Source organism: Burkholderia sp. M6-3 (genome assembly GCF_050858985.1).
Lineage (GTDB): Bacteria > Pseudomonadota > Gammaproteobacteria > Burkholderiales > Burkholderiaceae > Paraburkholderia > Paraburkholderia caledonica.
This window is the reverse complement of the sequence record NZ_CP110090.1, coordinates 171,360-229,030: the sequence shown is the minus strand read 5'-3', so window position 1 is coordinate 229,030 and position 57,671 is coordinate 171,360. Positions and strand designations below refer to the sequence as shown.

At 60.5% G+C, this 57,671-nt stretch carries 40 protein-coding genes (2 of these 40 cut by a window edge); 19 read left to right on the top strand and 21 right to left on the bottom strand.

What is annotated here, in order from left to right; genetic code table 11:
- A protein-coding gene (locus OH764_RS00955; protein ID WP_498847712.1) for an Lrp/AsnC family transcriptional regulator crosses the window boundary here: on the top strand, nucleotides 1–151 show its end. Its footprint begins 320 nt before the window's first position; the window shows 151 of its 471 coding nt (coding positions 321–471); the start codon falls outside the window, past its left edge; it ends in the stop codon at nucleotides 149–151.
- A 10-nt stretch (nucleotides 152–161) separates the two neighbouring features.
- Here the strand turns inward: OH764_RS00955 and OH764_RS00950 are convergent, their stop codons facing one another.
- The gene (locus tag OH764_RS00950) at nucleotides 162–1,052 is read right to left on the bottom strand and encodes an alpha/beta fold hydrolase (protein ID WP_498847711.1); all 891 of its coding nucleotides are present in this window, start codon (nucleotides 1,050–1,052) and stop codon (nucleotides 162–164) included.
- Between the two features lie 291 nt (nucleotides 1,053–1,343).
- On the opposite strand from OH764_RS00950, the gene OH764_RS00945 reads away from it, so the two are divergent.
- Complete coding sequence (locus tag OH764_RS00945) at nucleotides 1,344–2,303, top strand: NAD(P)H-dependent flavin oxidoreductase (RefSeq protein ID WP_498847710.1); 960 nt, start codon at nucleotides 1,344–1,346, stop codon at nucleotides 2,301–2,303.
- 83 nt (nucleotides 2,304–2,386) lie between these two features.
- Here the strand turns inward: OH764_RS00945 and icmF are convergent, their stop codons facing one another.
- The 4 genes from icmF to OH764_RS00925 all read right to left on the bottom strand — a co-directional run bounded on the left by icmF (nucleotide 2,387) and on the right by OH764_RS00925 (nucleotide 9,183).
- Complete coding sequence (icmF, locus tag OH764_RS00940) at nucleotides 2,387–5,785, bottom strand: fused isobutyryl-CoA mutase/GTPase IcmF (RefSeq protein ID WP_498847709.1); 3,399 nt, start codon at nucleotides 5,783–5,785, stop codon at nucleotides 2,387–2,389.
- Nucleotides 5,786–5,908: 123 nt separating this feature from the next.
- Nucleotides 5,909–6,844, bottom strand: a complete 936-nt coding sequence (locus tag OH764_RS00935; protein ID WP_498847708.1) for a LysR family transcriptional regulator — start codon at nucleotides 6,842–6,844, stop codon at nucleotides 5,909–5,911.
- A gap of 208 nt (nucleotides 6,845–7,052) precedes the next feature.
- Nucleotides 7,053–8,138, bottom strand: coding sequence for a porin (locus tag OH764_RS00930; RefSeq protein WP_498847707.1), 1,086 nt, complete (start codon nucleotides 8,136–8,138; stop codon nucleotides 7,053–7,055).
- Nucleotides 8,139–8,727: 589 nt separating this feature from the next.
- Nucleotides 8,728–9,183, bottom strand: coding sequence for a hypothetical protein (locus OH764_RS00925; RefSeq protein WP_498847706.1), 456 nt, complete (start codon nucleotides 9,181–9,183; stop codon nucleotides 8,728–8,730).
- Nucleotides 9,184–9,754: 571 nt separating this feature from the next.
- On the opposite strand from OH764_RS00925, the gene OH764_RS00920 reads away from it, so the two are divergent.
- The 9 genes from OH764_RS00920 (at nucleotide 9,755) to OH764_RS00880 (ending at nucleotide 22,103) form a co-directional block, all read left to right on the top strand.
- Complete coding sequence (locus tag OH764_RS00920) at nucleotides 9,755–10,780, top strand: bile acid:sodium symporter family protein (protein WP_498847705.1); 1,026 nt, start codon at nucleotides 9,755–9,757, stop codon at nucleotides 10,778–10,780.
- Nucleotides 10,781–11,092: 312 nt separating this feature from the next.
- Entirely contained in the window at nucleotides 11,093–12,949 is a 1,857-nt protein-coding gene (locus tag OH764_RS00915) for an EAL domain-containing protein (protein WP_498847704.1), read from the top strand.
- A gap of 258 nt (nucleotides 12,950–13,207) precedes the next feature.
- Entirely contained in the window at nucleotides 13,208–14,194 is a 987-nt protein-coding gene (locus OH764_RS00910) for a LacI family DNA-binding transcriptional regulator (RefSeq protein WP_498847703.1), read from the top strand.
- Nucleotides 14,191–15,474 (top strand): AGE family epimerase/isomerase, encoded by a 1,284-nt coding sequence (locus OH764_RS00905; RefSeq protein ID WP_498847702.1) that lies wholly within the window; start codon nucleotides 14,191–14,193, stop codon nucleotides 15,472–15,474. The genes OH764_RS00910 and OH764_RS00905 overlap by 4 nt, the downstream gene beginning before the upstream one ends.
- Nucleotides 15,471–16,382 carry a carbohydrate kinase family protein gene (locus OH764_RS00900; protein WP_498847701.1) on the top strand — a complete coding sequence of 304 codons (912 nt, stop codon included), beginning with the start codon at nucleotides 15,471–15,473 and terminating at the stop codon, nucleotides 16,380–16,382. The genes OH764_RS00905 and OH764_RS00900 overlap by 4 nt, the downstream gene beginning before the upstream one ends.
- A 131-nt stretch (nucleotides 16,383–16,513) precedes the next feature.
- Nucleotides 16,514–16,744 carry a hypothetical protein gene (locus tag OH764_RS00895; RefSeq protein WP_027776714.1) on the top strand — a complete coding sequence of 77 codons (231 nt, stop codon included), beginning with the start codon at nucleotides 16,514–16,516 and terminating at the stop codon, nucleotides 16,742–16,744.
- A 59-nt stretch (nucleotides 16,745–16,803) separates the two neighbouring features.
- Nucleotides 16,804–17,049 (top strand): hypothetical protein, encoded by a 246-nt coding sequence (locus OH764_RS00890; protein ID WP_498847700.1) that lies wholly within the window; start codon nucleotides 16,804–16,806, stop codon nucleotides 17,047–17,049.
- Between the two features lie 239 nt (nucleotides 17,050–17,288).
- Nucleotides 17,289–18,251 carry an ion channel gene (locus tag OH764_RS00885; protein WP_498847699.1) on the top strand — a complete coding sequence of 321 codons (963 nt, stop codon included), beginning with the start codon at nucleotides 17,289–17,291 and terminating at the stop codon, nucleotides 18,249–18,251.
- 264 nt (nucleotides 18,252–18,515) lie between these two features.
- A complete protein-coding gene (locus tag OH764_RS00880) occupies nucleotides 18,516–22,103 on the top strand; it encodes an indolepyruvate ferredoxin oxidoreductase family protein (protein ID WP_498847698.1) in 3,588 nt (1,195 codons plus the stop codon).
- A 95-nt stretch (nucleotides 22,104–22,198) separates the two neighbouring features.
- Here the strand turns inward: OH764_RS00880 and OH764_RS00875 are convergent, their stop codons facing one another.
- Together OH764_RS00875 and OH764_RS00870 are read right to left on the bottom strand one after the other, a co-directional pair.
- On the bottom strand, nucleotides 22,199–22,903 hold the full coding sequence (locus OH764_RS00875) for a copper homeostasis protein CutC (RefSeq protein WP_498847697.1): 705 nt from the start codon (nucleotides 22,901–22,903) through the stop codon (nucleotides 22,199–22,201).
- Nucleotides 22,904–22,947: 44 nt separating this feature from the next.
- Nucleotides 22,948–24,216 (bottom strand): sensor domain-containing phosphodiesterase, encoded by a 1,269-nt coding sequence (locus OH764_RS00870; RefSeq protein WP_498847696.1) that lies wholly within the window; start codon nucleotides 24,214–24,216, stop codon nucleotides 22,948–22,950.
- 446 nt (nucleotides 24,217–24,662) lie between these two features.
- Here OH764_RS00870 and OH764_RS00865 point away from each other — a divergent pair, with 446 nt between their 5' ends.
- On the top strand, nucleotides 24,663–26,312 hold the full coding sequence (locus OH764_RS00865; protein ID WP_498847695.1) for a cation:proton antiporter family protein: 1,650 nt from the start codon (nucleotides 24,663–24,665) through the stop codon (nucleotides 26,310–26,312).
- 66 nt (nucleotides 26,313–26,378) lie between these two features.
- On the opposite strand, the gene OH764_RS00860 is transcribed toward OH764_RS00865, so the two are convergent.
- The 4 genes from OH764_RS00860 to OH764_RS00845 form a co-directional block, all read right to left on the bottom strand.
- Nucleotides 26,379–27,686, bottom strand: coding sequence for a permease family protein (locus tag OH764_RS00860; protein WP_498847694.1), 1,308 nt, complete (start codon nucleotides 27,684–27,686; stop codon nucleotides 26,379–26,381).
- 166 nt (nucleotides 27,687–27,852) lie between these two features.
- Nucleotides 27,853–29,418, bottom strand: coding sequence for a methyl-accepting chemotaxis protein (locus OH764_RS00855; RefSeq protein WP_498847693.1), 1,566 nt, complete (start codon nucleotides 29,416–29,418; stop codon nucleotides 27,853–27,855).
- A gap of 400 nt (nucleotides 29,419–29,818) precedes the next feature.
- On the bottom strand, nucleotides 29,819–30,454 hold the full coding sequence (locus tag OH764_RS00850) for a DUF2239 family protein (RefSeq protein WP_498847692.1): 636 nt from the start codon (nucleotides 30,452–30,454) through the stop codon (nucleotides 29,819–29,821).
- Nucleotides 30,455–30,538: 84 nt separating this feature from the next.
- Nucleotides 30,539–32,077 (bottom strand): sensor domain-containing diguanylate cyclase, encoded by a 1,539-nt coding sequence (locus OH764_RS00845; RefSeq protein WP_498847691.1) that lies wholly within the window; start codon nucleotides 32,075–32,077, stop codon nucleotides 30,539–30,541.
- Nucleotides 32,078–32,505: 428 nt separating this feature from the next.
- Here OH764_RS00845 and OH764_RS00840 point away from each other — a divergent pair, with 428 nt between their 5' ends.
- Complete coding sequence (locus tag OH764_RS00840; protein WP_498847690.1) at nucleotides 32,506–34,140, top strand: methyl-accepting chemotaxis protein; 1,635 nt, start codon at nucleotides 32,506–32,508, stop codon at nucleotides 34,138–34,140.
- A 581-nt stretch (nucleotides 34,141–34,721) separates the two neighbouring features.
- Here OH764_RS00840 and OH764_RS00835 read toward each other — a convergent pair.
- The 5 genes from OH764_RS00835 to OH764_RS00815 all read right to left on the bottom strand — a co-directional run bounded on the left by OH764_RS00835 (nucleotide 34,722) and on the right by OH764_RS00815 (nucleotide 37,325).
- Complete coding sequence (locus tag OH764_RS00835; RefSeq protein WP_498847689.1) at nucleotides 34,722–34,985, bottom strand: hypothetical protein; 264 nt, start codon at nucleotides 34,983–34,985, stop codon at nucleotides 34,722–34,724.
- Nucleotides 34,986–35,000: 15 nt separating this feature from the next.
- Nucleotides 35,001–35,183 (bottom strand): hypothetical protein, encoded by a 183-nt coding sequence (locus OH764_RS00830; protein WP_498847688.1) that lies wholly within the window; start codon nucleotides 35,181–35,183, stop codon nucleotides 35,001–35,003.
- Between the two features lie 69 nt (nucleotides 35,184–35,252).
- Complete coding sequence (locus OH764_RS00825) at nucleotides 35,253–35,558, bottom strand: hypothetical protein (protein ID WP_498847687.1); 306 nt, start codon at nucleotides 35,556–35,558, stop codon at nucleotides 35,253–35,255.
- A gap of 28 nt (nucleotides 35,559–35,586) precedes the next feature.
- Nucleotides 35,587–35,883 (bottom strand): hypothetical protein, encoded by a 297-nt coding sequence (locus tag OH764_RS00820; RefSeq protein WP_498847686.1) that lies wholly within the window; start codon nucleotides 35,881–35,883, stop codon nucleotides 35,587–35,589.
- Between the two features lie 458 nt (nucleotides 35,884–36,341).
- Nucleotides 36,342–37,325 carry a ubiquitin family protein gene (locus tag OH764_RS00815; protein ID WP_498847685.1) on the bottom strand — a complete coding sequence of 328 codons (984 nt, stop codon included), beginning with the start codon at nucleotides 37,323–37,325 and terminating at the stop codon, nucleotides 36,342–36,344.
- Nucleotides 37,326–38,441: 1,116 nt separating this feature from the next.
- On the opposite strand from OH764_RS00815, the gene OH764_RS00810 reads away from it, so the two are divergent.
- Genes OH764_RS00810 through OH764_RS00795 form a run of 4 tightly spaced genes read left to right on the top strand, consistent with a single transcriptional unit; the run spans nucleotide 38,442 to nucleotide 45,634 of the window.
- Nucleotides 38,442–41,516: a type I restriction endonuclease subunit R gene (locus OH764_RS00810; protein ID WP_498847684.1), complete on the top strand. Its 3,075-nt coding sequence runs from the start codon at nucleotides 38,442–38,444 to the stop codon at nucleotides 41,514–41,516.
- Entirely contained in the window at nucleotides 41,509–42,795 is a 1,287-nt protein-coding gene (locus tag OH764_RS00805) for a restriction endonuclease subunit S (protein ID WP_498847683.1), read from the top strand. Before OH764_RS00810 ends, OH764_RS00805 begins: the two co-directional genes overlap by 8 nt.
- Nucleotides 42,792–44,018 carry an AAA family ATPase gene (locus OH764_RS00800; protein WP_498847682.1) on the top strand — a complete coding sequence of 409 codons (1,227 nt, stop codon included), beginning with the start codon at nucleotides 42,792–42,794 and terminating at the stop codon, nucleotides 44,016–44,018. The genes OH764_RS00805 and OH764_RS00800 overlap by 4 nt, the downstream gene beginning before the upstream one ends.
- Nucleotides 44,015–45,634 carry a type I restriction-modification system subunit M gene (locus OH764_RS00795; protein WP_498847681.1) on the top strand — a complete coding sequence of 540 codons (1,620 nt, stop codon included), beginning with the start codon at nucleotides 44,015–44,017 and terminating at the stop codon, nucleotides 45,632–45,634. The genes OH764_RS00800 and OH764_RS00795 overlap by 4 nt, the downstream gene beginning before the upstream one ends.
- 253 nt (nucleotides 45,635–45,887) lie before the next feature.
- Here OH764_RS00795 and OH764_RS00790 read toward each other — a convergent pair whose 3' ends face one another.
- From OH764_RS00790 to OH764_RS00775, 4 genes are all read right to left on the bottom strand, one after another.
- A complete protein-coding gene (locus OH764_RS00790; protein ID WP_498847680.1) occupies nucleotides 45,888–46,334 on the bottom strand; it encodes a 3'-5' exonuclease family protein in 447 nt (148 codons plus the stop codon).
- 469 nt (nucleotides 46,335–46,803) lie between these two features.
- Entirely contained in the window at nucleotides 46,804–47,757 is a 954-nt protein-coding gene (locus OH764_RS00785; protein ID WP_498847679.1) for an IS5 family transposase, read from the bottom strand.
- On the bottom strand, nucleotides 47,754–48,023 hold the full coding sequence (locus OH764_RS00780; RefSeq protein ID WP_498847678.1) for a hypothetical protein: 270 nt from the start codon (nucleotides 48,021–48,023) through the stop codon (nucleotides 47,754–47,756). The genes OH764_RS00785 and OH764_RS00780 overlap by 4 nt, the downstream gene beginning before the upstream one ends.
- 242 nt (nucleotides 48,024–48,265) lie before the next feature.
- Nucleotides 48,266–49,552, bottom strand: coding sequence for a hypothetical protein (locus tag OH764_RS00775; RefSeq protein ID WP_498847677.1), 1,287 nt, complete (start codon nucleotides 49,550–49,552; stop codon nucleotides 48,266–48,268).
- Nucleotides 49,553–50,742: 1,190 nt separating this feature from the next.
- On the opposite strand from OH764_RS00775, the gene OH764_RS00770 reads away from it, so the two are divergent.
- Both OH764_RS00770 and OH764_RS00765 read left to right on the top strand, forming a co-directional pair.
- Nucleotides 50,743–51,498, top strand: coding sequence for a hypothetical protein (locus tag OH764_RS00770; protein ID WP_498847676.1), 756 nt, complete (start codon nucleotides 50,743–50,745; stop codon nucleotides 51,496–51,498).
- A 976-nt stretch (nucleotides 51,499–52,474) separates the two neighbouring features.
- Nucleotides 52,475–56,623, top strand: a complete 4,149-nt coding sequence (locus OH764_RS00765; RefSeq protein WP_498847675.1) for a CheR family methyltransferase — start codon at nucleotides 52,475–52,477, stop codon at nucleotides 56,621–56,623.
- Nucleotides 56,624–57,174: 551 nt separating this feature from the next.
- Here the strand turns inward: OH764_RS00765 and OH764_RS00760 are convergent.
- A protein-coding gene (locus OH764_RS00760) for an HD domain-containing protein (protein ID WP_498847674.1) crosses the window boundary here: on the bottom strand, nucleotides 57,175–57,671 show its 3' portion. Its footprint extends 277 nt past the window's final position; 497 of the gene's 774 nt are visible here — the last part of the coding sequence; its start codon lies off the right edge, out of view — the gene reads right to left on this strand; the stop codon is at nucleotides 57,175–57,177.

Below are 57,671 nucleotides of genomic sequence, written 5' to 3'. Positions count from 1 at the left end.
GACCGGCGACGATTGCTTCATCTGTCGCCTCTATCTGCATTCGATCGAGCACCTCGACGAGATTCTGTCGAAGGTCGCCGAGCGGGCGGAGACGAGCAGCGCGATCGTCAAATCGACGCCCATCGCGCGGCGTCTGCCGCCGCTCGGTTAAGCGAGCAACGCTACTTTTCGAGCGCTTCGAAGAAGGACAGCATTTCGGCGACCAGTTCGTCAGGCGCCTCTTCGGGTATGTAGTGGCCGCAAGACAGCGAACGACCGCTCACGTCGCGCGCCACGTGACGCCATTCGTCCAGCGCGTCGAAGCACTTTTCGATCACGCCCTTGTCGCCCCACAACACGCGCAACGGGCAGGCGATCTTCTGTCCGCGCTCGATGTCCGCGCGGTCGTGCTCAAGGTCGATACTGGCCGACGCGCGGTAGTCCTCGCACATTGCATGCACCGCACCGGGTTGCGCGAGCGCCGAGCGGTAAGCGTCGAGCGCGGCTGGGTCGAACGGCGCGAGACCTGCGTGACGGCTTCCCATGACCGCATCGACATAAGCAGCCGGGTTTGCGCCGATCAGCGTTTCGGGCAGCGGCTCCGGCTGAATCAGGAAGAACCAGTGGAAATAATGCGTGGCGAAGGTGCGGTCGGTCGCTTCGTACATGGCCAGTGTTGGAGCGATGTCGAGCAGCATCAGACGTTCGACGGCGTCCGGATGATCGATTGCCATGCGATGCGCGACGCGCGCGCCGCGGTCATGCGCGCAGACGAGAAAGCGCTCGAATCCGAAGTGCCGCATCACTGCGACCTGATCGGCAGCCATGGTGCGTTTCGAATACGGCGCATGCGTGGCGTCGCTCTGCGGTTTTGCCGATGCGCCATAGCCGCGAAGGTCGGTGGCGATCACCGTGAAGTGCTGAGCCAACTGGTCCGCGGAGCGCGCCCAGATCAGATGCGATTGCGGATGGCCGTGCAGCAGTAGAAGTGGCGGCCCCGCCCCGCCCTTTACTCCGAAGATATCTGCATCGCCCGCGGCGACGCGAAAGGGCGTGAAATTCTCGAAGGCCATGGCCGGCATCTCTCGTCGTTTGAAGTCAGTCCATTGTAAAAGCTCAATGTGTCCGCACCGGGTGGGACAACCCACGCAAAGCATAGAACCCGAGCACTCATTCGAACCGTTCTAAACAAACCGGCGAACGCGAAGCACATGCTTTGCCCTATAATCGAACGATCGTTCTTAAACGTACGAGCGGCCCTATGCGCGGGCTGTCAGCTTCGGCACGGCGCAAGCCGCATGCCGCTACACTCGTCAACAGCCGGGCGTTTTGCGCACCGGTCAGTCAATCAGGAGACCCGCACTATGGCATTGCCCGCCGTTCTACAAAATCTGGCGTTGCCTGTCGTCGCCTCGCCGATGTTCATCGTCAGCTATCCGGAGCTCGTGCTGGCGCAGTGCAAGGCCGGCATCGTCGGTTCGTTCCCCGCGTTGAATGCGCGCCCTGCCGAACTACTCGACGAATGGCTCACGCAACTGCAGGCGCAACTCGCCGAACATAAGGCGGCGAATCCCGACTCGGTGATCGGACCGATTGCCGTCAACCAGATCGTCCATCAGTCGAATACGCGGCTCGAACATGACGTGCGGGTCTGCGTCGAGCACAAGGTGCCCATCTTCATTACGAGTCTGCGCGCGCCGGCGCGCGAGATTGTCGATGCGGTGCACAGCTACGGCGGAATCGTGCTGCATGATGTGATCAATCTGCGGCACGCGCAGAAGGCGCTGGAAGCGGGCGTGGACGGTCTGATTCTGGTTGCGTCGGGCGCGGGCGGTCATGCGGGCACGACTTCGCCCTTCGCGCTGGTCGGCGAAGTGCGGCGCATTTTCGACGGCCCGATCGTGCTGTCGGGATCGATTGCGAACGGCGGCTCGATTCTCGCCGCGCAAGCCATGGGCGCCGACCTTGCGTACATGGGAACGCGCTTCATCGCGACGAAAGAGGCGCATGCGGTGGACAGCTACAAGCAGGCTATCGTCAATTCCACCGCGTCGGACATCATCTACACGAACCTGTTCACGGGTGTACACGGCAATTACATTCGCGAGAGCATCGTCAACGCCGGGCTCGATCCGGACGCGCTGCCCGAATCGGACAAAACCAAGATGAACTTCGCGAACGACAAGGCGAAGGCGTGGAAAGACATCTGGGGCGCAGGCCAAGGCGTCGGCCTGATGGACGACGTGCCGAGCGTGAGCGAGCTGGTCAAGCGTCTCACGAAGGAATACGACGACGCAAAGGCGCGACTCGGTATCCGGCGCTGACTTCGTCGAGGGTTGCCGGGGGTGGCGGGGGTGACGGCGCCCGCTGACGGCCGCGGCAGCCCGCCTGCAGTCCGCCGCGCTCGCTACATATTCCGACGATACTGCCCGCCCACTTCGAACAGCGCGTGCGTGATTTGCCCAAGCGAACAGACGCGCACCACATCCATCAGCACAGCAAAGACGTTTTCGTCGTCGATCACTGCGCGTTGCAGCCTCTCGAGCGCGGCCGGCGCGGCATCGCGATGCCGCGCCTGGAAATCGCGCAGACGTTTTAACTGGCTTTGTTTCTCTTCTTCTGTGGAGCGGGCGAGCGCAATTGGCGTCGGCGCTTCATGCGGCTTCGCGCTCAAAAAGGTGTTCACGCCGACAATCGGATACGAGCCGTCATGCTTGCGATGCTCGTACAGCATCGACTCGTCCTGAATGCGCCCGCGCTGATAACCAGTCTCCATTGCGCCGAGCACGCCGCCGCGCTCGGTCAGCCGGTCAAATTCGGCGAGTACCGCTTCTTCGACGAGGTCCGTCAGTTCGTCGATCACGAAGCTGCCCTGATTCGGATTCTGATTCTTCGCCAACCCCCATTCGCGGTTGATGATCAACTGAATCGCCACCGCGCGTCGAACCGACTCCTCGGTGGGTGTGGTGATCGCTTCGTCGAACGCATTCGTGTGCAGCGAGTTGCAGTTGTCGTAGATCGCGATCAGCGCTTGCAGCGTGGTGCGGATATCGTTGAAGTCGATCTCTTGCGCGTGCAAGCTACGGCCCGAGGTCTGCACGTGATACTTGAGCTTCTGGCTGCGTTCGTTCGCGCCATAACGCTCGCGCATCGCGATCGCCCAGACGCGCCGCGCAACGCGGCCGAGCACCGTGTATTCCGGGTCCATGCCGTTGGAAAAGAAGAACGACAGATTCGGCGCGAAGTCGTCAATCGACATGCCGCGCGCCAGATATGCCTCGACATACGTGAAGCCGTTAGCGAGCGTGTAGGCGAGTTGCGAGATCGGATTCGCGCCGGCTTCGGCAATGTGGTAGCCGGAGATCGACACCGAATAGAAGTTGCGCACGCGGTGTTGGACAAAATACGCCTGAATATCGCCCATCACCTTGAGGCTGAACTCGGTCGAAAAAATACAGGTGTTCTGGCCTTGGTCCTCTTTCAGAATGTCGGCCTGCACAGTGCCGCGTACATTCTCCAACGCCATGCGGCGCGTCTCGGCGAGTTCGTCCTCGTTCAGCGCACGGCCCAGTTGCTGCGCCTGACGCGCGATCTGCTGATCGATCGCGACGTTGAAGAACATGGCGAGTATGGTCGGCGCGGGGCCGTTGATCGTCATCGACACCGACGTCTGCGGCGCGCACAGATCGAAGCCGTCGTAGAGCGCATGCATGTCGTCGAGCGTCGCGACCGACACGCCCGAGTTGCCCACCTTGCCGTAGATGTCGGGGCGCTCATCCGGCTCTTCGCCGTAAAGCGTGACCGAGTCGAACGCGGTCGACAGACGCTTGGCCGGCATGCCCTCGGACAGCAGCTTGAACCGCCGGTTGGTGCGCGACGGATCGCCTTCTCCAGCGAACATTCGCGTCGGGTCTTCGTTCTCGCGGCGGAACGGAAAGACGCCTGCAGTGAACGGAAAGTAACCCGGCAGATTGTCGAGCATCAGCCAGCGCAGAATCTCGCCGTGGTCGACGAATTTCGGCAACGCGACTTTGCGCAGCCGTGTACCCGATAAGGTCGTGGCCGTGAGCGCGGTGCGTATCTCGCGGTCACGAATGCGGACCACATGATCATCGCCCGAGTAGGCGGCGACAGTTTGCGGCCACGCGTCGAGCAGTTTGCGCTCGCGCTCGCCGAGTGCTGTGGTGCGTTGCTCGATGAGCGCGTCGAGCGAGGCTAGCACATCGTCTGCATTGTGCTCGTCTGCGCTGGCTTCCCCGAGCATCCGTCGCGCTTCGACGAGTTGCCAGCGCTCGCGCGCAACGCCGGCTTGCTGATCGACCCGCTCGCGATAAGCGTGGATGTTCTGCGCGATTTCCGCGAGATAGCGCACTCGCGCGGGCGGCACGATCGCATGGCGACCGCTCGAAAAGCGCACGTCGGCTGCAACCGACAAACGGCCGCCTCCTGAGCGCAGGCCGTGCTTGCGCAGCGCTTCGGCGATGTACTGGTAAAGCGCGGTCACGCCGTCGTCGTTGAAATGCGAAGCGATCGTGCCGAACACCGGCATTGCCTCGGGCGATTTTGCAAAGTCGGCGCGGTTACGCTGCACCTGTTTCGCGACATCGCGCAACGCATCTGGCGCACCTTTACGGTCGAACTTGTTGATCGCCACGGCGTCGGCGAAGTCGAGCATGTCGATCTTCTCCAACTGGCTGGCCGCGCCGAATTCGGGCGTCATGACATACAGCGATTCGTCGACGAACGGCACGATGGCCGCGTCGCCCTGACCGATCCCTGACGTTTCCACGACGATCAGGTCGAAGCCGGCCGCCTTGCACAGCGTCAGCGCGTCGGGCAGCGCGTCGGAGATTTCGCTCGATGCCTCGCGCGTCGCCATGGAGCGCATATAGACGCGTGCGCCGCCGCCCCAGTCGCCGATTGCGTTCATGCGGATGCGATCGCCGAGCAGCGCGCCGCCGGACTTGCGGCGCGACGGGTCGATGGCGAGCACGGCGATGGTCAGCGTGTCGCCGTAATCCAGCCGGAAGCGGCGGATCAGTTCGTCGGTAAGCGACGATTTGCCCGCGCCACCCGTGCCGGTAATGCCGAGTACGGGGATTTGCGCTGCCTGAGTAAGAGCGGAGAGCTCCGCGCGCTTCGACGACGCGACGCCGCCCGTTTCGAAGGCACTGATCAGTTGGGCGAGCCGGCGGAACACGAGCGAGCTCGCGTCGCGCAAATCGGCGCTGCTTGTTTCGCTCCTTACCTGCGCGCTCGAGCGCAGGTGCAACAGAGGTTGACCAGTCACGCTGGCGAGCCATTCGCCGACTGCGCCGGTCCGCGCTGTGGCGTCCTCGCGGGCCGCTGCCGAGCAGCGCGCGATCATGTCGTCGATCATTCCTTGCAGGCCAAGCCGCTGGCCGTCGTGCGGCGAATAGATCTTTTCGACTCCGTAGTTTTCCAGCGCGACGATTTCGTCGGATACGATCACCCCGCCGCCGCCGCCGAACACCTTGATGCGCTCACCACCTCGCGCTCGCAGCAGATCGACCAGGTAGCAGAAGTATTCGTTATGGCCGCCCTGGTAGCTCGACACCGCGACGCCGTCCGCGTCTTCCTGCAGCGCGGCGGTCGCGACTTCATCGACGGAACGGTTATGGCCTAGATGGATGACTTCGACGCCGCTCGCTTGCAGGATGCGACGCATGATGTTGATCGACGCATCGTGGCCGTCGAACAAAGCTGCGGCGGTGACGAAGCGCAAGCGCCGGCCCGCGGGCAGCTCGTGGCTGGCGGCGCGCTGCGGCGTGGACAGATCGGTCATGTCTCCCCCAGATCGTTACGCTGTTTGCGTGTGTGGGTGCTGGCAACCAGTATAACGAAACGGATGGGCGCGGCTCCGGCGGTTTGCGGCTTGGGGCGCTTGCCGACGGGCTTTGCGAGAGCGCTATCTCACGGCCAGCGCCTCGATCTGTTCGAGCGACGGCCACAGCGACTCGTTCGCAAACCGCTCCGCGAGAAAGTCCACGAACGAGCGCACCTTCGCGGACAAATGGCGCCGGCTCGCGTACACCACATGAATCGGCAACTCGCGAGGCGGCACTTCATCGACGAGCACAGGCACGAGACGCCCTTCTGCCAGATCGGCGCCGATCACCTCGGTGCCGAGCAGCGCGATGCCCGCACCGTGCAGCACCATCACGCGTTGGGCCTCGAGATGATTGACGATCAGATTGCCGGACAGGCGCACGCGCGCGGCTTCGCCGGTGGCTTGCAGGACGTCGAGCGCCGTCACGCCCGTGTATTGCAGAATGTTGTGGCGCGCGAGATCGGCGACTGTCTTCGGCGTGCCTCGCCGGCGCAGATACTCCGGCGACGCGCACAGCAGCAGATGCGCCATCGCGATCTGCCGCGCGATCAGCGACGACGACTTGAGGCCGCTCGGCGAAGCGCGGATCGCGACGTCGAAGCCTTCGTCGATCAGCTCGACCACACGGTCCGACAACGTGATGTCGACGGTGACCTGCGGATACTGCGCGGCGTAGTCGGCGACCGCGGCCATCACGTGACTCAGCCCGAATGCCGACAGCGACGACACCCGCAAGCGTCCTTGCGGCACGACGCTCGCCGCCCCGACGACCTGCTCCGCTTCCTCGAGTTCGGTGAGCACCTGACTCAGGCGCTCGTAATATTCGCGGCCCGCCTCGGTCGGCGCGACCCGGCGCGTGGTGCGGTTCAGCAGGCGCGCGCCGAGTTGCTGTTCGAGATGCATCACATGCTTGCTCGCCATCGCTGCCGACATCTCCATCCGTTCAGCCGCGCCCACGAAGCTGCCCACCTCGACCACTTGTCGGAACACTTTCATGCTGACGAGGGTGTCCATCCGAATCGCTCGCTATAGGAATTAATCGGCGTTATTTTGCCCGGTTTATCAAAGAGACGATGGCGAAACGACTGGCCGGAGTCGCGTTAGAAGTCGGAAAAGACCAAAGCCCGTGTTCCGTGAGGAACGCGGGCTTTGGAGGTTGTGAGCATGGGGCCAGGCGCGCGGCAGTCGCCGCCCGCCGGCCGGTTCAGCTACGCGGCGACGCCTAGAACTTCGCGCGCAAGCCGACGCCGTACGTATTGCCGCTCGACTGGCTGGTGATATGGTCGTACAGGTAAGCCGCGTACACGTCGGTGCGCTTGGACAGCGGGTAGTCGTAGCCGATCGCCGCGGTCTGGCGCGTCTGGTCGAAGCCGCCACCGTCGCGCGAATAAGCGTACGACGCCATCACCGAGCCCGGACCCGCCGGCACGGTTACGCCGCCCTGCGCGGTGTTCACGTGCCAGCTCGTCAGCGTCTGGTCGTTGTGCGTGTACATGTACTGACCAAACAGCTTCACATACTTGAGGTCATAGGAGACGCCGACTTGCGCGACGCTCTGCGCCTTCAGGCCCGGCACGCCCGAAGAATCGAAGCTGCCCAGGTCTCCCGGCGTGTTGTTGAAGTTCACGTACTGATAGACCGCGGTCGCGGCGAACGGGCCGTGGAAATACAGAACCTGGCCGCTCCACTTCTTCGCGCCGTTCTGCGTCGTGTTACCCAGCGCATACATTGCGCTCGCCGACAGGCCGTTGAAGTTCGGCGACTGATATTGGACCGCGTTATTCCAGCCCGAGTCGCCGGTCACGCCTTGGTCGGTCGAGTAAGTCGGGAAGGTGCCGAGCCCGAGATACACGTGATAGACCATCGGCGAGAAGACGTAGGAGTCGATGAACGGGTTGAACAGGATCGTCGACACGAACAGTTCGGTGGTCAGCCGGCCGGCCGTAACCGTGCCGTACGGCGATTCGATACCGACGTACGCGTTACGCGAAAACATTGTGTCGCCGGTGAAGCGGCCGTACTGGCCGTTCTGCGCGCGGAAGAAGCCTTCCAGTGTAAAGATCGCCTTGTAGCCGTTGCCCAGATCCTCAGCCCCTTTCAAGCCCCAGTACGACGTCGACATACCGCCGCCGGACACCTGCACAGACGTCTTGCCGCCGGGAAATTTCTGCGCGCCGACCCATTCGTCTACCTGACCGTAGAGTTGCACGCTCGACTGCGCGAAAGCAGACGATGCACTGGCCAGCAAAGCGGCACACGCGGTTGCCTTAAGGGTGGTCTTCAGCGCACGGCTGATGCCTGTTTTCATGGATTCTCCAGTCTTTGTCAAAAGGGGTGTGGCTGTGCGAAAGGGCAAGCTCGCGCGAACCGTTGTTGTTGTCCGTTCAATCGTCGAGCCAATCTGGGCGGGGACCATCTTTGCGGACCATTTTTATGAACAAAAATATCGCTGGTTATTGCGGGTATATCGGTCTGATTAGTTTTGTCGCTTATCGGCCTGCTACAGACCTCAACGCGTGCATGTTCGCGGCGCCGCGACAGACGCGTCGGCTCGCGCGAAGCTGCGCGCCCTATGCGCAAGGCGCACGATAACGCTTCAAATGACATGGTGATGACGCGCCGCCGCATAACCGCCCAAATTTGACGACGGGAGACGGCCAGCTGCCGAGTGTTTTCAAAAAAGTGTGGCGTCGAAACGTCACATTGCGCCCGCGGTTTTGGGGTGAGTTAAAGCGTAATGCGGGCGCCAAGCCAATTGAAAGGCGCGTAAATTAACAGAGCTTGGGGCAACGGGCGTTGCCGACGACTGGACGCGATGCGAACCGGCGCCGTGGGTCTGCTGGGAGATTGACTAACACGCGAATTAACGCGCAGCCCGGGCGGGCCTGGTTTCCAGCTTAGTTTCGGTAGGGAGAACTCTCGGGCGGGCGGCTGTCGTCGCCTTGGCGCTGAACGGCGCGCAGTGCACCGCGTTCTTCGTTATAGCGCGCGACGTCGGCCCGGATCGATCCCGAGCGAACCGGCGCGTTGGGCTGCGGCCGCTGTCCGGGGCGCGACTCTGCGCTAACGGGTTGAATGACGCCGACATACGGTATGCCGCCGCGGCCGTCGCCCGGATATGCGCCAGGTCCGGCGACGCGATGCATGCCTCCGCCCAAAGCGCCGGAGGGGTCGAGGCTACGCTCGATGTTGCGACCAACGTCGCGGTTCACGTAATTGCCGTGACCATAGCTGTCAGCACCGAAGCTCGCGCCACCGTGCGGCATGCCCGGTCCTTTTGCATAGGCGAACGAGCACAGCGCGACGATTACCGCGCCCCACGCCAGGTGCTTCGTTCTCGACAACCCGTCCACCAGTGACTCACTTGCCCGAAGACTTGCCTGAAGCCCACCGTTCGAGCTGCGATGGACTTGTTGAGGGACTGGCGCGGGCGCTGCGGACAGGTCGCAGCGCAGAGCATCCCGACGGCCTTTGATCGGTAATTTATGGTCACCGGCAGAGGGTGTCGAGCCAAAAAGTGTTAGGCCTCGGCTGCTCTTGTAACACGTTGTTACTGCGACGTTTTTCTACGACACAACCCTTGCTAAAACCGCCTTAAAAGCAGCAGCCGGTTGATCGGAATTCCTTCGCGAAAGGCGAAAGTGCAACGATGCAAAATGTCTCCGAATCACGATTAACCAGGGGGCAGCGCATCTCACTCGCGGGATGCAACTCGTGGGTGTGCGCACGCAGCGATCGGCGGTCCATAAGCGCAATCAGGCGCACCGAGAGAATGCACCGTACTCATTAATCGATTCGGCAAATGAATTTGCCGTTTCAATCGGTTTAGACGGACAATAGGGGTTTTCCATAGCACCGACGCCGCAGCGCTTTCGCGCACGCGCCTTGCGTGCAGTCCCGCATCACCGATTTCGAGAATCCGACATGGCCCGCCCGAAACTGCTTCCCGATAACTTCACCCTCTGCCTGGTCGGTACGGTGATACTCGCCAGCCTGCTGCCGGTTCACGGACAGGCCGCCGCGGGATTCGACTGGGTGACGAACATTGCGGTCGGCCTGCTTTTCTTCCTACACGGCGCGAAGCTTTCTCGGGAAGCGATTGTTGCGGGCGCGACGCATTGGCGTCTGCATGTGGTCGTACTGCTCAGCACGTTCGCGCTGTTTCCTCTGCTCGGCCTCGCGCTTAAGCCGCTCCTGTCGCCACTTGTCACGCCTGCGCTCTACGCCGGGATCCTCTTCCTCTGCACGTTGCCGTCGACGGTTCAGTCCTCTATCGCCTTCACGTCCATCGCCAAAGGCAACGTTCCGGCCGCGGTTTGCAGCGCGTCGGCCTCGAGCCTGCTCGGCATCTTCATCACCCCCGCACTCGTCAGTGTCCTCGTGACGAATCAGGCCGCGGGCGCTAGCTCTCCTTGGCACACCGTGGGCAATATCGTGCTGCAGTTGCTTGTCCCGTTCGTGGCGGGGCAACTGCTGCGCCCGCTGATCGGCAAGTGGATCGAGCGGCATCGCGGCGTGCTGAAGTTCGTCGATCAAGGTTCCATTCTGCTGGTCGTGTATGGCGCGTTCAGCGAGTCCGTGACGGAAGGGCTTTGGCATCAGATCCCGCTCTCCGCTTTGGGCGGTGTGCTGGTCATCAGCGTGGTGCTGCTCGCGCTGGCGCTGGGTATGACGATTTTCGTCAGCAAGCGGCTCGGCTTCAGTCGTGCGGACCAGATCACCATCATCTTTTGCGGCTCGAAGAAAAGTCTTGCCGCCGGCGTGCCCATGGCCAAAGTCATCTTTGCCTCGCAGGCGGTCGGCGCGGTCGTTCTCCCGCTCATGCTGTTCCACCAGATCCAGTTGATGGTCTGCGCCGCGCTCGCGCAACGCTGGGGCGCTCGCGACACCAGCGGAGAAACCCGTGCAGCCTCGCGCGAGCGGGCTGCTGCCGCCGTCGCCCGCCGTTGAATACGCGCGCAATGCAAATAGGACATTCATAAGCGCCCTCCCTGAGCGTCGTTTTCCAGAAAAGCCGCCTCGCGCGGCTTTTTGTTATTTCACGCTCATCGGCGACGGTTGTCGCCTCGGCCAGATGGCATAGGCGGCTTCCTGGGCGCCTCCTGGCCAACTCCTCAAAGCGCCTGCACACAGCGCACGACCGCGTGCGAAGACTGCCCGCAGTCGAACGCACCACACCAGTGCAACGCTTCACTAAAAGTTCACTTAATTCTCCGCAGCGCAGGTCGATAAGCCGAAGGTCCATCGCTACGTCAACCTGCCATGCAACTTCGCTCGCCCTCCGGAATCGCCGCGCCGCGCATCGAGGACCTGATTGCCCGGCGTGATCTATCCGCCGTATTCCAGCCGATCATCGACTTCGACGACGGCGCGATTCTCGGCTACGAAGGCCTGATTCGCGGGCCGGCCGGCACATCGCTCGAGACGCCATTCGCGCTCTTCTCGCAAGCGCTCGTGGAAGGCTGCACGATCGAACTCGAACAGGCCGCCGCGCGCGCTTGTATCGACGCGTTTGCGAGACTCGGCTACGACGGCAAGCTGTTCCTGAACTTCAGCGCAGGCGCGCTTCGGCGTCTGGCCGCCGTACCCGACGACACACTCGCGCTGCTGCGCCATCGCGGCGTCGATCCACAGCGCATTGTCATCGAGTTGACGGAGCAGAGCATGATTCCCGACGTCGGCAGTTTCCTGCCGGTGATCGCTTCGTTGCGCACGGCAGGCGCGCAGTTCGCACTCGACGATTACGGCACCGCGAATGCGAGCATGAATCTGTGGGTGCGACTCCAACCGGACGTCGTGAAAATCGATCGCTTCTTCATTCACGACATCGCCTGCGATCCCCTGAAGTTCGAGGCCGTTCGCGCAATGCAGCACTTCGCGAGCGCAAGCGGCGCGCGCCTCGTGGCCGAAGGCATCGAGAACGAGGCCGATCTGATCGTCGTGCGCGACATGGGAATCGGCTGCGGGCAAGGCTTTTTCTTTGGCCGTCCGCATGCGCAGCCGGCAAGCAAAGTCACCGACGACGCCCGCGACGCCTTGCGCGCAGGCCACATCGCCGTGTTTCCCGAAGCGACGCGCACGCTCGGCGGCGCGTCGCCATCGGGCGGCATGGCCTCGGAAAAGATGCTCGTGCACGCGCCCGCATTGCCGCGCCAGGCAACCAATAACGACGTGCTGGAACTCTTCAACCGTCTGCCCGATCTGCACGCGGTCGCCGTGGTCGAGCATGACGAACCGGTTGCGCTGATCAACCGCCGCAGCTTCATGGACCGCTACGCGTTGCCGTATCACCGGGAGCTGTTCGGCAAGCGGCCATGCCTGCTCTTCGCGAACGCCTCGCCGGTAGTGATAGAGAAATCGATGACCGTCGAGCAGATGGCCAAGCTCCTCGCAAGCGACGATCAGCGCTATCTCGCCGATGGCTTCGTCATCACCGAAAACGGCAAGTACGCGGGACTCGGCACTGGCGAGAACCTCGTGCGCGCGGTCACCGAAGTGCGCATCGAAGCGGCCCGTTACGCCAACCCGCTGACCTTCCTGCCGGGCAACATCCCGATCAGTTCGCACATTGCGCGGCTCGTCGACAATCACGCCGGCTTCTACGCCTGCTATGTGGACCTGAACCACTTCAAGCCTTTCAACGATCAATACGGCTACTGGCAAGGCGACGAGGTACTGAAGTTCGCCGCTGCGGTGCTCGCCGAGGTCTGCGATCCGACGCGCGATTTTCTTGGCCACGTGGGCGGCGACGACTTCCTCATCCTGTTTCAGAGCGACGACTGGCGCGACCGCGTGCTGCGCGCGATTCACGTGTTCAACGAGGGCGCGCAGCGCTTCTACGCGCCAACCGATCGTCTGGCTGGCGGCATTCACGGCGAAGACCGGCGCGGCAACCCGACGTTCTTCGGCTTCGTCACGATGGCAATTGGTTGCGTGCGCGTGGAGCCGGAGCCGACCGGCGGCGCGTCGCTCTATAACAGCGAGGAAATCGCCACGGTCGCGGCGCTGGCCAAGCGGCGGGCGAAGCTCGAATCAAGTGGATTCGTGCTGATCGACGCCGAAGAAAGCGTGGCCTTGTTGCGCGGGCAATCAGAAGCCGCGGTGACGCCCGCCGATTGACGACGTTGCGCCGGCCGTTTGGAAGGCCGCATTCCCAGCCTTGATTACCGTTATGACGCAAGCTCACGACGCCATGAAACGCGTCTGATGTGCACGCGTTTAGTATTTTTACTAAACAACAAAATACAAAAAAGGCCAACAACTACGGGTATTTACGGGTGCTATCTACGACGCTCTGACGCTGTTTGACGGCCGTTTTACTATACAATCCCCCGGACCCAAACACATGCGGCCGCTCTGCCTCGGCTGCCTGCTTCGATGGCGATAACCATCCGCGACGTCGCGCGTGCGGCCAGCGTGTCGATCGGCACCGTCTCACGCGCACTGAAAAACCAGCCGGGCCTGTCCGAGGCCACACGCGTGCGCGTGGTCGAGGCCGCGCGCGAACTGGGCTATGACGCGGGCCAATTGCGTCCGCGCATCCGCCGTCTAACGTTTCTGCTGCACCGCCAGCACAACAATTTCGCCGTCAGCCCATTCTTTTCGCACGTCTTGCATGGCGTGGAAGACGCCTGCCGGGAGCGCGGAATCGTGCCGTCGGTGCTGACCGCCGGTCCCACTGAAGACGTCATCCAGCAGATGCGCCTGCATGCGCCCGACGCCGTAGCGATCGCCGGCTTCGTCGAACCCGAGACGCTTGCCATGCTCATCGCCATGCAGCGTCCGCTCGTGCTGATCGATCTTTGGGCGCCGGGATTGCGTTCGGTGAATCTCGACAACGCCGGGGGCGCCGCGCTTGCGATGCGGCACCTGTTCGAACAGGGGCGCAAGCGGGTGGCGTTCATCGGCGGATCGCTCGCACACTTCAGCATCGCGCAGCGCGCACTCGGTTATCGGCGTGCTTTTTTCGAAGCGGGGCTTCTGTTCGACCCGTCGCTCGAAGTCACGATCGACGCCGGACTCGACCCCGACAGCGGCGCGGCCCGGGCGATGCAGCAACTTCTCGATGCGCCCGGCCCACGCCCCGACGCCGTGTTTGCCTACAACGACGCTGCCGCGCTCGCGGCGCTGCGCGCCTGTTTCGCGCGCGGTGTGCGGGTGCCGGAGGACATCGCCATTATCGGCTTCGACGACATTCCCGCCGCCGCTCACGCCACGCCGCCGCTGTCCACCATTGCGGTCGACAAGGAAGCGCTCGGCCGCCGCGGCGTCGAGTTGCTGCTCGAAGACGCGCCGGCCGAAACAGAAGTCCGCGTGCCCGTTCATCTCATTGCCCGTGCCAGTACTTTGGTGAAAACGCCATGACGCTATCCGCTACGCCTCCTTCCGCCAACGGCGCGCCTGCCGTGCCGGCCGTCGCCAGCTTTCGCAGCCGCGAGTTTCTGCTCTCCCATGTCGAGGACACGCTGCGCTTCTACGCGCCCCATGTGTTCGATCCGAGCGGCGGCTTTTTCCATTTTTTCCGCGACGACGGTTCCGTCTACAACAAAACCACGCGGCATCTGGTGAGCAGCTGCCGCTACGTTTTCAACTACGCGATGGCGTATCGGCAATTCGGCGACCCGAAGCATCTGGAATATGCGCGCCACGGCCTTCAGTTTCTGCGCGACGCGCATTGGGACGCGCAGCACGAAGGTTACGACTGGGAGATCGAATGGAGCGACGGCAGGAAGCGCACGCTCGACGCCACGCGCCACTGCTACGGCCTCGCGTTCGTGCTGCTCGCGTACTCGCATGCGGCGATGGCCGGCATCGAGGAAGCGAAGCCGATGATCGGCGCGACCTTCGAGTTGATGGAGCATCGCTTCTGGGACGCCGCCGCCGGTCTCTACGCCGACGAGGCATCGCCCGAATGGCGTGTGACTTCATATCGCGGGCAAAACGCGAACATGCACACCACCGAAGCCTTGCTCGCCGCGCACGAAGCGACCGGCCACCTGGTGTATCTGGACCGCGCCGAGCGCGTCGCGTCGAACATCACGCTGCGTCAGGCAAAGCTGTCGCAAGGGCTCGTGTGGGAGCACTTTCATGCGGACTGGTCGGTGGATTGGCACTACAACGAGGAAGACAGCTCGAACATTTTTCGTCCGTGGGGTTTCCAGCCCGGGCATCAAACGGAATGGGCGAAGCTGCTGCTGATTCTTGAGCGCTATCGTCCGCTGCCCTGGCTCTTGCCGCGCGCAATCGAACTGTTCGACGCCGCAATGACGCACGCATGGGACGAAGACCATGGCGGCCTGTATTACGGCTTCGGTCCCGACGGCACCGTGTGCGACCACGACAAGTACTTCTGGGTGCAGGCAGAAACTTTCGCGACCGCCGCGCTACTCGGCAAGCGCACCGGCAACGAGCGCTTCTGGGACTGGTACGACGAGATCTGGTGCTATAGCTGGGCACACTTCGTCGATCACAAATACGGCGCGTGGTATCGCATCCTCACCTGCGACAACCGCAAATACAGCGACGAAAAGAGTCCGGCCGGCAAGACCGACTATCACACCATGGGTGCATGCTACGAGGTGCTGACGCATGCGCTGGCCGACGGCTCAACCGCCGCGGCCGTCTCCACGGAGCACGCAAAATGAGCCACGTGTCCAACGAACTGCCCGTCTTCGTTTCGGCGGGCGATATCCTCACCGATCTCGTGCGCACGGGCGCCTCGCAATGGCTTTCGCGTCCCGGCGGCGCCGGCTGGAACGTGGCGCGTTGCGTCGCGCGGCTCGGCTTGCCGACCGCCTGCGCGGGCTCGCTCGGCGTCGACAATTTCTCCGACGAACTGTGGGACGCGAGCGTCGCGGCAGGGCTCGACATGCGCTTCATGCAGCGCGTCGAGCGCCCGCCTTTGCTCGCGATCGTTCATCGCACGCATCCGCCTGCGTATTTTTTCATGGGCGAGAACGGCGCCGATCTCGCCTTCGATCCCGCGCATCTGCCGGCAGGCTGGATGCAGCAGGTGAAGTGGGCGCACTTCGGCTGCATCAGTCTCGTGCGGCAACCGCTCGGCGACACGCTCGCCGCGTTGGCCGCCGAACTGCGCTCGCGCGGCGTGAAGATCAGTTTCGACCCGAACTACCGGAATCTGATGGAGCACGGGTACGAGCCCACGCTACGCAAAATGGCGGCGCTCGCCGACCTCATCAAGGTATCGGACGAAGACCTGCGCCTGCTCTTCAAGACCGACGACGAAGCGCATGCGCTTGCCCAGTTGCGCGCGATGAATCCGGCCGCCGCCGTACTCGTCACCCGTGGACCGGAAACGGCTCTGCTGATCGACGGCGCAGCGACTTTCGAGGCGCGACCGCCGCGCGTCGAGGTCGTGGATACGGTCGGCGCCGGCGATGCGTCCATCGGCGGCTTGCTGTTCAGTCTGATGACCGCTTCGCAGCGCGCGTGGCCGGAGCATCTGGCGTTCGCATTGGCGGCCGGCGCGGCAGCCTGCCGGCACGCAGGCGCGCACGCACCATCGCTCGATGAAGTAGTCGCGTTGCTGTAACGCGCGGGCGTTATCTTTCCGGTTGGACAGGCGCGCGTCGTCGCGAGGCGGCGCGCCATGGGGCTTCAGCCGAAGCGTCATTGCCGTGCTAGGATGAAATCACCAGAACCTTTGGAACAAGGAGCGACGCCATGGAGGACATCACCTACACCAAAGGCATCTACACGGCCACTGCGACGGTGAGAGAGGTCGACGCGGACACCTGGCAGGGCGTAGTCACACTCGCGCGCGACGAAGGCGAGGCGAGCCAGGACCAGGAAACCACGGTCTATGAAGTGGAAGCTACCTCGTCCACACCGGGCGAGGCGCTGGAAGAAGCGAAGGCGCTCGCTCATCGCATACTCGGGGAAATCGAACTCTAGGCAGACCGGCGCGGCGCATCTCGCGGCGCGCCACCTGAACGCAATGGTCGGAGGCGATCATGGTTGAGCAGCTCTTCCTCTACGGCGTGTACTCGATTCACGTCCGCCCAATCGAACTCAGCGGCGCGCGCTGGGACTCGGAGTACGAAATCAGGCATCGGGAGAAAGCGGTCAAGCCGTGGACGACCATCGGCGGCGACGACGGTTACGCCGACGAAGCACAAGCCATCGCTGCGGCACATCAGCAAGCCGTCGACGACATCGAGCACGGCGCAGGCATTCCGAAGCCGCGAGCATTTCCGTAAAGCAGAGCACCGGTCGCCCGTGCCAGCGTTAGCGCTTGTGCTACCGCTGGCAGGCATCGCAAACGGCATTTGAACGCGGCATTCAGGCGCGTTCAAATGCCGCAGAAGCGCCCCCGCCGCACCGCCACGGCGCAGAAAACGCACACCTTCTTTCGCTCCAGTTCGACGCGCTGAAGATCGCGCTCCGCGAGCGAGGCCGCGTGCTACGCTTGCGCCGTTTTCATCTCCACGAGTACGCGATGGCTACTGAACCGTCGGACCGTTTTGCCCGCATCGGACGGGAGAAAGTCAGCGCAGAAAATAGCCCTTCGCGCGGCAGCCGCGAATTGCGCCTGGACGATCGCGTGGTGATCGCGCACGGCATGCCGACGCGATTCTGGCAGGATCTTTATCACCGCGCGCTGGTGGTGCGATGGCCGATGTTTTTCGTCAGCCTCGCGGTGATCTTCCTGTTGCTGAACACCACATTCGCCGCGCTCTATATGCTCGGCAACGCGTCCATTGCCAACCAGTACCCGCCGGGCTTCGGCGGCGCGTTTTTCTTCAGCGTCGAAACACTGGCCACGGTCGGCTATGGCGACATGCATCCGCAAACGGTGTACGCGCACTGGATCGCGACGCTCGAAATCTTCGTGGGTATGTCGAGCATTGCGTTGGCAACCGGTCTGATTTTCGCGCGCTTCTCGCGTCCGCACGCGAAGATCATGTTCGCCCGCTACGCGATCATCCGGCCGCTCGACGGTCACATGACCTTGATGGTCCGCTCGGCCAACGGGCGCCAGAACGTGATCGCCGAAGCACATGCACGGCTACGCATTATGCGTCGCGAAACGACTCCAGAAGGTTATACGCTTCGCAAGCTTTACGACCTCAGACTCGTGCGCGACCAGCATCCGGTCTTCAAGCTCGGCTGGAGCATCATGCATGTGATCGACGAAACAAGTCCGCTTTTCGGCGAAACAGCCGAGACGCTGAAAGCGCGCGACACGTCGCTGCTGCTCACACTGGACGGCGTCGACGAATCGACGTCGCAGACCATGCAGGCACGCCACATGTGGACCTGCGATCAGATCTACTGGCAGTACCGCTTTGTCGACATCATGAGCGAACGGGACGGCGTGAGCCATATCGACTATTCGCATTTTGACGAGATCGTGCCGCTGGATGAAGCGCCTGTGAGAGCCGCCGTATCGAACGTTTGATCGGGCAAACCACGGGCCGAGCCATCGCGCGTATCGCCCCCAGGGCATACCCGTAGCCACCGTTCGCGTGGCATATCTATCTCAAAAGAGGCTTGAAACCGGGCGCTCCTCGCGCTCATTCGCTGACGCGCCAGCAAAGTAGAAAAAATCCACTCCGATTGGCGCTAAAAAATAGAGTCTCTTTCGCTGCGGCGCCTCGTCGGCCTGAGGACGCGCGCCGAAGATACAACAGCATCCATCACGTATGGGATTGGAGACTCACCTATGACCGCTCGCCTGCCCATCGACGGCACGCCCGCTCTTTCCGACTACAAGCTGTCCGACAATCTCACCGCGACGCGCGGCCGGATTTTCCTGACCGGCACCCAGGCGCTGGTGCGCCTCGCGCTCATGCAACGCTCGCTCGACCGCGCGCGCGGCATGAACACCGCGGGCTTCATCAGCGGCTATCGGGGCTCGCCGCTCGGCATGGTCGATCAGCAATTGTGGAAAGCGAAGAAACTGCTCAGCGCGAGCGATATTCGCTTCCTGCCCGCGATCAATGAAGAACTCGGCGGCACCGCCGTGCTCGGCACGCAGCGCGTGGAAGCGGACCCGGAGCGCACCGTCGAAGGCGTGTTCGCCATGTGGTACGGCAAGGGTCCCGGCGTGGATCGCGCGGGCGACGCGCTGAAGCACGGCAACGCGTACGGCTCGTCGCCGCACGGCGGCGTACTGGTCGTAGCCGGCGACGATCACGGCTGCGTGTCTTCGTCGATGCCGCATCAGAGCGACTTTGCGATGATGGCGTGGCACATGCCGGTCGTGAATCCGTCGAACATTGCGGACATGCTCGAATTCGGGCTGTACGGCTGGGCGCTGTCGCGGTTCTCGGGCGCGTGGGTCGGCTACAAGGCGATCTCGGAAACAGTCGAATCCGGGTCGACGGTCGATCTGGATGCGCTGCAGACCGACTGGAGCGCGCCGGAGGATTTCGAACCACCGACAGGCGGCCTGCACAATCGCTGGCCCGATCTGCCGAGCCTCACCATCGAATCGCGCATGCACGCAAAGCTCGACGCCGTGCGTCACTTTGCGAAAGCCAACAGCATCGACAAATGGATTGCGCCGAGCCCGCATGCGAACGTGGGCATCGTCACATGCGGCAAGGCGCATCTCGATCTGATGGAAACGTTGCGCCGCCTCGACCTGACCGTCGCCGATCTCGAAGCGGCCGGTGTGCGCATCTACAAAGTCGGCCTGTCGTTCCCGCTGGAAATGACGCGCATCGACACGTTCGTCGAAGGTCTTTCCGAAGTGCTCGTGATCGAGGAGAAAGGCCCGGTCATCGAGCAGCAGATCAGGGACTCTCTGTACAACCGCACGCAAGGCGCGCGGCCGGCCGTGATCGGCAAGCAGGCGCAAGACGGCAGCATGCTGCTCTCGTCGCTCGGCGAATTGCGGCCCTCGCGCATCTTGCCGGTGTTCGCCAACTGGCTCGCGAAGCACAAGCCGGCATTGGACCGCCGCGAACGTGTGGTCGATCTGGTCGCGCCGCAAATTCTCTCCAACGCCGCGGACAGTGTGAAGCGCACGCCGTATTTCTGCTCGGGCTGTCCGCACAACACGTCGACGAAAGTACCCGAAGGCTCGATTGCGCACGCGGGCATTGGCTGTCACTTCATGGCTTCGTGGATGGAGCGCGACACGACCGGTCTCATTCAGATGGGCGGAGAAGGCGTGGACTGGGCGTCGCATTCGATGTTCACGAAGACGCGCCACGTCTTCCAGAATCTCGGCGACGGTACGTACTTTCACTCCGGTATTCTCGCGATCCGTCAGGCGGTCGCGGCGAAAGCCACCATCACGTACAAGATCCTCTACAACGACGCCGTCGCGATGACGGGCGGCCAGCCCGTGGACGGCAGCATCTCCGTGCCGCAGATCGCGCGTCAGGTGGAAGCCGAAGGCGTATCGCGCTTCGTAGTGGTCAGCGACGAGCCGGAAAAATACGACGGCCATCACGATCTTTTCCCGAAGGGCACGACGTTCCATCACCGTAGCGAAATGGACACCGTGCAGCGCGAGTTGCGCGACACCGACGGCGTGACCGTGCTGATCTACGACCAGACGTGCGCCGCAGAAAAACGGCGTCGCCGCAAAAAGGGCGAATTCCCCGATCCCGACAAGCGCCTTTTCATCAACGAAGAGGTCTGCGAAGGCTGCGGCGATTGCGGCGTGCAGTCCAATTGCCTGTCAGTTGAACCGATCGAAACAGCATTGGGACGCAAGCGTCGCATCGATCAATCGTCGTGCAATAAAGACTACTCGTGCGTGAACGGTTTCTGCCCGAGCTTCGTAACAGTCGAAGGCGGCAAGCTAAAAAAAGCCGCGGGCGCAGCGTTCGATCCGCAAGCATTGGCTGAACGCGTCAACGCGTTGCGGCTGCCTGCGACGCAGCTCGATGCCGCACCGTACGACATCCTGGTGACGGGCGTCGGCGGCACCGGCGTCGTGACGGTCGGCGCATTGATCAGCATGGCTGCGCATCTGGAAGGCAAGAGCGCGTCGGTGCTCGACTTCATGGGCTTCGCGCAAAAGGGCGGCTCGGTGTTGTCGTTCGTGCGCTTTGCCGCACGCGACGAGTGGCTCAACCAGGTTCGCATCGACACGCAGCAAGCGGACGTGCTGCTCGCCTGCGACATGGTGGTCGGCGCGAGCGCCGATGCATTGCAGACGGTGCGTCATGGCCGCACGCGCATCGTCGTCAACACGCATGCCATTCCGAACGCGACGTTCGTGCAGAACCCGGACGCCACGCTGCATGCCGACGCGTTGATCGACAAGATGCGCCATGCAGCCGGCGCTGAACGCATGTCGACTTGCGACGCGCAGGCGCTCGCCACGCGTTTTCTCGGCGACACCATCGGCGCCAACATTCTGATGCTCGGTTATGCGTGGCAGCTTGGTCTCGTGCCTGTGTCGTTCGGCGCGTTGATGCGCGCGATCGAATTGAACAACGTGGCCGTGCAGATGAATCAGCTGGCGTTTTCCATCGGCCGGCTCGCTGCGGAAGACCCGGCCGCGCTCGAATCGCTGTGGCAGGCGCGGCACGCCGCGAAGCAGACGGTGCGCGTCGATACGCTCGACGAACTGATTGCGCATCGCGAAGGCCGTCTGCAAATTTACGGCGGTGCAAGCTATGTGAAGCGCTATCGTGCGCTGGTCGATGCTGCGCGCCGCGCAGAAAGCGCGGTCGACGCAAACAGCGAACGCGTGACGCGTGCGGTGGCTACAACGTTCTATCGTTTGCTGGCGGTGAAGGACGAATACGAAGTTGCGCGCTTGCATACCGATGCCGCGTTCCGCGAAGCACTCGAGGCGCAATTCGAAGGCGTGGCCGGCAAGGACTTCGGCATCAAGTTCAATCTCGCGCCGCCCGCACTCACGCGCGCGCATTCGGGTGCGAATCCGACGAAGAAAACCTTCGGCCAATGGATGTGGCCGGTCCTCGGCGTACTCGCAAAAGTGCGCGGCCTTCGCGGCACGATGCTGGACCCGTTTGGCCGCACGCTCGAGCGCAAAATGGAGCACGAACTCGCGGACGATTACGAAACCACGTTGCAGCGAGCGCTCGCCAAGCTTGACGCGGACAATCTCGACGACGTCGCGAAGCTCGCCGATCTGCACGCCCGTGTGCGCGGTTATGGCCATGTGAAGCTCGCGAATCTCGCGGGCGTGAAGCGGGGCGAGCGGGATCTCGCCGCGCGTCTGCAGATCGAAGCGGCGACGGGAGCGTCGGTTAAAAAATCGCTGGAGGAAGTGAAAGGCGCTGGGCAGTTGCGCGGCATTCCCGTGGTAGTGGCGAAGTAAGCGCTACGGCCGTCGGGCTTGCCACGCCTACAACAAAGCCGCTCGTGCGCATGCACGTAGCGGCTTTTTTTCCGCCTGGCGATTCCGCCCGCGCGCTAGCTTTTCGCCTGGGCATTCAGCAATGCCCTCACCTGCGCGACCTTTTCGCTATCGACCGGGGCGAGCCCGTTACCGCCGATGCGGACGCCCGACCCGAAGTGCACCGCTTCGACTCGGGTCCTGCTCACGAAGCCCGCAACTGCATCGACAGTCAGACCCGCGCCTGCCAGCACCGTGCACCGCGACCCCGCCGCCTGGCTCGCCAGTTCGCGAATCGTCGCTTCGGCATCCAGCACCGAAGGCTTGCCGCCCGAGGTCAGCACATTCGTCACCGCATCGAAACCGAGCAGCACGTCTAGCGATTTTTGATGATCGCGAGCTTCGTCGAACGCACGATGAAAAGTGATCGCGCGATCACCGGCGGCGTCGATCGCACGCGCAAGTTGTTCGCGGTCGATCTCGCCGTTCGCGTTCAACATGCCGATCACCACACCGTTCGCGCCCGCCGCCTTCACCGCTTGCACGTCGCGCAGCATCACCGCGAAGTCGTCGGCGTCGTAGACGAAAGAACGGCTGTGAGGGCGCACGATCACATTGACAGGAATGCTGACCGCATCGACCACCGCTTCGATCAAGCCGATGCTCGGCGTCAGCCCGCCCTCGCCCATCGCGGTCACGAGTTCGAGCCGGTCGGCGCCCGCTTGCGCGGCGAGCCGTGCGTCAGCAACAGTAGTGGCAATGACTTCGAGTAGAACGGACATGAGCGCAGCCGGGTGTCGTTGAAAACGACATCATCGCAGAAGCGCTATTCGTCGATCCAGTCGATGTCGCCGCACAGCACGCAAGTCTGCGCCCCGACGCTCGTCGCCACCGACAACGTCACGCACGGCAACGCTTCGTTGATCGACAGATACGGACGCGTCACATGCACGCGCTCGGGCGAGTTGATTGCATCGCGAAAGTACGGACGGCGCAGCCAGTTCGCGCCTTGCGCATCGGCAAGCGGCAGGAAGCGCGTTTCATGCGCCGCGCGATCCGCCCGCAGCACGACGTTGCGCCCCGCCTGGCGCCCTTTCGCGTCGAGCAGAAAGCAGCGCGCGGCGTGATCGAGCGCGAGAAAATTCCAGCACACTTCTTCGAGCGGCTCGCCTGCAGCAAGCCGCTCGGCCGCGCGTTCGAATGCGCGCAGATAGGGAGCGAGGCGGCTCGCGGTGCGGCGCTCGCGTGCTTCGGTCTGATCGCGATAACGTTCGGTTAGCTCGCCGATGCAGGTCGCCGCGTGCGTTGCGTCAGCGGCCCCCGGGTTCGGGCGCCCGAAGAAAAACCCTTGGACGAAGTCGGCGTTGCAGGCAAGCGCCATTTGCGCCTCGTGTTCCGTTTCCACGCCTTCGATAAGCACGAGCTTGCCCGCTTCGTGCAGCAACGCGACGAGGCCCGGCAGAATCGTTCCCATGTCGGCCCGGTGCGCCGCGTGCGACAGCATGATGCGGTCGAGCTTCACAATGTCCGGATTCAACTGCCAAATGCGCTCGACGTTCGAATGTCCCGCGCCGAAGTCGTCGAGTGCGATCAGGAAGCCCCGCTCGCGGAACTGACGCACGGCGTCCGCGAGACGCTCCAGATCTTCAGCGCGCTGCTCGAGCACTTCGAGCACGATGCGCCTTGGAGACAAGCCCAGGCGCTTGAGCGTAGCCAGTAATGCAGCGGACAGATACGGATCGGTGAGCGCGCCCGGGTGCACGTTGAGGAACAGCCACTCGCGCTCGGCGCCTAGCACCTTGAAATTTTCCAGATGCAGCGTCTGCGCGAGACGGTCCAACTGCAACACATCGCCCACGCGCGCCGCCTCGCCGAACACGTCGAGCGGCGAAACCGGCCGGTCGAGCATGTCGTGCGCGCGCAGCAAACCTTCATAGCCGACTGCCCGCATATGCGACAGACTGAAGATGGGTTGAAACACGCTGGTGAGCGTCAGCTCGCCGTGCTGCACCGAGAAGCGTTCCAGGCCGGACGTCATTTCGACGTCGAAACCGTGGCGCGCGCTGGCCGTCCTTTCCTGTTGCGCAATCGTCATGCAATCCTCTCACGCGAGAGCCGGGCCGGTCGAACGCGGGTGCGAACAACCCACGGCGCCATTGCTCCAAAATGTGCGTCATCGATATGGCTTAAGCAAGCTCCATGCGCGCGCTCGCGCACATAGCCATGTAACTCGCGTGAAAGATTGCACCGGCGGCATGGCGCGTGCGCCACCGCAGGGCGCGGACGCACCTTTAGCGTGCAGCGGGGACAAGCCGAGCTTGCGGAGCGCGACGCGGCCCTCGTGGAGTCGCTAAGCACGCAGCACGGGGCAGCCACGCTGCGCAGGTCAAACTCACAAGCTAAACTCGCGGTCTACGCCTGGCGCTGGCGCGGCGCACTCCGACGCGCCACATGCCGCTTGCGCGTCAGCCTTGCGAGGCGCGACGCGCCGGCGCATAAACCTTTGTCCGCCTCTCCGTTATCTTCCCAAGTCTCGTACCGATGGAAATTGTCTTCACCGTATTGATTCTTCTGCTTGCCGTGGCCGGGTCGGGTGTCGTGACCCGCCTCGCGCCCTTACCGCTGCCGCTGGTTCAGATCGCAATCGGCGCGATGCTCGCCTGGCCGAGGCTCGGATTGCACGTCACGTTCGATCCGGAAATCTTCATGATGCTGTTCATTCCGCCGCTGCTGTTCGCGGACGGTTGGCGCATTCCGAAGCGCGAATTTTTCATGGCGCGCCGCTCGATCCTGATGCTCGCGCTCGGCCTTGTCTTCATGACGGTGCTCGCCGTCGGCTACTTCGTGCATGCGCTGGTACCGTCGATGTCGCTGCCCGTCGCGTTCGCACTTGCCGCAGTGTTGTCGCCGACCGATGCGGTTGCGCTCTCCGGCATCGCAGGCAAGGGCAAGATTCCAGGCAGGCTCATGCACATCCTGGAAGGCGAAGCGTTGATGAACGACGCCTCCGGCCTCGTCGCGCTGAAGTTCGCGATCGCCGCTGCGCTCACCGGTGTCTTTTCGTTGCGCGACGCGTCGATCAGCTTCGTGATCATCGCGGCGGGCGGTCTCGCGACGGGCGCAGCGGTGAGCTGGCTCTTCAGCTTTATCGCGGTGCGCTTTCTGAATCTCGCCGAAGAAGGCGACCCTGCGCCCGGCGTCGTCATGACGTTGCTGATCCCATTCGCCGCATACCTGATCGCAGAACGCCTTGAACTGTCGGGAATTCTCGCGGCGGTCGCGGCCGGCATGATGATGAACTACACGACGCTTGCGACGTCCGGGCCGGTGGCATCGCGAGTGCGCGCGAGCAGTACGTGGACCATGATCGAGTTCGTCTTCAACGGAATGGTGTTCATTCTGCTGGGGCTGCAGTTTCCGCACATTCTCGGCCGCGCGCTGCTCGATGCGCATGAAACTAGCAACGTGCAAGTCGGGCTGCTGATCGGCTACATCGCGGCTGTTGCGGCGGCGCTCTACACGATGCGCTTTGTGTGGGTCTGGCTGCTGCGCTGGTTCGCGAGCCGCGGCGCAGCGCGCCAGGGCGTCGCGAACGCGGTACCGGGATTGCGCACGGTGGGAGTTACGACGGTCGCGGGCGTGCGCGGCGCCGTGACATTGGCAGGCGTGTTGTCGCTGCCGGAAATGCTGCCGGACGGCGCACCGTTGCCTGGGCGCGACCTCGCGATATTCATCGCGTCCGGCGTGATCCTGTTGTCGTTGGTCGTCGCTGTCTTCGCGTTGCCTCTGCTATTGCGCGGATGGCGCCGCGGCAAGGACCCGCATGCAGCGGAAGAAACGCTTGCACGTGTGATGGCCGCGCAAGCCGCCATTCGCGCTGTTGACGATGTGCATGACAAGGAGTGCGCGAATCTCGACGAATCCGCCTCGGCATATGCGGCCGATGTCACCGCACGCGTGATGGACATTTATCGCCGCAGACTCACAGCACTTGGGGAGGAGCGGGAACCGCGCGAGATGGCGCGGCGCGCCGATGCATTGGAATTTCGCATGAAGCTCTCGGCGATGCGCGCGGAGCGTCAGGTGCTTCTTAGCTTGCGCAGCAGTCAGGACATCAACGACGAGACGTTCAACAAGCTCATGCGCGAAGTGGATCTGTCGGAGACGGCGCTGACCGCGCGCAGGAAGTGAGCCGGCTACTGCTCGAGTTGCGGCGGCGGCCCTCGATTGAAGGTACGCGCGCCGCCGCCAAAACCGTTAGGCCACCGGGCCTTGCGCCGGCTTTCTTCTGAGAAGCGCGTAAAGAATGATCGCGCCGAAAGTCGCAGTACCGATGCCGCCAAGACCGAAGCCGCCGAGCTTCAGCGAGAAGTCGCCTGCGCCGAGTACCAGCGTGACAGCAGCCACGATCAGATTGCGGTTGTCCGAGAAGTCGACCTTGTTGACGACCCAGATGCGCGCGCCCGTCACCGCGATAAGACCGAACACCACAATCGAAACGCCGCCGAGCACCGGACCCGGAATGGTCTGGATGACCGCGCCGAACTTCGGCGAAAAGCCCAGCACCAGCGCAATCAGCGCGGCAATGACGAACACGAGCGTCGAATAGATTTTGGTCACCGCCATGACGCCGATGTTCTCAGCGTACGTCGTCACGCCCGTGCCACCGGCGAAACCCGAGACGACTGTCGCGAGCCCGTCGCCGAGAAATGCGCGGCCGATATAGCGGTCGAGGTTCTGTCCCGTCATTGCACTTACCGCCTTGATATGGCCAAGGTTCTCGGCGACGAGAATCACCGCGATCGGCGCGAGCAACGTCATGGCCCGCATATCGAATACAGGCGCCGTGAAGTGCGGCATACCGAACCAGGCAGCGTTAGCGACGATCGAAAAGTCGATCGGCTTGCCCATGCCGAGTCCGTTCGTCACGATTGCGTAGATCACATACGCCATCAGCAAGCCGACCAGAATCAGCAGACGCTGCAGCATGCCGCGCGCAAACACGGCAACGGCGCCGACGCACAGCACGGTGACCAACGCCATCCACGAATCGAAGTTGCTGCCGCTCACGCCGCGCACCGCAATGGGTGCGAGATTCAGTCCGATCACGCAGACGATCGCACCGGTCACGACCGGCGGCATCAGCGCTTCGATCCAGCGCGTGCCGACCGCCGACACGATCAGCCCGATGATCGCGTACACCACGCCGCACGCGATGATGCCGCCCAGCGCGAGGGGAATGTTCATATTCGGCCCGTGGCCGCCGTAACCCGTGACTGCGATCACGAGACCGATGAACGCGAAGCTCGAACCGAGATAGCTCGGTACGCGGCCCCCCACCAGCACGAAGAACAACAACGTGCCGATGCCAGACATGAAGATGCAGAGGTTGGGATCGAAGCCCATCAGCAACGGCGCGAGCACCGTGGAGCCGAACATGGCGACGACGTGCTGAATGCCCATCGCGAACATCTGCGGCCACGCGAGGCGCTCGTCGGTGCCGACGATGCGCCCCTCGACGGCGTCTGGCTGTACGCGCCAGCGGGGGAAATAGGAATCGGCCATCGCGGGGGTTCTCCTCTAGTCGGCGTTTTTCATGACTACGGCGCAAAAAACAAACGCCGTGCGGGAATTACGCGCGAGTGTACGGAGTGCCATTGGAGGTGGCAAGCGTGAACAATAGGATGTGCTGTCGGTTGAAACGGCACAGCGAGCGATGACGTGAATCCGGTCAGACCCGCGCCGCTTCGAGCGAAAACACAGTCACCGCTTGCTGAAGTTGTCTCGCCTGATCCGCCATCGACGAGGCCGCGGCCGCAGCCTGCTCGACGAGCGCGGCGTTCTGCTGGGTCACGTCGTCCATTTGTGCGACGGCGCGGTTCACACCCTCGATGTCCGTGCTTTGCTCCTGCGACGCCGATGAAATCTCGCCCATCAGGTCCGTCACGCGTTTGATTGCCTGAGTCACTTCAGCCATCGTCTGGCCGGCCCGCTCGGCGAGTTCCGCGCCGCTGCCGACGCGTGCCGTCGAGCTCTCGATCAGTTCCTTGATCTCTTTCGCCGACACCGCGCTGCGCTGCGCGAGCGAGCGCACTTCGCCCGCGACGACTGCGAAGCCGCGCCCCTGTTCGCCAGCCCGTGCCGCTTCGACCGCTGCGTTGAGCGCCAGAATGTTGGTCTGAAACGCGATGCCTTCGATCACCGCGATGATATCGGTCATGCGCCTGGACCCGGCCGCCAGTTCGCGCATCGTTTCCACGACATCGTCGACAAGACCGCTGCTGCGCGCGGCCACTTCGGATGCGCCGTGCGCGACGCCGCCCGCTTGCTGCGCGTTTTCGGCGTTCTGTTTCACCGTCGACGTCAGTTGCTGCATGCTCGACGCCGTTTGCTGCAAGGCCGCAGCCTGCTCTTCAGTGCGCTGCGAGAGGTCGGTGTTGCCTTGTGCAATCTCACCTGACGCGGTCAGAATGGATTCGCTCGATTCGCTGATGCCCGACACGATCGTGGCGAGCCGCTCACGCATGTTGCGCAGCGCGTAGAGCATGCTGTGCGTGTCGCCGGCGCGGGTCTCGACGCGCACGCTGAGATCGCCGTCGGCGATACGGTTGGCGAGTTGCATTGCGTAGTCCGGCTCGCCGCCCAACTGACGCGACAGACGCCGCGCGATCATTGCAGCAAGCGCGCCGCCCGCTGCGATCGCACCCAGCACCAACGCGACCATCGCAACGCGCATGCGCTGATATTCGCTGGCTGCTTCCGCCTGCGCGTCGTTGCCTTGTTGACGGCGATAGTCGATCAACGCCGTCATGCGATCGCGCAATGCTTCGCTCGACGCAATCGCGCGGCGCACGAGTTCGTCGCTGTCGACGCCGGCAGGAATCGGCGCGAGGCCGATCTGCTGATGCACGATACTTTCCCACTCCGCCGACTTGCCCAGCACGTCGTCGAACATCTGGCGGCCTTTTGCAGTGACGATGGTCGCGCGATATTGATCGTAGCCCTGATGCATCAGCTTGAGCGAGCCGACGATGCTGTCCTTCAGCTTCTGGCGCCCCGCATCGTCTTTCACATAGCCGAGATTTGCGGCGGCGAGGTCAGCGTCGATCTTGTGGCGGTTCGCCTCTTCCAGCCAGTAGAGGCCGTCCATGTATTTGTCGCAGATCGCATCGGTGATGTCATGCATCGACGCCAGCGTTTTTAGCGAAGTGCCACCGATCACCAAGCAAAATCCAATCACAACGGCAAAGGCCAGCAGCAGTTTCCTGAACACGGTCATGCGGTCGAACCACTTCATTTGAACATCCTTCGGAAGTCACAACGGAATTCTCGCTGCTGCAGCGTCGCCAAGCATGTCGCAACTCGTTGCGGTGAGTCATGCACGCAGGACGTGGAGACGCAGCAGCGCTCACCTTCCTTTTACGGCGCTGAAGGCGCGGACTTGATGCGGTAAATGCCTGGAATAAGCGGGACAGGATAATGTAAGGAATGCCTGGCAGACGGCACCGTGATGAACGCACAGGGCTCGCGTTTGAGATTCGTCCGATAGAACCGTGTTCATTCGCCTCTTAGACTTCTCCTGCTGCGTGGACCTCATGTAGCGCATGCGATGTTGTTGTAACTCTCCGACTTTTCCGCTCACGCTCGAACGAGTGTGAGCGGTTTTTTTTCGCCTGTGCGCCGCGTTTTGATGCGATTCAGATTGGCGGATCGAACGCGTTGCCGGCGAGCCGCAATGCGTAGGCGCGAACGTCTTCGGGCCATCCAGCGATTTTCTTTTCGAAGCGCGGTTGATCGCTCGAATAGAGCGCGCGTGTGGCGTCCTCGTAATCCGGCAGGTTGCCGGCTACCGCGGTCATGAAGCGATACGCCGCTTCTTGCGCCGCACGTTTGCGCTCGCGCTGCTCGCCAGTTCCGCGCGCCGTCTCCACGAGCTTGCGCAACGCGACCGACGCCCCGCCCGGTTGCGCGCTCAGCCAGTCCCAATGACGCGGCAACAAGGTGACTTCGCGCGCGACGACGCCTAGTTTGGGGCGTCCGCGACCGCGTGGGATGTCGGGCTCGGCGTCGTTGCTTGCATCGTTGCGCGGATGAGCAGCGGAAGTCTCGCGACCTAGGCGCGCGACGATTTCCTCGGCAGTGCCGCGCAAATCGAGTTCAACCGGTGCGGCCGTGGCGTCGTCGAAAACCAGAATGGGCGCTTGCTCGCCCCGCTCGATTACTTCCTTGACGGCGAGCGCGACTGCGGGCAATTCACCTGAGGCGATGAGGCGCTGGCCTTCGAAGGCCGTGCAAGTGGTGTTGGTAGTGCTGGTGGTGCGATGCGTGGTCACGACAAACTCCGGTTGGGAAGTTGTCGAATTATATCCGGGTTAAATTACAAGGCAATATATTATCCGGATAATATTGATCCGAACTCAATGGCCGCCCACCACCCTGAAAGCGCGGCCCGTTGCCGACGCGTAGGTTCCTACACTTCGGTGCGACACGACGCGGTTGCGGCCGGCGTCTTTGGCGGCGTACAAAGCTCGATCTGCCGCATTGACGAGCGCGCGGCTCGTCGTGAAGGCCTCGCCTCGCGTCGTGGCTACGCCGATACTGACCGTCAATACGTGGTGGGAGCTCGCCACATGCCCGAGCGCGAGCGCCTGGACTGCCGCGCGGATTTTCTCTGCAATGCAGATGGCGCCCGCTTCGTCGGTATCCGGCAGCAGAACGGCGAACTCTTCGCCGCCGTAGCGCGCCGCCGTGTCGCCGGGACGCCGCACCTCGTGCGTGATGCAGCGAGCTACGGCGTTCAGAGCGTCGTCGCCGGCCGAGTGACCGTAAAGGTCGTTGAAGCCCTTGAAACTGTCGACGTCGATCAGCAGCATGGCGAGCGATCCGTCGTTGCGCTGCGCGCGACGCCACTCCTTCTCTGCGGCTTCCTCGAAGGTGCGGCGGTTGTCCATGCCCGTGAGACCATCCGTTCGCGCGAGCCTGTGCAACTCTTCTTCGGCGAGAAGACGGCGCCGCATCTGCTGCGCGAACAGCACGGCCAGCGCGATCAGCGTGAGATCGAGCGCGCCGATCAGCGAGCCAATGATCCATGCCCGCCGCCGCCAGCCGACATAGATGTCCTGCGTGGACAGCGCGACATCGAGAATCAGCGGATACATGTCGATATGGCGAAACGCGTACCAGCGCTCGACGCCGTCGATCGCCGCGGTGCCGAAGAAGTCGCCGCTCGGCTGCGCGGCGAAGCGCGAATAGTTGGAGGTACCCGTCAGATTGATGCCGATCGTTTTTGGATCGTACGGACGCCGCATCAGCATCGTGCCGTCGCTCAGCATGAGAGCCATCGAGCCGCCGGCGCCGAGATTCATCCCGTTGAAGAGGCTGCGGAAATATTTCAGCCGCATAGTGCCGACCACCACGCCACCGAAGCTGCCGTCCGGCCGCGAAATGCGCCGGCTCAAGCCGATGCTCATGTCGGCGCCCGTTGCGCGCGGCATGAACGGGTGACTCACGTACAGACCCACGTTGGGCGAATCGCGATGCACCTTGAAGTAGTCGCGGTCGGCGAGATAGACATGGCGCGGCGTAACGGACTGCGAATCGAACTTGATGTAGCCGGTTTCGTCGATCACGAGAATCGAGCCCATGTCTTTCGCGGATGCCGAGCCGTCGAACAACACCATCTGACGCAGCGAAGGCTCCAGTTGCAGCACGCGTGGCTGCTTGAGCCCTTCGATCACCGTGCGTATCGACAGGTCGTAGATTTCCAGATTGCGCGACACGTCGCGTTCCACCAGCAGCGAGACGTTGAACACAGAGTCTTGCGCGCGCCGCAACGCGTCGTCGTGCATCTGCGCCAGCACCCACACCGCAATGGCGAGGATCGCGCTGGCGAGCACGCCACTGATCGCGATGATGATGTTCGGACGACGCGTGACCATTGAATTCGGTTTGGGCATGCGCGGTCTTCACGCGCTAAAGAAGGAAGAGACGCGTCCATCGGGGATCGCGTATGGCGAACCCGTAGCGTAACAGAGGTCATCCTTACCCAAAGGATCGAAAAGACGGGTTTTTAGTGCCTAGTGCGCCGCTTATGTGGCGCTTGCGATTCGCTTGTGGAACCGCTTGTGAATCGCTTACGCCGCGCACCCACGTCATGTTCTATGCGGATTTCATGAGAAGTCCGTAATGGATTACCTCGCCTCCCTCAAGTCCGCTCAACGCGGCCCGATAACCAGTAAATGGGATGCCGGTTTCGTGCTTGCACGCAGCGGCAACACTGCGCAGGACCGTCGGGAAGTACGACGGTCACATAGACGCTCCCATGTCCGGACCTGAGAGTCCATCACGAAACGTCGACGTTTCGTCCTTGGAGAAGCAACAACATATGGCTGCCTTGAACCAGTTCAGTATTAAAGCGAAGCTGATTGCCGGCTTCGGCACGTTGTCCCTGATTGTCGTCGTGGTTGCGGGGCTTTCCCTCAAGTCGCTGAGCGACTCGACCGAGGGGTTCTCCAGCTTCGTGCGCGGCATCAACGCGCGCGCCGACATGGCTGTACAAGTGAGAACAGCGGTCGACCGTCGTGCGATCGCGGCCCGTAACCTCGTGCTGGTTGTGAAGCCCGAGGACCTCGACATCGAGAAAGCGTTGGTGGCGCGCGCGCACGAAGATGTAGCCGCGAACCTGAAGAAGCTGAACGAGATGGTGAAGGCCTCCGACGCGAGCGACAAAGCGCGCAGCCTTGTGGCCGAGATGGACCGCGTGGAGACTGCTTACGCGGACTACGCGCATTCGCGGCAGGAGGAGATGATCGCCGGCTATGCGGCGCACTACGAGCACCAGCGCAACTTGCTCATCACGATTTCCCTGCTCGCGATCGCGCTCGCGGTTGGCGCATGCGTGGTGCTCACGCGCGCGGTGAGCGGTCCGTTGAATCTTGCAATCGGCGTCGCGCGGACCGTGTCGCAAGGCGATTTGCGCACGCGCATTAACGTCGACGGCAAGGATGAAACGAGCAAGCTGCTCGGCGCATTGCGTGAGATGAACGAGCGCCTGACGACGATCGTCGGACGCGTGCGCGATGCGAGCACGAGCATCGCGCACGCGGCTCGCGAGATCGCCGCGGGCAATATGGACCTGAGCCAGCGCACGGAACAGCAGGCGGCGTCGCTGCAGGAGACGGCTTCGAGCATGGAGCAACTTACGTCGACGGTGAAGCAGAACGCCGATAACGCGCAGCAAGGCAGCACGCTGGCCGCGAACGCGTCGAGTGTTGCGCAAAAAGGCAGCGCGGTGGTGGGCCAGGTGGTGAGCACGATGCAGGACATCAGCGACAGCTCGACCAAGATCGCGGACATCACGGGCATCATCGAAGGAATTGCATTTCAGACAAACATTCTCGCGCTGAACGCGGCCGTGGAAGCGGCGCGTGCGGGCGAACAGGGTCGCGGCTTCGCGGTGGTTGCAAGCGAGGTGAGAAGCCTGGCTCAGCGCTCGTCGAGCGCGGCGAAGGAAATCAAGGATCTGATTGCCAATTCGGTGGGCAAGATCCGCGACGGCTCGTCGCTCGCCGGCGAAGCGGGGAAGACGATGAGCGAGGTGACGGAGGCGGTGGCGCGCGTCACTGACATCATGTCGGAGATTGCGGCGGCATCGAGCGAACAAAGCCGCGGCATCGAGCAGGTGAACCTCGCGATCACGCAGATGGACAACGTCACGCAGCAGAATGCGGCGCTGGTGGAAGAGGCGGCGGCAGCTTCGCGGTCGATGGAGGAGCAGGGCGAGCAGTTGAATGAGGTTGTGGGGTTTTTTCGGGTTTTGGAGGGGGTGGGGGTGGGGGGGGGGGGTGGGGGTGGGGGTGCTCGGGCTTCTGTTGGTCGGGAGAAGCCGGCTGTTACGACACGTGCAGTTGTTGCGGCGGCGCCGTGGGTGGGCGCGTCGGCGTCGATGCGAACGCCGGTCAAGGTTGGAACGATGCCCGTTGTCTCCGCCGACGACGATGCGGGGTGGGATCAGTTCTGATTTGGTGGTTTGCGGGGAAGCGCTTGACGGCAAAATTCAAAAACCCCGGCAGGTTGAGCTGCCGGGGTTTTTGGTTTGAAGCTTGTGGTGTTGCTTGGAATCTTGTTGGGAGGAGGACAACCAAACAAATGCTCAAAACAACCGCCAAATGGGCTCATGCTGGCGATTATAATGGGTGTTGCCCCCAAAAATGCCCCCGTTTTTCAAGCCATGGAAGGCGTTGGCTTACCCTCAGTGGCGCTGACTAAATGGTCTGAAATAACGGTGGGAAAGCTACTGCAGCACGATCCGTACGACGGCGTGCGGGCGCCAGTCTGGCCTGGCACTGTCCGTTCGGCGCAACCGACATCTCAGATCCATATCACATCCATAGCAACGCTTTGATATGAGGTATCCAGCGAGACACGATTTCGGTTCGTCGTCCGGCCTCGGGATTCCTCAAGCTAATCTGCCCGGGTGGACATTTCGAGTTTCTTCCGTCGACACACTGAGGAAAGCTAAGAGCGCTTCATCCCGGAGCCCGAGCAGTCCGAAAGCGCGCTGACGCCGCTGATATTTGACAGCGTTCGAGCAATGCTGCTCTACGACCCAACTTGGGGACCATCGAGAGAGCGTCCGCAATCTGACAAAGAAGCCTCAATCGCTCCGCGGTCGGCGTCTGACGAAACCCAATTTTTCCGAATGCCGTCGGCATTGAGCTTCAGCATCGATGCATGCGTGCGTCGGCCGCTGCGCACATCATCACGATCCAGTTTCTGACGTGCGCGCTCCACGTGCATCAAAGGACATTTCTCGGCCTTTTCCGCCTCAGCGTCTGCCATCAACCGGTCGTGGTCTTCTGTCATCGCTCGTTACCTCGATCAAAAGTCGTCCGTACGGCGCGTGAGAACAAACGTGCGAACAATCTCGGGCGAGATGAGAAACATCGATTCGAGCGTGCGTTGCCCGCTCTCCACCAGCTCGCGGTCGTGCTTCTGCCGTGCCCGCTTTGCCTGCATCAAGGGGCACTTTTCGTTTGCCTCGATCTGCTCCTCTTCTGCCATGGTTACTCCGGCCGAATATCCGCGTGCACATCACAGCGTGCTCGCACCCAGCAGCGATGCGCGTCTCCTTCAAGGCCCTGAAGCTTCCCACGATTTCCACACAGGTCGCAGTTGTGCAGGCTCATGGCCATCGGCAAACTCAATCATGCCATGTTCGAAGCGCTCAGGTATCGGCTGCACTTGAAAACGCAAGCCGCCTAACTTCTCCATGACCTGCCACGTTGTGACCTGCGGCAAGCCGTTCGCCGTGGTCCTTCGCAATTGGGCACACAGCGTGTCGATCAAGTCGAACCACATTACGGCACCAGTTCGCTCTTGTCCCGCGAAGATCTCTGGACAGCGCTCAGTTAGCCGTTTTTTGAGGTCTGGGCTCATCTTCTTTATTGTCTCGTTCGGATCTGGTCTATTCCTGCCAAATCGCGTTGATGCGTCGAGCGAACAAGGCATCATCGATGATTGCTTGATTGCGTGTAGAGTCGAGACTACCAACCTCAACGTCGATTGTCGACCGTGCCCCTTCGATCAAAGCAGGCTCGGCAAGCATCAACGCGAGTTGCCTGCGGATCTCGCTCAGAAACATACGCTCGATCGAGACCGGCTTGATGCTCTCGCCCCAATCCCGCTTGCGGCCCTCGCGACGGACCGCGTTAGCGCAATTAAGGAACGCTTTGCGCGCGATGGAGCGGCCTAGTTTTTTCAAGATCCGTGTGACTTTTCCCCTTGTTGATACAAGGATACGCGTCGAGCGCTGAGCCGCGAAAGCACGATTTCCACGCGAAGGCGCATCCCGACCTAGTCGAGTGCGTTAGCCTCATTGAGGCAACCCTTAAAAAGCCATCCCCGAAACCCTGACCTTTAGCGCAGTAGAGCCGATCGAACCATCCCTAAAACCTGACCTTTTGCGCCGTAGAGTCGGTCCTAGCAGTCTAGTCCGAAGCGCTGCATCAGATTGCTGGCACCCGGCTGATTTTTTTACCGTTTCCCGCCTGATCCACTAAACACGAGCGAAGATACTTGGCTGCGATCGGACCCATCGCGGTCCGTCGGACCGACTCAACCATAAGGCGGTCTTGAGTTACATGACGTCGCAAACGGTAATCATCTGATGGCGACGGGGCCAAGCATACTGTGTACGCTAGGCCCGAGTCGAGCCGAACGTTACACATTGCCGACAAGGGATGCATCGACCTGCTCAAACCGACTACGAACTAAGATTTTGAATAGCTCAAGAGCGCCCCTTGAACGCTCGCTCTTTGAACGGACGCCAGACGGCGCTGTAATTCGATGCATAGTCATCATCTGGATGACGTCGCCCCTCGCCTCAAGATGCAAGTCTTTCCAGCGAAATGTTGTCCAATACGTAACGACACTACCTGCAAGAATACCTGCGTCGCGTAATGTCTTGGACAAAGGAACCTGCTTTCCTTCAAAAACAACTGAGTGCGATAGAGAAACACGAATCTCTTCCGTTTCTACTGTCTTGGACTCGGGAAGTTTAAAGAACGCACGAAAAACCTCAAGTAATTCTTCGCAGGTGAAATCTGCCGACACTGATACGCGATAGGTTGTATCATGTTGATTACAATATAGAATAATAGTTATTTGACTTGAGTCAAGCTTCCTGTTCATCTCGTCCGTAAATGCGGAAATGAACCGCTCTTCAATGGCCGCCTGTATTCTGGGGGCAGGTATCTCAATAAGCTTTCTGAAATTTCTTTCAACCTCTGCTGGATAATTTTCGCACATTTGTACCCAATGCGAGTTTGGCAATATCTCAATGTCTGGTAGCTCTGCCTTAAGGGTGGCTTCCGCTTTGCCAGATATCGCCACATTTACGCAGAGTACGTAGCGTTCCCAGCCCAGCGCTGGTTTGATTGCTTTCGCCGCGCGAATTGACTCCACTGCCTTCGTGACATTGAAGCCTCCCGACTTCCCAGACTCAATGCTTTTGCATTGATACGCAACCTTCTTGGTAGGAAAAAAAATGTCTACGCCTTGCTCTGGCGGGTTACGAACGTAAATCTCAGTCGTTTTGTGCTCAATGTTTAGGAGCTTGCAACAAAATCTTTCCCATACATCCGAGAAGTCATCCTCTTCCGGATAATGCAAGAATGGCGGGCAAAGGTGATATTGGGTGGTCATGTGGTCTGAGATGTGGTCTGGGAAAAGTACAAAAAGCTGAAAGTATCTATGTCTTTGTTATGCGTTTTTCAATTTATTCGCGGCCTGCAAGCAAAGGACACGCTCATATACCAGCAACGCAAGCCGTCCTCGCGACGCTCATGTTCCGAGCGAGAAGCTCTGCATGCCAGCAGTAGTCAGGACCAGCCGATCTCTGCTATATCGGCTCCTCAAGCGAAGACTTTAGATGGTCCAGTGTTCCTGCCGAGCTCCCCATTGGTTGCGACCGCCGTTGGAGTTGGGGATCTGCATCCCGGTTCGAATGTCTAATATTGGCCGGCTGCCGAACAGCAGCTTCCCGCACCGTTCGTCCGCGACGATCCTGCGCGAGCTGCCGAACCCGACCCTAAGCGGTCTGTCAGATTTGTCCAGAGCGGACGTTCACAACCCCGTGCGAGGCGGTTTAGATCAGGATCGGTAGTGGACGTCTACCGACTCTTGCGCACCGGCTAGAGCTTGCGGGCTTCCAACGATGTCTCACAGGCTTGGCTCCTTGCGAAGATCTGGGCCGGCCTCTGCGCAGATGAAGCCGTTCAGGTTCGAGGGCCACGCTTTGTCCGCTCATACGTATTTCATAGGGAGCGATAGACTTATACCGCAAGCGGAATAGGGAAAACACGCCAGCTGTGGGCATACAACGCGAACATGACGCGTCTTAAGGAGGGATGCTTGAACTCCCCGTTGCCCGACGTGAACCGGCAGCAGGACAAGAAGCGCCCGGCAGGCGAATGGTTGCCTCGGCTAGAATAGAGGGCTGATAGCGGCAAGCGGCAAGCCGTAAGCAGCTGGCCGAGCAGAACCTCGGCACGTTCCTCGACTGGGTTCGAGCTAAGTCTTCCGTTCGATGACGAGCCGTGAGGCGTGATCGCGCAAGGAAATCGTTTCCGAGTGCGGATTTTCGAAGTCGGCGCTCGATCAGAGCCCGCGCATCAAGGCCTCCCACGACACATGAGTGGAACGTTGGACCTTACACTGGCGAGCTTATAAGTGGTTGTAGTACATCCCAACGAACACAATACATAGCGACCCGCCACCCGCATTGCATTCCGATCCATAGCCAACGCACGTTCCTCCCCCATGCCTTCATCCAAGTTCACCTACGATCTGCCGTCCGGAGCACCGAGCCCCGTTGTCAAAGAAGAGCACATCGAATACGGCTTCCTTGGCAAGCTTCAGAACTTGAAGTACGAATACCGCGACGACATTCGCGATCGCGCCGCACTGGAGAAGAACTTCCGGGAGAAGTTCGAGGCCCTGAACCGCGTCAAGCTAACTGAAGCCGAGTTCGCCAGGCTCCTAGATGAAATAGTTACCCCGGATGTCTACAACGCTGCCAAGACCCTGCGCGGCATCAATGCCTTCACCCGCGACGACGGCACGCCGTTGAACTACACGCTGGTGAACATCAAGGACTGGTGCAAAAACCACTTCGAGGTCGTTCACCAGCTCCGCATCAACACCGACAACAGCCACCACCGCTACGACGTTCTCATCCTCATCAACGGCGTGCCGTGTGTGCAGATCGAGCTGAAGACCCTAGGCGTGAACCCACGCAGGGCAATGGAGCAGATCGTCGAATACAAGCACGACCCGGGCAACGGCTACACCAAGACGCTACTCTGCTTCATGCAGCTGTTCATCGTCAGCAACCGCGACCGCACCTACTACTTCGCCAACAACAACGTCCGCCACTTCGCCTTCAATGCCGACGAGCGCTTTCTGCCCATCTATGAGTTTGCAGGCGAGGACAACCGCAAGATCACCCAACTCGACGAGTTCGCCGAACACTTCCTGAGAAAGTGCGACCTCGGCCGCACCATCAGCCGCTACATGGTGCTGCTTGCGGGTGAGCAAAAGCTTATGATCATGCGGCCATACCAGGTCTATGCCGTGCAACACATCGTCAAGTGCATTGACGAAGACAACGGCAACGGCTATATCTGGCACACCACTGGCAGCGGCAAGACGCTCACGTCCTTCAAGGCCTCTACCCTGTTGAAGGAAAACGACCACATTCACAAGTGTGTGTTCGTCGTGGACCGAAAAGACCTCGACCGCCAGACCCGGGAAGAATTCAACAAATTCCAGGAAGGCTGCGTCGAAGAAAACACCGACACCGCCGCCCTCGTGCGCCGCCTACTTTCAGAGGACTACGCCGACAAGGTCATCGTCACGACCATTCAGAAGCTCGGCCTCGCGCTGGACGAAAACAGCAAGCGCAACAAGCAGCGCAGCAAAAACGGCCAGGCCACCTACAAAGAGCAGCTCGAAACACTGCAGGACAAGCGCATTGTCTTCATCTTCGACGAATGTCACCGTTCGCAGTTTGGCGACAATCACAAGGCCATCAAAGCATTTTTCCCGAAGGCGCAGCTCTTCGGTTTCACCGGCACGCCGATATTTGGTGGACCCGACGGCAACGCCAGTCGCATAAAAATCGACGGTGAGGTGGCCTCGTATCGGACCACCGAGGAGCTCTTCCACAAGCAGCTCCACGCCTACACCATCACCCATGCCATCGAGGATGGCAACGTCCTGCGCTTCCACGTCGACTACTTCAAGCCCGAGGGTAAGAACCCATCAAAGCCGGGCGAAGCCATTGCCAAGAAGGCTGTCATCGAGGCCATTCTTGCCAAGCACAATGCAGCCACCGGCGGGCGCCGCTTCAACGCTATCCTCGCCACCGCGTCCATCAACGACGCCATCGAATACCACGCTCTGTTCAAGACCATGCAGGCGGACAAGCAGGCCACCGATCCCGATTTCAAGCCGCTGAACATTGCCTGCGTCTTCTCCCCGCCTGCCGAGGGAGACCCAGACGTCAAGCAGATCCAGGAAGACCTGCCGCAGGAACAGGTGGACAACGAAGAAGATCCCGAGGGCAAGAAAGCCGCGCTCAAGGCTATCCTCGCCGACTACAACGCCCGCTACGGTTCCAACCACCGCTTGAGCGAGTTCGACCTCTACTACCAGGATGTGCAGAAACGCATCAAGGACCAGCAGTGGCCCAATGCCGACTACCCGGCCGCGCAGAAGATCGACATCACTATCGTGGTGGACATGCTGCTCACTGGCTTCGATTCCAAGTTCCTGAACACGCTCTATGTGGACAAGAACCTCAAGCACCACGGCTTGATCCAGGCGTTCTCCCGCACCAATCGCGTGCTCAACGGCACCAAGCCCTACGGCAACATCCTCGACTTTCGCCAGCAGCAAGATTCCGTCGATGCAGCCATCGCCCTCTTCTCCGGAGAGAAGACCGGCGAGCAGGCGCGGGAAATCTGGCTCGTGGACAAGGCGCCTGTGGTCATCCAGAAGCTGGAGACCGCAGTGCAGAAGTTGGACGACTTCATGACGTCCCAAGGCCTTGCCTGCACTCCATCCGCCGTAGCTAACCTGAAGGGCGACGAGGCCCGCGCCGCCTTCATCAGCCACTTCAAGGAAGTCCAGCGACTCAAAACCCAGCTGGACCAATACACCGACCTCAGCGAAGACAACAAGGCCGCCATCGAGCAGGTGCTGCCCGATGAAAACCTGCGCGGCTTCAAAGGCCAGTATCTGCAAACTGCCAAAGAGCTCAGAGCGCAGCAGGGCAAAGACGCCAAGAAAGGTGATGGCCCAGGCACCGATGATCCCGTGGAGGAGCTCGACTTCGAGTTTGTGCTCTTCGCTTCCGCCGTCATCGACTACGACTACATCATGGGCCTCATCGCCAAGTTCTCTGCCAAGGGGCCCGGCAAGGCCAAGATGACCCGCGAGGAACTTATCGGCCTCATCAGCGCCGATGCCAAGTTCATGAACGAGCGCGACGACATCGCCGAATACATCGCCACGCTCCAGGCGGGTGAGGGCCTCTCTGAGGCGGCCATCCGCGACGGCTATACCCGTTTCAAGGCCGATAAGAGCGCCAAGGAGCTCGCCGCCATCGCCGCGAAGCACGGCCTCACTACCGCCGCCCTTCAAAGCTTCGTGGACGGCATCCTCGACCGCATGATCTTCGATGGCGAGCAACTCAGCGACCTGATGGCCCCGCTCGACCTCGGGTGGAAAGCCCGCACCCAGGCCGAACTCGCCCTCATGGATGACCTCCACCCCCTTCTTGTTAAACGCGCCGGTGGCCGCGACATCTCAGGACTCAGTGCGTATGAGTAGTAAGAACAGAACCGCTACAGCAAAGGAAGAGGCAAAGCCTGCGCTGGTGCCGAAGCTGCGCTTTCCAGAGTTTCTGGGAACGGCGGGATGGGAATACAAATTCGTTGGGCCATATTTGGAGGACCGTTCAGGCCGAGTACCACCTGATACCACGCTACCCGTCTATAGCTCTACACGAGACGGCCTGCAGCGCCAAGACGCTTACTTCGACGGCCGGGTTCTCCAGAACAAAAACGAATACGGCGTGGTTCCGCCCGCCTGCTTTGTCTATCGCCACATGAGCGACGACGGTCTGTTCAAGTTCAATATCAATGAAACAGGCGGGGATATTGCGGTAAGTAAAGAGTATCCGGTTTTCAGCACCAAGGGTCTGAATCCAGCTTTCCTTCTCGTCAAGCTGAATAATAGCCTCGACTTCAAGCGGTTTGCTCTATCCCAAAAGGCTGGAGGCACACGAACCCGACTCTATTTCAGCAGGCTTTGCGAGTGGCGCACCTTGTTGCCGTCCTACGCTGAACAGAAGAAAATCGCCGACTGCCTGAGTTCGATGGACAAGCTGATGGCCGCGCAAGCGCGGAAAGTGGACGCGCTCAAGACTCATAAGAGAGGGCTGATGCACCAGCTTTTCCCCCGCGAAGGCGAAACTCAACCCCGCGTTCGCTTCCCCGAGTTTCAGAACGCCGGGGAGTGGGAAACGACAGAACTGGGGAATTGCCTTGAAAAGGTAATCGACTATCGAGGCAAGCCACCACCAAAAGCAGAATCGGGCGTTCCGCTGATTACCGCAAAGAATGTGCGATTTGGTTGGCTCGATATGACAGCCGACGAATACATCGAAGCAGGCGCCTACGCCGCATGGATGACCAAAGGGATTCCCAACGCAGGAGACATCCTTTTCACCACTGAGGCACCACTCGGGAATGTGGCGATGTTTCCGAGTGTGGGGGTATTTGCGCTCGGTCAGCGCATCATTACGCTCCGATGCAATACCAAGAAATGTGTTCCTGAATTCCTTTTTCAGTCACTGCTTGGGCCGGAGATGCAAAAGACAATCGACTTTCACAGCACCGGATCGACAGCTAAAGGCATCAAGTCTTCCGTGTTCGTCACTCTCTGCATTCGCCATCCTAAGGTCGAAGAACAACAACGTATCGCTTCGTTCCTGAGCACCCTCGACGCGCTGATCACCGTCGAAGCCCAGAAGCTGGAAGCCCTCAAGAGCCACCAGAAAGGGTTGCTGCAGCAACTCTTCCCATCCTCGGAAGAGGTTGATGCATGAGCGCAAAGCCGAAGATCAACAAATACGCCAACCTCAGAACACTCGCGAGAAGGCTGCGTGACGATCTGGGCGGAGTAGAGCTCATCCTCATGTATGCCTACAACCGCACTGGCAAGACACGGCTGTCGATGGAGTTCAAGGACGAGGGGAAGCGCAAGAACAATGGCGCTCCCGACACCCTCTACTTCAATGCCTTTACCGAAGACTTGTTCACCTGGGACAACGATCTAGACGGTGATGTTGTCCGGCGGCTCAGACTCAATCCCAACTCCAGCTTCTTCAATGGTCTGAAAGACCTCGCACTGGACGAAACCATTGCGGGATACCTCGACCGTTATGCGGACTTCGATTTCGACATTGACTACGAGACATGGACGGTCTCTTTCCGGAACCGTGAAGCCGAGAATATCAAGATCTCCCGTGGCGAGCAGAATATCTTCATCTGGTGCCTCTTCATGGCCATTTGCGAGCGGATGCTCGACGGTCATGTCTCCTATCAATTGAACAAATATCTCTACATTGATGACCCCATCTCTTCACTGGACGACAACAACGCCATCGCCGTGGCTTGCGACCTCGCCCAACTCCTGCGCCGGGCTGTGAGCCGCAAAGGCCAGGACGGTACTCCCGCGCCCATCAAGGTTGTTTTCTCGTCCCATCACGCCCTTTTCTTCAACGTGATGTGCAACGAGATTGGCAGAGCAAAAGAGGGCGAGTCGAGGGTGACCCACAAGCGCTACTTTCTGCACCGCCCGAACGGAGACGGCGCATATACCTTGCGGGCCACCGAAGACACGCCCTTTTTCCATCACGTCGCGTCACTCGCTGAGCTCCAACTTGCCGCTGCCCCCAGTACCGGCAAGCTATACACCTTCCATTTCAACGCCCTGCGCAGCATCATGGAAAAAACGGCGTCGTTCTTCGGCCACGCTGACATCTCCTTCTGCCTCAAGGCGCTGAGCATCGAGGAAGACCGTGCACTTTACAACCGCGCGCTGAACCTCCTCAGTCATGGCAAATACGCCATCCACGAACCGACCGAAATGGGGGAGGACAACAAAGAGTTGTTCCGGCGCATTCTGGAAGACTTCACCACCAAATTCCAGTTTGACCTGCCTGACATTCTTGAGGCGACACCGATCGCAGCACCTACAGCACCTACAGCACCTACAGCACCCGCAGCACCTACAGCACCCGCCGCCGCACCTGCCACGACGCCATGAACGAATCGAAACAAAAGCAACTCAACCAGACCCTCTGGAGCATCGCGGACCAACTGCGCGGCGCCATGGATGCGGACGACTTCCGCGACTACATGCTGTCATTCCTTTTCCTGCGCTACCTTTCAGACAATTACGAAACGGCGGCGAAGAAGGAGTTGGGGCGGGACTACCCTGATGTGGGAAGTGACATCCGCAAGGTGCCGCTGGCGCTCTGGTATGCGAACAACGTTGACGACATCCCAGCGTTCGAGAAGCAGATGCGCCGCAAGGTGCATTACGTCATTCAGCCCGCGCATCTCTGGAACAGCATCGCTAACCTAGCCCGCACCCAAGACGCAGAGCTGCTGAACACGCTGCAAGCGGGCTTCAAGTACATCGAGACGGAATCCTTCGAGAGTACCTTTCAGGGTCTGTTCTCCGAGATCGATCTGAGTTCCCCGAAGCTCGGCAAAACTTACGCCGACCGGAACGCTAAACTATGCGCCATCATCCAGAAAATCGCCGAAGGACTTGTGGAGTTCTCCACCGACATCGACGCGCTGGGCGATGCCTATGAATACCTGATAGGTCAGTTTGCCGCTGGGTCCGGCAAGAAGGCAGGCGAGTTCTACACCCCGCAGCAGATTTCCGACATCCTCTCCACCATCGTCACGCTGGACAGTCAGGAACCGAAAACCGGGACCAAGAAGCGGCTGGAAAGCGTGCTGGACTTTGCCTGTGGCTCTGGCTCCCTGTTGCTCAACGTGCGCAAGAAAGTGGCCCAGGCGAACGGCACCATCGGCAAGATCTTCGGCCAGGAAAAGAACATCACAACCTACAACCTCGCGCGCATGAACATGCTGTTGCACGGGGTGAAAGACACTGAGTTCGAGATCTTCCACGGGGATACCCTGCTCAACGAGTGGGACATGATGCGGGAGCAAAACCCGGCCAAAAAGCCCAGCTTTGACGCCATCGTTGCCAACCCGCCTTTCAGCTACCGCTGGGAACCAACCGACGCCCTAGCCGACGATGTGCGCTTCAAGAGCCATGGCCTCGCGCCCAAGTCCGCTGCCGACTTCGCTTTCCTGCTGCACGGCTTCCACTACCTCAAAGACGAAGGCGTGATGGCCATCATCCTGCCGCACGGTGTGCTGTTCCGGGGTGGGGCGGAAGAACGCATTCGCACCAAGCTGTTGAAGGACGGGCACGTCGACACGGTGATCGGCCTGCCCGCCAATCTGTTCTATTCCACCGGCATCCCCGTCTGCATCCTGGTGTTGAAGAAGTGCAAGAAGCCGGACGATGTCCTGTTCATTAACGCAAGCGGGCCGGAGCACTTCGAGAAAGGCAAACGCCAGAACCAGCTCAAACCCGAGCACATCGCCAAGATCATCAAGACCTACCAGTTCCGCAAAGAAGAGGCGCGCTACTCGCGCAGAGTGGAGATGGCCGAGATCGAGAAGAACGATTTCAACCTGAACATCGCGCGCTATATCAGCACGGCGGTGAACGAGACGGAGGTTGTTCTGGATGAGACTCACCAAGAACTGGCGGAGATTGAAAAGGCGATTGCGGCTGCGAAGGACAAGCACAACGCTTTCCTGCGAGAACTGAATTTGAAGCCGTTGCCATAGGCGCTCACACTGACTTGTCCGTGCAGGTTACCGACTCCCCGCGACGTCTTTCCTTCGGGCTTTCGCGCCCGCGTCGCGGGCTTGCTTTGCATTGAGATATAGAACCCTGAAAACCCATCCCCAAAACCCTGACCTTTCGCCGGTAGACGCACAGAAAGGTCAGCAGCCATCCCAAAAGTTTCGACCTTTCGCGCGCTGTAGCGCCAGTGAGCCATTCCCGAAACCCTGACTTTTACGCATCGGCCGCTCGCGGTCAGCCCTGCATCGCGTATCGGTTCGCACGCGCATCGTGCAGCGCGTGGTGCCGGCCGCCATGCTCGCGAAAGTACATTTCCGAGCGTTCGGGGCGCAGCGCTTGGCCGATATGGCACGCCAACCAGCCATCCGGTACATCGCCGAGGAGATCCACGAGCAAATCCCAGTCGCCCGCGTAGTCGAAGCACAGCATGCGCTCTTGCTCGCTGTTGAACTGAGCCAGCCACGCGAGAAGATCGGCGCGCAAGGCGTCACGCGTGAAGACCCGGCCTGGATGCTGGCCGAGTTGCGGCAACACCGCTTCACGCACGAACGCGGTACAGGTTGCATCGTCGTAATCCGAGCGCTCACCGTAGAACTCCCGGCCATCGTCAGCGACGAGCGCGATCGAAATCAGATCGCAGTCGATGAAATCGGTGAATTCAGTATCGACGAAAAGGCGCATGGGCGGGGCGGCACTATTAGGTGTAGGCGTCAGAAACGTGCATCATCAAATCGCCGACGCGTGCACGTAAATCGGCTTTCGTGAAGTCATCGACGTTGCTTGCTCCGATACCGGTGCTCGGTCCGCCGTCCGGCCGGCAGGATTCGCGACCGGTCGCGACAACTCGAAATTAGCCGTCGCTTCCTTCACTGAATTCGCGACAGGCGGCGGCATCGGCCGAAAATTCGGGACCGCGCTTCTCCAATATCTCTGCCCATTCCTGCACCTGTTGCTTCGCTGGGATCATGCTCGTGGGACACTCGTGCAGGAAAAAACCTAGGGAAGGTCTGCACAACATGTTTTCATGTGCGCCGATCTTTTTTCACGTTGGGCGTATCGGCCGCAGAGTCTGCCAGCAGGTTGATCGTGCGGCTTTTGAAGCATGATGACCTTCGTTTGCCGAGACTCACGGCCTGATGCGCCGGGCGTTTCACGCTTTGTTTAAAGCCTTGCGCGCCATCCAGAGGTTGCCCAGCGCAAACAGTGTCGTGATCTGCGCGGTGTTCTTCACCAATCCTCGGTAGCGGGTCTTCGTGTAACCAAACTGCTGCTTGAGCACGCGAAACGGATGTTCAACCTTGGCGCGCACGCCAGCCTTCAGGCGCTCAATCTGGTTGTATATCGCGTCCAGACGATTGGTCAGGTCCAGTTGTCGACGCTTGCCCGGTCGCATCGCGACATGCCAGCGTACCGGGTTCGCCTGACATCGCTTTTCTATACCCTGATATCCGGCGTCAGCGTACACATCCTTTTCCTGGCCGTGCAACAACGCTTCGGCCGCATTGATGTCGTGCACGTTGGCTGCCGTACCAATGACGGTGTGGACCAGCCCCGACTCTGCGTCCACGCCGATGTGCGCTTTCATCCCGAAGTACCATTGATTCCCTTTCTTCGTCTGATGCATCTCCGGGTCCCGTTTGCCAGAGCCGTTCTTTGTCGAACTCGGTGCGCTAATCAAGGTCGCATCGACCGCTGACCCTGCCTTCAACATCAAGCCTTTTTCACTCAGGATCTCATTGACCAGGGCGAGCATCTGCGCGGCCAGTCCGTGCGTTTCGAGAAGGTGGCGGAACCGCAGAATCGTGCTTTCGTCTGGCAAACGCGTCATACCTTCGTCCAGCCCCGCAAACTCACGGTACAGCGGCACGTCATAAAGCGCCTCTTCCATCGCCGGGTCCGAAAGCCCAAACCACTGCTGCATGAAGTGAATCTGCAGCATCGTCGCAACCGGAAACGGCGGCCTTCCAGTCTTACCCTTCGGATAGTGCGGTTCGATCAACGCAATCAACCTCGACCATGGCACAACGCGCCTCATCTCATCGAGAAATTCCCGCTTGCGCGTGCGTTTCGTTGAAAGATCCAGGCCAAGACCGAGCTGTGTCATCGAGGAACTCCTTTAATTCCCGTTCTTCCAGGATAGGACAACCAGACTTCGACGCCAGGACTTTTGCAGACCATCCCTAGGAAGAAGGTAAGTTCCTTCCTCGTACCGTTGGCGACCGTAGCAAGGTACGCATCCAATTCTGTCATGTTCTCTTCCTCTGGTATGCCCTTTGCCCCAAGCGCGCGCACAGCCTTGGCGACGGCGGCTTGGGCTCGTTCCAAAAACGCGCGGCTGGTCATGTAGCGGCCCAATTTGTCGGCTGGCATGGTGTCTTCTCCTTGGTGATACCAGCATACGCCCCGATCCGCACACCGCGAAAGTGTGAAATGACGCGATGCGCAGGTTAGCCAAGCTTCGGAAGTTCCATCGCGCCGTTCTATCGCACTTGCACGCGGAAAGGGAGGCAGCCATCAAGCTTGTCGAGGCCCAAGCGGAGGACTTCGCCGTCGTGACGGACGGGCCAGATGAAGCCCTGTCGCTGAAAGATATCTCGCGCATCAGCACGTCGTCAACAGGTTGCTCCGTCCGCCTTCGGGCCTTTTTTTAGCGGACTGCACCTCGGGCAACCCATCCTCCCTCGCTTTTCGGCTTTGGCCAATTGCTGGACGACGAAAATCGACCAAACGTGACCACAGCGTTTGCACCGAATCTTGTTTTTCTGCGTGCGTATTTTTCCCGTTGCAGGGTCACGGACAGAAGTTGGCAACATAGTCACCAGCGTAAATCCAAACGCCTCCAAGCGGCGGCCGAGCCTTTGTCGCTCCGCTTCGCGTCGTTGCCGTTCCCGAAATTGAACGTCCCGCGTGTAGGCCGCCCTGCACGTGAGGCACGGAGGAGGAAGCGCTTTTGTAGCCCCAGCTTTCAGTCCGTCAAGCCACTGGTAGAGTTTGGATCGGGTCAATCGTCGAACCCGTCCCGCAGGATGCACGACGCAACGCAACTGCACAACCTGATGCTCGGTGCAGATCCGATACCTGCTTTTGCCGGCAAAACAATAGCCGTGCTGTTCTAGTCGCTCGAGGAAAGCGAGCCAGCGACCGCATACACCCTCCCGATCGCAGAATGGGCACCCGCTTTTTCCCGGCGGCCTGCTTTCGAGCTCCCGGATAACCTTGTTGAACTCGCCACCGCACGAGTGCCGCCACCGATGTTCGAACGTCCTGCCGCGCCAAGGTCCCAGCAGGTGGAATTCGCGACCGATGCCTGCCAATGCATCGCGACCGAGGCCGGCATAGACTTCGGCCGCGTTGATTTCCACGCCATCCTCTCTCAATTTGAGCCCAATCGACCTCGCCACATGCTTAAACTCCTGGATGGCGATCGATAGATAGGAACCTGAACCATCGGAGAGTCTTGCGAGCCGGGCCGCTTCAAACCAGAGAACCCCGACGTGCCAGCCATCCAGCGGTCCTCCCCGATGTTTCCCATTCGTCGCCTGCGGTACCTTCAACCTGTCCAGACGCAGGCGCTCTTTCTTCGAGATGATCCTTTGAAATATGGGGACGTTCTGGTTGGGATCGTGATAGGCGCTGTGGTTTTCAAGGCCGAACTTCCGAATCGGAGAAGCCGCGTCAAAAACTACTTTGCGGTTCGCATCTTTTGGGTCGAGTCCCCTTACCACCATCCTTTGCCAATCGTCTGGACCTGTCGCATAGTGGCGCAAAAACGCATAGAGAAGACGTTCTCCGAACGGCTCTTTGCATTCCGGGCATCCGCGCTTCCGGATGTCACCGTAGCGCCGCCGCATCGAATGGCCGACCGCACAGGCAACACTCACCGTGGTCAATGTTGTCACCACGTTGTCCGGGTGCTCGCTTGACAAAGTGAGTCCATATAGCTCCAAGCGCTCCCGCGCCTCAGCCACGCTGAGCGGTGTATTCCGGTGCTTCGGTCGGTCTGTATACATAATTGCCCGACAGGAAGAAACTTATGTGCTCCTAATGTTGCCAAATATCGGCTGTGTTCGCCTTATCGCAAATGTCCTTGTGAGCCTACACACGCTGCCGCATATAGGCTCATTTTTCCACCGGATACGTTGGGCGATTCCGAATTCATTATTACGTAGCCCGTCATATCTATGACGATTCGACGCGGCACTGAGACATAACGCCTGTTATGTCAGGCAACGCGGATCCCGCACGCCAAAGACAATCCCTTCGCGTGAAACAATTGTCTGGCATTGGCGTCCGAGCCTCGCTGCTCGATTAATTCAGGCCGCCCAAATTGGTCGTGAAACATCAGATATCACGCAGCCCGCGGCTACACTTAACGCGCATAAGGCGGTAGCCGGTCGATCCGCTTACCCATTATGTCCGTTGCGTCATCGGTCATAGCCGAGATTGGGTTACACAAGGGTCAACGAGTGCGGTGTGGGGGAACGCTATCGGTCCGCAACTGTTATGAAAATGCGCGCCCAGCTTCCGGAAGATTCGCCAATAGTGATCGCCGAAGGGGCACGGTCGAGAAAACGGACGAGTAATTAGGTAAGCAAGCGCCCTGTTGGGCCATGCCACAAACTTGGTGTTGGCACCCGTGTTACCGCCGGGTCTAGCCAATCCTCGGCTCCCTCGGCCGCCCTCGTAATCACTGAGCGTCCGTTCGGGCCAGGACAAATATGGGCGGAACCATACAGTCCGATCGTGTCGGTCGGGTAAATCCCCATCAAAGTAGGAAATCCTTCTAGCCGAGTTCAACAGTTGGTGCCGCAGAAACCTGGCCACAGACCTATCTAAAGCGACCTTCCCGACGATTTACAAATTGCAGGAGGGGTGCAGCAGGGTCCGTCGGATTGTAAAAGCAAGCACACAGCTTAAGGTGAGCAAAGACCATCCTGCAAGGTCTTGTTCATTGCAAAATTGGGTGACTCGAAGTATTGCCTGTTTGCCAGCAATTTCGATAGGCTTGGTTTTCCCACGGCCTATGGAGACCGCCATGCTTCGAAGGACACCTCTCGATGACGCTACACTGCTTGAGAGTCGTCGACTCGTGGAACTCGACGATCCTGATGGTCACCCATGCACTCACACGGGCCATTCCGAGATGCCTACCGGGTTCGCTCTGGCGAAGGAGCCTTGCGCCGAAACGCAGGCGCCCAAAATAGGCGACGCGTCCGACTACACCTTAGATGAGCACCGCCACCGGTTCGCGGTGTGGGCAGCCGCTCGTGCGTACTCTCGCGGGGGCAGCGGTGGAGGATATACCCTCGAGACAGCGAGGCTGGTGCTGGAAGCGGCAGGCGTACGAGACATTCGCAGCGTTGAAGATCTTCCGGAACCGGATCAAATTGACCAATTTAACGATGGACTCATTCACAGGGTAATGGCGGCCGCACCGCCTACCTACACTGCCGATGAGAAAGACGTAGAAAGTGGCACGTCCGAGAAGAAGAAGGTCGAGCGCGAATTCGTATGTACGTACGGTCGTGCGCAGAAACTGGTAAACATCTACCTAAAATCCAAGCTGATTTGTGGCAGTACCTGCCACGACGACATTCGATTGGCGAGACTGCACCCGCCCCTGGACAGAGAGTTACTTAAAGCATTAGGTCGCCTGGCACGGGCGAAGCCGGCTGCACCGCTGCATCATTCATTCAAGAGGCTCTGGGACGTTGCGCCTGCGAAAGGAGACTCTTGGACCGATTTCGACAAGGCGACCTACGACGCATACGTAGCGGCCATCAAAGCTCTGCAGGGCGGTCGACCACTTTGGGCAGTAGAAGAGTACTGGATGAACGGAAAGTAGTCGACGACTTACTCCCTTGAGCGCGGCTGCCCGAGCCGATGGTCGCATTGCCTGTCGAGCAACAACGCCTTGTGCTTGTACTTGACGACTGGGCGCACACGTTCAAGGACTGAGTGCTCAGCACGAGCTGCAGGCCCGTGTTCAGGATGATGTGTACGACGCCTACCGTCAGATCCTGCGAAGGCATGCTCAACCATGCAGGTGGCGAAAGTCGGCACCCGACCCGCTCCGGTCAGATAACTTTCCCCGGACCGGTCAGTCAGCCAAATTCAGGTTTTGCTAACTGGGGTTCCAATGAGCGGCCGTTGGCGACCTCACCCAATCGGCCATGAAGCGACGTTCGCTAGCGGTCGGTCCGCGACGTTCTAACGTCAGCTTTGACGTTGCTACCGGCCTTCAGTCTCCTCTTCAGCCCGGTCGTCATCAGGCAAAAAACCAGCCGAGACTCGTGGTTCAGGTATGAAGTTCCAGATCGCGTACGTGCACGCCGGCCTCGGCATGCGTCAGGCCGGCCACCTGGGACTCCCCCGCCCGACATCAGCAAGGAGCATGCGCCTATCAAGCGGAACGATATAAACCGTGGTGATGACTGCACCGTGGGAGCCATGGACGACTGGCAGGCGGCTTCCTGCGGCGAGCAGCTCGGGCCGTTGGCATGGCCACGCGCGAAAATTCACGACGTTGAACATTCTCGCTGAGAAGTCGGCAGGCAGTGCGGAGACGATCGCTTTCAGCGCTTGCAGCCCCGCCCAGCGACGCCGCCACGGCCACGAGATGCCCTGCGCTGCGTCTTTGATCTATGTGTCGCCCCCGTCGCAAAGCGTAGCAAATGACGAGCCTTGCTTATGGTCACACGACTACCTCGCTCGGCCGGACCGGGCCTTCGGCGCGGGCCTTGGAAGGACCCAGTGCTTACTCCCTTTCTCCCACATATCAGATTAAACTCGTCGATACTTACTCAAGGTTGTCTTGTCGGATGCAAAAACCAGATCATGCTGCGGGCGACCAGCCAGCAGCGCTTCGCAAAACGTCTGCCCTCGACTTTCCGATTGTCGGGATCGGTGCATCGGCCGGCGGTGTTCAGGCCCTGATGAGGTTTTTTGAACACATGCCGCAGGCCCCAGGCATGGCGTTCGTGGTTGTCCTTCATCTTTCGCCTTCTCACGAAAGCCAAGCCGACAACGTCCTGCGGCGTGTCACCCGCATGCCGGTGTTGCAGCTGACCCAGGCCACACCCGTCGAGAAAGACCACATTTATCTGATATCTCCGGCGACCGCTCTGTCGCTGACAGATGGTTACCTGTCCGTGACGCCAGCCGAGCGGGGACGAGGCGCTCCTGTCGCGATCGACCTGTTTTTTCGCAGCCTCGCCGAAGCACACGGCGAACGTGCGATCAGCGTCCTTCTCTCAGGCACGGGCAGCGACGGCGCAGTCGGCATCGGCCGTATCAAGGAATGCGGAGGCATTACGCTGGCCCAATCGCCGGAGGACGCCGAGTACGGAGAGATGCCCGCCAACGCTTTGGCAACCGGGCAGATCGACATCGTGCTGCCGGTTGTCGACATCCCGCAGAAGCTGATCGAATTGAACGCGAACGCACGGTCGATTACGCTACCGTCCGCCGACGTCGAACCGAGCGCGACGGCGGGGGAACCGGCGGAAGACGGCACGGGTGCGGCAGAAGACGCGCTGCAACGCATCCTAAAGGCGCTGCGCATCCGTACTGGCCATGATTTCCAGCACTACAAGCGCGCGACCGTACTGAGGCGGATTGAGCGCCGCCTTCAGGTCAACAGCCTGCCGGACCTGCTGGCCTATCAGCGCTTCGTCGAAACCCATCCGGACGAAACAGGCGCGCTGCTTCGCGACATGCTGATCGGCGTGACGAACTTTTTCCGGGACCGCGAGGCGTTCGAGGCGGTCGAGCGCGAAGTGGTGCCGGCCATCATCGGGAGCAAGGCGGAGGGCGAGTCCGTTCGCGTATGGGTGGCCGGGTGTTCCACGGGTGAAGAAGCGTACTCGCTCGCCATGCTGTTCAGCGAGCGCAAGACAGAAGGTACCGAGTTACCGAAGCTGCAACTTTTTGCAACGGACCTCGATCAGCAAGCAATAGAAGTCGCGCGTACTGGCAGCTACCCGGAATCGATTCTGACGGACGTTCCGCCCGCGCGCCTGCGGCGTTTCTTTGCGCTGGAGCGCAGCCGATACATAATCAGCAAGGCCTTGCGGGAAAGCGTTCTGTTTGCGCCTCACAACATTCTGCGTGATCCACCGTTCTCTCATCTCGATTTCGTCTCGTGCCGCAACCTGCTGATCTATCTCGACCGAAGCGTGCAGCGTCAGGTGCTCGAAACGTTTCATTTTGCGCTCCAGCCGGGTGGTTTGCTGTTTTTAGGGACCTCGGAGTCGGTCGACATCGCGGATGATCTTTTCAGCACGGTCGACAAGAAAAACCGGATCTATCGGGCAAGAATACTACCTACAAAGGTCCCGTCGATTTCGTCGCCGGCTGTGACCGGCACTCAGGCTTTCGCGCCACGCCCGCTCGCGCCCGCACCGATGCGCGACCCCGCAAGCCTGACTTTTGCGACTCTTCATCAGCAGGCGATCGAACGGTACGCACCGCCAAGTGTGCTGGTGGACAGGAACGCAGAAATCCTGCACATGTCCGATGACGTCGGGCGATTCCTGCGCTATGTCGGCGGTGAGCCCTCGCACAATCTGCTCACACTCATAAACCCCGATTTGGGTCTTGAATTGCGCACCGCGCTCTATCAGGCGCTGCAAAACGGTAGGAGCGTCGACGCTGAGCGGGTGCGGTTCTCGCAAGGCGCTACCCATTCCTACGTAAACATGACGGTTCGTCCGTTCAACGACGCAGCGAACTCGGCGATATTCTTCACGGTTTTCTTCGATGAGGTCGAGGAAACGACTCGCCCTGAGCAAGCAGAGCAGACAAACGCGGATCACAATCCGCTCGTCGCACATCTTGAGGGCGAGTTATCTCGCACGAAGGAACTTCTGCGGCTGAGCATTGAGCAATCGAATGCTTCGAATGAGGAACTTAAGGCTTCGAACGAAGAACTTCAGGCGATCAACGAAGAGATGCGCTCAGCGACTGAGGAACTCGAAACGAGCAAGGAAGAACTGCAGTCGGTCAACGAGGAGCTTGTCACCGTTAATAGCGCGCTTCAAACGAAGGTCGAAGAAACGGCGAAGGCCAACGACGATTTGCAAAACCTCATAGCGTCCACCGGCATCGCCACGATTTTCGTCGATAGTGAGATGCGCATCAAGCGATACACGGCCCCTGCTGTCGGGTTGTTCAATCTGATCGAAACGGACATTGGCCGTTCGCTGTTTGACCTGACGCATCGCCTCATTTATCCGGAGCTGGCCGCCGACGCGAGTGCTACCTTCAAAAGCCTGCAGATCACGCAGCGCGAAGTCAGCACGACAAGCGGTGAATGGTATCTGGTCCGGCTGCTACCTTACCGAACAGGCGAAGACCGCATCGACGGGGCGGTGTTGACGCTGATTGACATCACGGAGCGACGCCTCGCGCAGCAGGAAGTTCGTGTGGGGGAGGAACGACTCAAGCTTGCCGCAATCGCCACCGATGACTACGCAATCATCGTCCAGGACCTGGACGGCAGGGTCGTGAGCTGGAACAGGGGTGCACAGCGCATATTCGGCTATGACGAACCGGAGGTACTGGGCAAGCCCGTCGATCTGATCTTCACGCCGGGGGATCGGGCGCAGGATGTCGCACTTCGGGAACGCGAGACCGCAAAGGCGATTGGTCGGGCCGAAGACGAACGATGGCACCAACGCAAGGATGGCAGGCGAATCTACTGCAGCGGAGTGATGACCAAAATCACCAGCGAAGGCTTCAGCGGATTGGCCAAGATCGTTCGTGACATGACCGATAAGAAGAGCGTGGAGAGTCAACAGCAGATGCAACTCGAGTTGGAGCGAGCGACGCGTGCGCAGGCTGAATCCATCAATCGCCAGAAGGATGAGTTCTTCGCCGTACTTTCACATGAACTCAAGAATCCGCTGAACCTCATTCACGTTAAGGCCGAACTGCTTAGTCGTGTGCCCGATGCAAAGCATATTCCTCTGGTTCAAGACGCGGCCCAGGCCATTCAGCGCTCTGTCATCAGTCAGGCAAAGATTATCGACGATCTTCTCGATCTGTCGCGGGTGCGCACCGGAAAGCTCGCCCTCAGTTTCGGCGACGTGGACCTCGCGGCCGTAGTTCGCTCAGTAACGGAAGCGTGCGCCACAGATGCAGACGATAGCGGCATCGCGTTGAGTACCTGCGGGACCGACACTGCACATGTCATTCAAGCCGATTCCGTGCGGGTCGAACAGATGCTATGGAATCTTCTTCGCAACGCGCTCAAATTCACCCCTCGTGGGGGCAGTATCAGGGTCGCCCTGTTCGAAGATAATCGCTTTGCCTGCATTGAAGTGAGAGACACGGGCAAGGGCATTGCACCGGACTTCCTGCCTAAAGTCTTCGACATGTTCAGCCAGGCGGAGAGGAGCGTCAAACGAGATGGCAGCGGACTCGGGATTGGCCTGTCGCTTACGAAGCAACTGGCGGAAATGCATGGCGGAAGGATCGAAGCGGAATCGGCCGGGATCGATCGGGGAGCTTGTTTTCGTTTGTGGTTACCAAGGCATTCTCCTTTTGCGATGCGCTCGGGCTTTCCCGCTCTTGCCGACGCCAGCATCCTTAAGGGACTTAGGGTCCTGCTGGTCGACGATTCGATCGAAAGCCTTGAGGCATTAGGCGCGCTGCTCGAAATTGAAGGTGCCCAGGTCACCGTCGAGTCCAGCGCGCAAAAGGCACTTGCCCTCGTCGAGGATCGCCAATTCGATTTGATCCTGTCGGATATCGCCATGCCTGGCATGAGCGGGTACGAACTGATCGAGGCACTGCGCAAGCGGCCGAATATGGCCAAAGTTCCTGCCATAGCATTGACGGGGTTCGGACGTGATAAGGACGCTGCGCGGGCGTTGCGCGCAGGATTCGATGCGCATCTCGGCAAGCCCGTAACTTTGAGTGCGTTGCTTCAAGTTATCGGAGCGATAATGCAGCAAACTAACAGGTGAGTATCTCGGCATAGCGTTGTCTGAGGTCGTACCGTTGATCTGGCGAGGGCCGCCGAATGACCGTTCAATTGCACAAAAGGGACATCCGGGCCATTCGGCGGGAAACGACAGCAACGGGTCGACTAGGGAAGTTCGGCGATCAGCCGGGGCGGGCCGTTTGTCGTCAGCCGACGGATATCCGGGTTCGGCCAATTTCAGACAGTCAGCGATGCTCCGGAGTTGACACCCCAACGGCCGTTGTATTCCAGATTCCCGACAACTGCACGCTACCTTTGTGTGTGGTCGGCTTACCGTAGTATGTTCCCATGTCCCCTACATCCGATCGTGAGAGCGCCTACGCGCCGCTGCTCCCCAAGGCTTCTGTCAGGGCCTGCGTTGTGAGCTGCTCGCCGCGTCGGTCGTTGCTCACCAGCGGAAGCGACGCATAGGCGTCGCCATCCGGGCCTGAGACATCGGTTTTAGCGTCCAGCGGTCAACTGCGCCTTAGGACAACGAAGAGCGAAAGCGTCGGGCCATGGGTGAGGTGCAGCCGGTATCCCCGAGTTGAATGCTCATCTTCTTGCAGCCCAAGGAGAGTTGCGCATCAGAGCGCTGAAGTCTCTACGGACGAAGTGGGGATCCTCATAGGCCATTACATCCGCCAAGCCGGTGCCCTGAGTGGTTTCAGGCCGATGTTTGAGGCTGTCGTAAAGGGTACGCATGAAGACTTCGGCAAAGTCTTGCGGGTGAGGGTATGCCATCTCAATGGCGTCTCGCTGCTCGACCGTGAAATCGTCGTAGCCGACGCCAACCAGATCCATGTTCGCTCCCTGAGCAACGAGTGCTGCCAGCGGTGAAACCTGTGCAGGGATACCGTTCGTTGTATGCAGCGCAATCGCAAGCCAGACTTGCTCGCTCGCGGCTTCCGACACGCCGTGGCTTCGCAGGAATTGGCGAGCGGCGTTCGCACCATCGACCTCGTATCGCAGATGGCTCTGAGCGTAATTCTCAGTCAAGCCATAATCATGGAACATTGCCGCGACGTACAAAAGTTCCGGGTCGTAGGGAA

What these genes read in the sequence shown, in the direction of transcription:
- OH764_RS00830 (WP_498847688.1), bottom strand. Translation starts at nt 35,183, where the DNA reads ATGGCAGAAGAGGAGCAGATCGAGGCAAACGAAAAGTGCCCCTTGATG.
- OH764_RS00800 (WP_498847682.1), top strand. Translation starts at nt 42,792, where the DNA reads ATGAGCGCAAAGCCGAAGATCAACAAATACGCCAACCTCAGAACACTC.
- OH764_RS00825 (WP_498847687.1), bottom strand. Translation starts at nt 35,558, where the DNA reads ATGAGCCCAGACCTCAAAAAACGGCTAACTGAGCGCTGTCCAGAGATC.
- OH764_RS00865 (WP_498847695.1), top strand. Translation starts at nt 24,663, where the DNA reads ATGGAAATTGTCTTCACCGTATTGATTCTTCTGCTTGCCGTGGCCGGG.
- OH764_RS00880 (WP_498847698.1), top strand. Translation starts at nt 18,516, where the DNA reads ATGACCGCTCGCCTGCCCATCGACGGCACGCCCGCTCTTTCCGACTAC.
- OH764_RS00835 (WP_498847689.1), bottom strand. Translation starts at nt 34,985, where the DNA reads ATGACAGAAGACCACGACCGGTTGATGGCAGACGCTGAGGCGGAAAAG.
- OH764_RS00885 (WP_498847699.1), top strand. Translation starts at nt 17,289, where the DNA reads ATGGCTACTGAACCGTCGGACCGTTTTGCCCGCATCGGACGGGAGAAA.
- OH764_RS00860 (WP_498847694.1), bottom strand. Translation starts at nt 27,686, where the DNA reads ATGGCCGATTCCTATTTCCCCCGCTGGCGCGTACAGCCAGACGCCGTC.
- OH764_RS00845 (WP_498847691.1), bottom strand. Translation starts at nt 32,077, where the DNA reads ATGCCCAAACCGAATTCAATGGTCACGCGTCGTCCGAACATCATCATC.
- OH764_RS00920 (WP_498847705.1), top strand. Translation starts at nt 9,755, where the DNA reads ATGGCCCGCCCGAAACTGCTTCCCGATAACTTCACCCTCTGCCTGGTC.
- OH764_RS00895 (WP_027776714.1), top strand. Translation starts at nt 16,514, where the DNA reads ATGGAGGACATCACCTACACCAAAGGCATCTACACGGCCACTGCGACG.
- OH764_RS00950 (WP_498847711.1), bottom strand. Translation starts at nt 1,052, where the DNA reads ATGGCCTTCGAGAATTTCACGCCCTTTCGCGTCGCCGCGGGCGATGCA.
- OH764_RS00945 (WP_498847710.1), top strand. Translation starts at nt 1,344, where the DNA reads ATGGCATTGCCCGCCGTTCTACAAAATCTGGCGTTGCCTGTCGTCGCC.
- OH764_RS00790 (WP_498847680.1), bottom strand. Translation starts at nt 46,334, where the DNA reads ATGCGCCTTTTCGTCGATACTGAATTCACCGATTTCATCGACTGCGAT.
- OH764_RS00855 (WP_498847693.1), bottom strand. Translation starts at nt 29,418, where the DNA reads ATGAAGTGGTTCGACCGCATGACCGTGTTCAGGAAACTGCTGCTGGCC.
- OH764_RS00785 (WP_498847679.1), bottom strand. Translation starts at nt 47,757, where the DNA reads ATGACACAGCTCGGTCTTGGCCTGGATCTTTCAACGAAACGCACGCGC.
- OH764_RS00875 (WP_498847697.1), bottom strand. Translation starts at nt 22,903, where the DNA reads ATGTCCGTTCTACTCGAAGTCATTGCCACTACTGTTGCTGACGCACGG.
- OH764_RS00935 (WP_498847708.1), bottom strand. Translation starts at nt 6,844, where the DNA reads ATGGACACCCTCGTCAGCATGAAAGTGTTCCGACAAGTGGTCGAGGTG.
- OH764_RS00930 (WP_498847707.1), bottom strand. Translation starts at nt 8,138, where the DNA reads ATGAAAACAGGCATCAGCCGTGCGCTGAAGACCACCCTTAAGGCAACC.
- OH764_RS00905 (WP_498847702.1), top strand. Translation starts at nt 14,191, where the DNA reads ATGACGCTATCCGCTACGCCTCCTTCCGCCAACGGCGCGCCTGCCGTG.
- OH764_RS00805 (WP_498847683.1), top strand. Translation starts at nt 41,509, where the DNA reads ATGAGTAGTAAGAACAGAACCGCTACAGCAAAGGAAGAGGCAAAGCCT.
- OH764_RS00900 (WP_498847701.1), top strand. Translation starts at nt 15,471, where the DNA reads ATGAGCCACGTGTCCAACGAACTGCCCGTCTTCGTTTCGGCGGGCGAT.
- OH764_RS00780 (WP_498847678.1), bottom strand. Translation starts at nt 48,023, where the DNA reads ATGCCAGCCGACAAATTGGGCCGCTACATGACCAGCCGCGCGTTTTTG.
- OH764_RS00815 (WP_498847685.1), bottom strand. Translation starts at nt 37,325, where the DNA reads ATGACCACCCAATATCACCTTTGCCCGCCATTCTTGCATTATCCGGAA.
- OH764_RS00910 (WP_498847703.1), top strand. Translation starts at nt 13,208, where the DNA reads ATGGCGATAACCATCCGCGACGTCGCGCGTGCGGCCAGCGTGTCGATC.
- OH764_RS00890 (WP_498847700.1), top strand. Translation starts at nt 16,804, where the DNA reads ATGGTTGAGCAGCTCTTCCTCTACGGCGTGTACTCGATTCACGTCCGC.
- OH764_RS00870 (WP_498847696.1), bottom strand. Translation starts at nt 24,216, where the DNA reads ATGACGATTGCGCAACAGGAAAGGACGGCCAGCGCGCGCCACGGTTTC.
- OH764_RS00915 (WP_498847704.1), top strand. Translation starts at nt 11,093, where the DNA reads ATGCAACTTCGCTCGCCCTCCGGAATCGCCGCGCCGCGCATCGAGGAC.
- icmF (WP_498847709.1), bottom strand. Translation starts at nt 5,785, where the DNA reads ATGACCGATCTGTCCACGCCGCAGCGCGCCGCCAGCCACGAGCTGCCC.
- OH764_RS00840 (WP_498847690.1), top strand. Translation starts at nt 32,506, where the DNA reads ATGGCTGCCTTGAACCAGTTCAGTATTAAAGCGAAGCTGATTGCCGGC.
- OH764_RS00810 (WP_498847684.1), top strand. Translation starts at nt 38,442, where the DNA reads ATGCCTTCATCCAAGTTCACCTACGATCTGCCGTCCGGAGCACCGAGC.
- OH764_RS00765 (WP_498847675.1), top strand. Translation starts at nt 52,475, where the DNA reads ATGCAAAAACCAGATCATGCTGCGGGCGACCAGCCAGCAGCGCTTCGC.
- OH764_RS00795 (WP_498847681.1), top strand. Translation starts at nt 44,015, where the DNA reads ATGAACGAATCGAAACAAAAGCAACTCAACCAGACCCTCTGGAGCATC.